Origin of the sequence: Agrobacterium sp. Ap1 (assembly GCF_017313375.1) — a bacterium.
Taxonomy (GTDB): domain Bacteria; phylum Pseudomonadota; class Alphaproteobacteria; order Rhizobiales; family Rhizobiaceae; genus Neorhizobium; species Neorhizobium cellulosilyticum.
Window position 1 is genome coordinate 1 of sequence record NZ_JAFLMY010000011.1, and the last position, 56,161, is coordinate 56,161.

Consider the following 56,161-nt stretch of genomic DNA (forward strand, 5'->3'; position numbering starts at 1 on the left):
GATGCCCTCATGCGCATCTGAGACGGCGAGCTTGACGCCACGCAGACCCCGCCTGGTCAGCTTTCGAAGAAACTCGGTCCAGATCGCCTCGGCCTCGGACGTGCCGATCTCCATGCCGAGCACTTCGCGTCGGCCGTCGGTGTTGACGCCGACGGCAATGATGACTGCAACAGAGACGATGCGCCCGCCACGCCGGACCTTCAAATACGTCGCGTCAATCCAGAGGTAGGGCCATTCGCCTTCGATGGGCCGGTCGAGAAAGGCCTTCACCTTCTCGTCGATCTCCTCGCACAGCCGGGAGACCTGGCTCTTGGAAATGCCCGACATGCCCATGGCCTTAACGAGGTCGTCAACCGAGCGGGTCGAAACACCCTGGATGTAAGCCTCCTGAATGACAGCCGTCAGAGCCTTCTCCGCCATCCGGCGCGGCTCCAGGAAGCTCGGGAAATAGCTGCCAGTACGAAGCTTGGGAATACGCAGCTCGACGGTGCCCGCCCGTGTCTCCCAATCCCGGTCGCGATAGCCGTTACGCTGGGCCAGTCGGAAGCCATTCTTCTCGCCATAGCCCGCACCGGTCTTCGTGCCGACCTCCAGCGCCATCAGCTTCTCGGCAGCAAAGCCGATCATCTCGCGCAGCAAATCGGCGTCGGCGCTCTTCTCAACGAGTGAGCGCAGGTTCATCATGTCGTCGGTCATCGGTGGTGTCCCTCAGGTTGGCTCTAAGCAACCCGACCCTACCGGAAATCACCGATGGCTATGAAATCCAGCTACACCACTCCATGGGACACGATCAATTAATGGACATGGTGCACACGTCAATCGATGGAATTCTGGACATCCGGTTACGTAGTCAGTTCCAAGTGTCGATAAACATCGCAATTACTCTGCAAATAGTCCTGCTGGGGTTGTTTTGTTCCCCCCGCGCTCCGATGAGATTTACCATATCCCGAAACGCCTTTATCCCCGCAAGTGCGAAGTGTTGAACTATTCTAAATTGGAATTACATTGAAATTCGAAAGTGCTAATTAATCCGCCATCTCCTCTTGGTCCGGATAACAAGCATCACGTTAAAGTGTCAGGAGTTAGTGGTGTTTATAGCCGATACGAACTCTCCCGAATCTCTCTCAATCATTCGTGGTGACACTGGACGTCGAACAATGGTTCTCGTTGCAGAACAAGGATTGTTGATGGAATGTCTTGCAGAGACACTACGCCGCCGATTTCCAGAAATGCAGGTGGCGACGTATGCAAATCTGGCTTATTTCCCGGTCGACGTTGGTACAGATACGCGCCTCATTCTCTTTCACTATCAGGACAAGGCCCAACTGGGCGAGTTAATTCGTCACCTCAAGCAAATCGACCACAGTCTATCCATCGGTATCGTCATAAACGATCACGAAGAAAGCGATCGCAATCTGCAGAAACTGGCAGCCGCCCAGCAGATTGACGGTGTTCTTCCACTGAATTTGCGCCTGGACGTTTTTCTTGCGGCCATCGATTTGCTGATAAAAGGCGGGGAACATTTTCCTTCCGCTTTGCTGCAGCACCTGAGTGTTAACGGGGCGGGTTATGGAAGCCCCTCAAAATTTCGCGTCGAACCACCCCATCATCCGGGCCACGCCAATTGCGAGCCGTTTATGCTGACCACACGTGAAGTGGAAATTCTCGACCTAGTGTGCAAGGGAACCCAGAACAAGATAATCGCCGGCCTGCTGAAACTGTCGGAAAACACGGTCAAGGTGCATATCCGAAACATCTACAAGAAGATGCATGTACGTAACCGTACCGAAGCCGCTTCACGATATTTCGATTACGAGGGACGAACCGGATTCGAGCCATCGCTACGCTGATCCGCGCGATGCGTTACCGCAGGAAGCAGTGCGCTTTGCGTCCAAAGCCGCTCGGCGTGCAGATATAGGGCGCGCTCCCGAGATAGGACGATGATCCCTGCGGATCTGCGTCTTCACCCGTATCATCCCTCATGGCAATGGCAACAGGCTTTGCGGAAGAGAAGGCGTAGCTATTCGCCTTGAACGAGCCTGCCGCGACCGCACTGACAGCCGGCACTTTCTTGGCGCCCGCTTTGTTGTCTGCCACGTCGCCATCCACGACCGAGCAGGATGAGAGGACCGCGCACAATCCGGCAAAAAACATTGGACGAATTGAATTGCTGTTCCTGCTCACGATGGGCTCCGGGGTGTTCAACTGTAATCGCCGCCTAGGCTAATCCGTTTACATTAGCAAATCATGCACGCATGGAACACCTGGCGGAAAGCCTAGCCCATACGGGTTAATCCGCCTCGGCAATTAACCTTAATCCCCTCCTAAATTCGTGTAATCATGGAGTTTTTTGTTTGACGAGATCAAAATTTAGGCAGCTAATTCGGTTAAGAGAGCGTTAAAGTTTTCCAGCGTTTTCTTCAAACGAACCACGCAGATAGCATCCAAGCGAACCCGCTTGCTCCTTTCAACTCTGGAAATATCGACCGGCAGGCCGCGTCTGCCGGAGGAGGTAGGTTTATGCGTAAAATCGGGATTACGGCTCCAGGTCTGGCGGATATTGCAACAAGGCCTCTGCCACGATACGTGCTCGTGACGGGCGGCGCGGGCTTTCTGGGATCGCACCTATGTGAAAGACTTCTTCAGGATGGCCATCGCGTCATCTGTTTCGACAATTTCTCGACCGGGCGCCGTAGTAACGTCAGCCACCTGATGTCCAACCCGGATTTCAGTGTCATCGAACAGGATGTCCGCGATGCCTATGATGCCGATGTCTCTCTGATCTTCAATTTCGCCTCCCCTGCCTCGCCACCGGACTATCAACGTGATCCTGTCGGCACGCTATTGACTGGCGTGCTCGGAGCACTTCATGGCCTCGAACTGGCCCGGCTGCACGGTGCAACCATCGTACAATCGTCCACATCCGAGGTTTATGGCGATCCGCTGCAGCACCCACAGCAGGAAGCTTATTGCGGCAACGTCAACCAGATCGGCCCGCGCGGCTGCTATGACGAAGGCAAACGCTGCGCCGAAACACTGCTTTTCGACTACCACCGCAAATACCGGACCGACGTCAAGGTTGGCCGAATATTCAACACCTATGGGCCGCGCATGCGCCTCGATGACGGCCGGGTCGTTTCGAACTTCATCGTCCAGGCCCTGACCAACCAAGATATCACGATCTATGGAGACGGCATGCAGACACGCTCGCTCTGCTATGTCGACGACCTGATCGAGGCCTTCATTCGTTTCTCCAATGCCGGCCCCGACGTCATCGGGCCGATCAATCTCGGCAATCCGGTCGAAATACCCGTCATTGAGCTCGCCGAACTCGTACTGGAACTAACGAATTCGCGCTCACGGATCATCCACATGCCCGCAGTGATCGATGACCCCAAACAACGCCGCCCGGATATTGGCCTTGCGCGCGAAAAGCTCGGCTGGGAACCTCGCGTGCCGCTTCGTGAGGGCCTTTCCCGCACGATCGGCTATTTTGACGGCGTCCTTCGCTCAGCGACACCAGCCCAGCCGGTGGAGGTCGCCTGACATGACCGATACCGTCGTCGTGACCGGAGGAGCAGGTTTCATCGGCAGCCATGTCTGCAAGGCGCTTGCGGAAGCTGGTTTCCAGGTAATTGCCCTCGACAATCTCTCCACCGGTCACGCCGACGCAGTTCGCTGGGGGCCGCTGATCCGGCTCGATATCGCAGATTTTGAAAGACTTCGGCAAAACCTTGAGCGTTCCCATGTGCGCTGTGTGATCCACTGTGCCGCCAATGCCTATGTCGGCGAATCCGTCAACGATCCGCGCAAATATTACAGCAACAACGTCATCGGCGGTCTTTCACTGCTGAATGCATGCCTGGCGGCCGGCGTAGGTCACATGGTCTTCTCCAGCAGTTGTGCGACTTATGGGGTGCCGCATCAGCTTCCGATCCGCGAAAACTGTGAGCAGAAGCCGATTAACCCCTATGGTCGTACCAAGCTCGTTTTCGAGCATGCGCTCGAGGATTACGGCAGCGCTTACGGACTTAGCTACGTGGCCCTGCGTTACTTCAATGCCGCCGGAGCAGATCCTGCAGGAGATCTTTCCGAACGGCACGAGCCCGAGACACATCTGATCCCCCGCGCGTTGCAGGCCGCCGCAGGGCGGCTGAACCTGCTCGAAGTATTCGGCACTGACTACGACACCCCCGACGGCACCTGTGTCAGGGATTATGTCCACGTGTCCGATCTCGCTGATGCCCATGTCGCCGCAGTACGTCATCTTCTCGCCGGAGGCGATACGCTTCGCGTCAATCTCGGCTCGGGGCGTGGGACGTCAATCCGGGAGATCCTGCAGTCCATATCCCACCTCACGGGGCTGCAGGTTCCGGTCGCCTTTCACCCAAGGCGTGCGGGGGATCCGCCGATCCTGTTTGCCGATACGGCCATGGCACATTCAACGCTGGGCTTTGTGCCCTGGCGCTCCGACCTTGCCACAATCATCCGCACGGCCGGCCCGACATTTGGTCTGGAGATTGTCCGATGATGAGAAAGATCAACATCCCGGCCCGGCATCAGAACGTCGTCGATCAGTCGATGCTTGAACCCATCTTCTGCGGGCGGCAAAAGCTTTTCTACGGTATTGGTGCGTTCATATGGCTTGCTGCGGTCATCCATTTCTGGCGCTGGTGGCTGCAGCCGGAACATGTCGGCAACTGGCCGCTGTTCATATCGATGAGCGTCATTCTCGCTTGGATCACACTCATCCCGTTCTATTTCATCGCAATCTTCTTCGGCGCACGACGCATGAAGGCCTCCGTCCCGCCCCCGAATGGACGGATTGCCATGGTGGTCACCAAGGCCCCGTCAGAACCCTTCAGCGTCGTGCGCCGAACCCTGCTTGCTATGCTTGACCAGGTCGAAATGGACTATGATGTCTGGCTGGCCGACGAGGACCCATCCGAAGAGACGCGAAAATTCTGCAATGAGCGCGGCGTGTTCATTTCCACGCGCAAGGGCGTGGAAGCATATCATAGGTCCGAATGGCCGCGCCGCACGCGCTGCAAGGAGGGCAATCTCGCCTATTTCTACGATCAGTACGGTTATGACCGATATGACTTCGTTGCACAGTTCGATGCGGATCACGTGCCGGAACTCACTTATCTCAGAGAGGTGATGAAGCCCTTTTCCGATCCGGCAGTCGGTTATGTCTCTGCGCCGAGCATATGTGATGCCAATGCGAAAGAAAGTTGGGCAGCGCGCGGCCGGCTTTACGTCGAAGCGAGCCTGCACGGCGCCTTGCAGGTCGGATACAATAATGGATGGGCGCCACTATGCATTGGCTCCCACTATGCCGTGCGTACGAAGGCGCTGAAACAGATCGGCGGACTGGGTCCGGAACTTGCCGAAGATCATTCCACCACTTTGATGATGAATGCCGGCGGATGGCGTGGTGTTCATGCCGTCGATGCGATCGCTCACGGCGACGGCCCTGCCACCTTCGCAGACCTTGCCGTCCAGGAATTTCAGTGGTCACGCAGCCTGACGAGCCTGCTGCTGCAATATTCGCCGCATCTGATCGGCAGGCTGCCTTCAAGGCTGAGGTTTCAGTTCGTCTTTTCGCAACTGTGGTATCCGCTGTTTTCCCTCTTTATGGCGGTCATGTTTGCCATGCCGCTCCTTTCGCTGGCGACCGGCCGTGCATTCGCGGAGGTAAGCTATGCGCAGTTTCTGCAGCATTTCATGCCCCTCTCGATCGTGCTCGTCGGGCTGGCATTCTTCTGGCGTTCAACGGGGCTTTATCGTCCATGCGGTGCCAAACTGTTCGGCTGGGAGGGCATGCTCTTCCTTTTGGTCCGCTGGCCATGGTCGCTGGCCGGTACCCTGATGGCGGTTCGTGACACCCTCGGCAGCCGCTTTGTCGACTTTCGCATTACGCCCAAGGGCCAGCAGTCGCGAATGCTACCGACAAGGATCATTCTTCCCTATCTCGCCCTGGCCGCCTGCAGCGCGGCGGCCATGGTCGGCGCACCGGAGGTGAACGAGACGCGTGGTTTCTATATCTTCGCAGCGATCAACACGCTTGCCTATGCGACAGTTGCGACATTGATCGCCTTCAGGCATGGCCGGGAAAACGGCATGCTCACAGTGGCGCGGGCCAAAGGCATCACGATGGCATCCCTTTGTGCTGTCGCTGCCGTTCTCGTCGGCGGCGGGCAACTGGGCCAACACGCCGTAGGCTCCGTCGAGGCACTTTCCTACGGCCAGAACATCGTCAGCTTCAGCGAAACACGCTTCACCGTGGCAGGCGCCGGTCATCGCAGCCGGACCAAGATCACGACGTTCCGTTTCCACTGGAACGGCTTTGGTGCGCAACAGGATATCTAGACCGGTTTCTCACCCGGATGTTTGCGTTGAGAACAAGGAGGAGACAATGAAACAGAAACATCTATGGCTGGCTGGCGTCTTCCTCGTCACCGTCCTGGGGCCTTTGCCTGCCCTGGCCGAGAAGACGTTTACACCGCCGGCGACCGCCCCCGTTCCGGCCTCGGAACTGAAGGCGATATACGGCGACAGGACTTGGCTTTGGAGCGCGGGCGGAGGACGGTTCGATACCGGTGACAATCGTTTCTCCGCCTATACACGTGAAGGCGGCAAGCCGTCGGTGGGCCAGGGACGCTGGGTCGTTGATGACAATGGAAAGCTCTGCATTCTGGCAAAATGGTATGCCAGCAACAGCAACGCGCGCGCTGCGACCTGTTTCGGCCATGTCAGGATCGGCGATACCATCTTCCAGCGGCGCCATCCCTTCGGTCACTGGTATGTGTTCCGCCATGCGCCGGAGCGTAAGGGCGATGAATCTGCCAAGATTGTCAGCGCCGACACGGTCGCATCGCATATTCGCAAGTGGCAGGCATCAACATCTGGAAATTGACGGAAGGAGGCCCGTTATGAAATCGATCGACAGACGACAATTCGTCGGAGCAGGCATAGCGACCATTGCAGTGGCTGGCGCCTGTCATTTTGCCCTCGCACAGGGGGAAAACCTGTTATCGGCGACCGCCGGTAGCCGTATCCGGGACAAACGTCCGACAGTGCATACGCCGGGACTGAGGTTCGGCGCCTATGATCCGCACGGAGATTTTGCCGAACAGGCGAATGTAACGACCGAGGCGTTGTTCATGCCCTGGGAGGATGTAGACCTATCGTCATTACCCGCAGCCGACGCTTATGCCCTGCAACGCAAGCGTAACCTGCTGATCACCGTGGAGCCGTGGTCATGGGACGAAAATTTCCGTCTCACTTCCGGCGAGCTCCAGACACGTATCCTCAATGGCACATACGATCGGAACATGCGCGAAATCGCACATCTGATCGGACAGCTGAAGAGCCCGGCCGTCGTTCGCTGGGCGCAGGAAATGGAAGATCGTGAAAGTCGCTTCTCCTGGGCAGGCTGGAGGCCTGACGCCTATATAACCGCCTACCGCAGAATGATGGATATCGTCAGAAAGGAAGCGCCGAAAGCGCAGTTGATGTGGTCGCCCAAGGGCGTTCCCGGCTTGCGGGACTATTATCCCGGCAGCAATTACGTCGATTATGTCGGCCTGTCGGTTTTCGGGCTCGAGGCATTCGACAGGATTGCCCACGGAAATCCGCGCAGCTTCAGCGACAGTCTTCTTCAGGGATACGGTCTTGTCGAAGAATTCTCCAAACCCGTCTGGGTGGCCGAACTGGGCTATGAAGGCGGCGACGGCTATCTGACTGCTTGGATGGGCGACGTCACACGAGATCGCGAAGAATTTCCGCTTCTTGAAGAGGTCGTCTATTTCAATGACCGCGAGGTTCATCCTTGGCCCTATAACCTAGGCAAACCGGATTGGAGGGTCGTACGAACCGGTAGCTTGGGGTAGCGGATAGACACTGCGATGAAAACCGATTGTGCGTTGGTGATCTGGGCATCTTCTCGGCTGAAATCCACTTTGCCGCCAGAAGTAGCTGCTAAAGCGGCACTGTCGAACCCTAAGGCGAATGGGTACATCTCAACGAGCCGTGAGCCGTGCAACAAGTAACTGGGAGATGGATGCCGATGGAGCATGCCAGGCATTCAATGCAATAGACGAGTTAGGCACAGGTTGCGGTTTGAAACAGTTCGGCTGCTTTAACCGACAATAATCGGCTATTGACTGTGCATCACTATTCGATGATCAGCATTTATCCCGCTCTGTTTTGTAATGAAGCAACAGGGCTTATTGTTCAATGGGTGGTCAACTTCCCGATTTCGGCTGAAAGCTGGTCTTGGGTGTACGGCTTTCCAAGGCGCGCAAAATCGAGCCCCACGCCCGGCGGCAACTCCGCATAGCCGGAAGCGATCAGGATTGGCAGGCTCGGCAGCACGGCTCTCGCCGCCATTGCAAGCTCACCGCCGTTCATTCCTGGCATAGAGAAATCGGTGATCATCAGGTCGAAGCCGTTGCCATCACCGAGACACTCGAGCGCCTCGCGGCCGGAATGCGCCTCGACGACATCATGTCCCAGATCGGTTAGCATGTCCGCCGAGCTCATGGCGATAAGCGCGTCATCATCGACAAGCAGGATCCGCAGGGGCCTTGCTGCGGCTGCGGCCTCCTCAACCGCCATCTTAACGACATCCGGCCGGATTTCGTCGTCATTCGACACGGGGATCCACAATTCGGCGGTGGTGCCTACACCCACTTTGCTGGTCAGCTTCAGATCGCCTTTGAGCTGCAGTGCCAGCCCATGGATCATCGAAAGGCCAAGACCTGTGCCCTTGCCAAGTTCCTTGGTCGAAAAGAACGGTTCGACGGATTTTTTCAAAGTTGCTGCGTCCATGCCCACCCCCTGGTCGGTGACGGATACAACGACATAGCGGCCAGCCGAGAGTGTCCCTTGGGGAGTGACCTGTTCCGCTTGCCTGAGCTCGATCCGAAGGGAGCCGCCTCCCGGCATGGCGTCTCGGGCATTGACGGCAAGATTGAGCAGGGCGAGTTCGACCTGGTTCGAATCCGCGGATACCGATGGCAGATGGTCCGGAACGATAATTTGGATTAGAATGGTGGTGCCGACCGAGCGCTTCAGCAAATCCTCCAGGCCAAACACAAGTCCACGCAGATCTACCGGACCGATCTGGAGATCTTGCCGGCGGGCAAAGGCCAGCAGTCTCTGGGTAAGCGATGCGCCGCGCCTAGCGCCCTGCATGGCTCCGTCGATCAGCCGTTCTGCCTTGGCATCTCCGGCATCATGCTTTCGCAAGAGCTCGAGATTACCAAGCACCGCCATCAGCAGATTGTTGAAATCGTGCGCAACACCGCCGGTCAGCTGGCCAATCGCCTCCATCTTCTGGGCCTGGCGCAATTGCTCCTCTGCGTGCTGGCGCTGCGAGATCTCTGCCATGACGATGGCGTGGGCGTCTTCGAGCTCCTTCGTTCGTTCAAGAACCCTTTCCTCCAGCACTTCGTTCAGACGACGCTGCTGCTCCTCTTGGCGAATGCGGTCTGTAATGTCTGCCGATACGCCGACCAGTTTGATGGCTTGGCCGGCACGGTCCCGATAGAGCTGCGCACGAATCTCTGCCCAGTGTTGTGAGCCATCCGGCCAGATCGTGCGGTAATCGATCGAATAGTCTCGGCCTGTTGTGATCGTCAGATCAACCGACGCTCTCATTCGCTCGATGTCGTGGGGATGGATACTGGCAATCAGGTCCTCGTAAGTGAAATGCTCCTCTGAGCCACGACCAAAAACGCTCCGACATGTCGGCGACGTCGTCAGTACCATTGTGGCGAGGTCAAGCTCCCAGGCACCAAGGTGGCCAGCTTCCAGTGCAGTCTGCAGGCGCCGTTCACCTTCGTCGAGCGCCTCGATCCTGAGGCGCGCCTCGAATTGGCGACGTCGTCCCCGCAATGCTGAACGGGCGACACTGACGAATGTTGTGGCGTGAAACGGCCGCTCGATGAAGCTGACATTGCCGAGCACTTCCGACAGGCGAGATGCAGCCGGATTGCGCTCCGGCCCTCCGCCGCGATTTGTCAGGATAATGAAAGGAAGATCGGACCAGCTTGGCTGCCTCTTGATCCAAGCCGAAAGCCCGCGCAAGTCGCTTGATCGCACCGCCTCTTCCGTGACGACGGCAAAAGACACGTCGTCACCAAGCGCCTCGACAAACCCGACAAGGTCTGGGATGACGCGACTTTCGATGCCTGCCGCTGCAAGGAGGGAGGCAGCGATCTGAGCATCGCGGCCGCGCGGGGCATGAATCAGGCCAATGGCGTTGCGATTAGGAATTGTTGCGGTCCTCGTCAGAAAGCGCCATCAGGGGGCCGCGTTCACCGACAAAGGTCGGCACGCCGCGTAGCACGCCCTGAAAGCCGGAAAGCGCCTCGCCGACAGTAAGGCCAGCATTGCTGATCTTGAATTCGCGTATCGTGTCCTCATGTCTGCCAGTACGTTTCTTGATCACCGAAATAGCACGCCTGACCTTACCCATGGCTTCGAAATAGCGGAGCAAGATGACCGTGTCGGCAAGGTAGGTCACATCAACCGGCGACTTCATGTCCCCGACAAGACCATGCTGTGCCACGGTCAGGAATGTGTTGGCGCCCTGTCGATTAAGATACTGCAACAGCTCGTGCATGTGCAGGATCAGAGCATTTTCGCCGGGCATGGATGCCTGATATCCGTTGATACTGTCGATGACGACGGTCTTGGCATCGAAACCCGCGACCCGATCACGGACGCGCTGTGCGAATTCACCGGGCGAAAGCTCTGCGGCATCGAGCTGTTCGATGTGGAGGAGACCTTCGTCTCGCATCTGTTCAAGATCGAGGCCCATGGCCTTGGTCCGCGCGAACAGCAGGCCAAGCTCCTCGTCGAAGAGAAACACCCCCGCTTTTTCTCCGCGCTTGACCGCGGCCTCGACAAACTGCATAGAAAAGAAGCTCTTGCCCGTGCCGGCCGGGCCTATCAGCAGCGTGCTGGAACCTCGCTCGATGCCACCGCCAAGCAGGTCGTCAAATTCGGCAATACCACTCTTCAATGTTGTGCGCTCGAAGTTGACCCTGTGCTCGACTGCCCTCAAGCGAGGGAAGACGGCTACGCCGCCTGTCCTGATAATAAAGTCATGATAGCCACCGCGAAAGGCTTGGCCACGATATTTGATGACCCTCAGCCGCCGGCGTTCCGCCCCATAGTCCGGAGCAAGCTGCTCCAGATGAACAACACCATGAACGACGCTGTGGACCGTCTTGTCGAACTGATCGGATGTCATATCGTCGAGCAACAGAACCGTTGCTTCTGAGCGCGAGAAGTAATGCTTGAGCGCCAAAATCTGTCGGCGATAGCGAAGCGAGCTTTGTGCAAGGAGGCGGATTTCGGACAGGCTGTCGATAACGACACGATGCGGCTTCACCCGCTCAAATGCCTCGAAAATCAGCTTAGTTGTTTCACCAAGCTCCAGATCAGACGAATAGAGCAAGCTCTGCTGCTGATCCTCGTCGAGGAGGCTTTCGGGTGGAACCAGCTCAAAAATTTCGATCGTGTCGCCAAAGTCGATGCCATGTGAGAGTGCACTATCCCTAAGCTCGTCTTCCGTCTCGGACAGACTGATATAAAGACACCGCTCCTTGAGTGAGGCGCCCTCAAGGAGAAACTGCAACGCAATAGTCGTCTTTCCGGCACCAGGAGATCCTTCAAGCAGGAATACATGACGACGGGTCAGGCCTCCGGCAAGAATATCATCCAGACCTTCAACGCCTGTCCGTGCTTTTTCCGTCTTAAGGTCTGTCATGTGCTCTCCTTGAGACCATGTGAATTAGTGTGCTACTCCAACCAAACAAGGCAGTGCCCCATAAACCTTTACCTGTCGGGGCGCTCGAATTTACGTGCGCTCGCGACACATAAACGAGCGATAATCCGTGTTTGTTTCATTGGCTGGCCAACTGTGACGTTGCGCTCAAGTAAGGGGATCTGCAGATCAAGCCGATGAGCATTCGCTATCAACAACCCGCTGTCTCATATCGACGGTGGACGCAGCGACGCGATCAAGCCCGCCAGCTCTTGCAATGTATAGCGCTTGGTCGGCGGACTGTGAAAAGGGCCGACTGAGAAAGTTCACCTCACACTGTTGTCACTCCGATGATGATGGTGACATGCCCCTTTGGCTCGCCAAGCCGATGGCACTGGGAAGGTGCGGGCGTGACAAAGCGTAAACTCAAACCTTCAAGGCATCGACAATCACCTTGAATGCCGGCGAGTTCTGCCGGCGGCTCGGATAATAGAGATAGTAGCCCGGAAACATCGGGGACCAATCATCCAAGATTTGGACAAGCCGCCCGGAAGCGATCTCGTCCACGACGAGGCTTTCCGGCACGTAAGCGATGCCATAGCCGCTGACCGCGGCGTCTATCATCGCATAGGACGTGTTGAAAATCAGCTGCCCGTCGACTCGAACACGGACTTCCCGGCCATCCTTTCCGAACTCCCAGGCATAGAGCCCACCAGCGCTCGCTTGCCGGTGGTTGATACAGTCGTGGCCAACCAGATCCTGGGGTGTCCTGGGAGTAGCATGCGCCGCCAGATATTCTGGAGAGGCGACTGCGACCAGGCTCCAGTCGGGACCAATTCGGACGGCGATCATGTCCTTGTCGACGCTCTCGCCAAGACGAACACCTGCGTCGAACTTCTCTTCGACAATGTTTCGAAACCCGTTGTCCATATTGAGCTCAACCCTGACGTCGGGATAATGGCGCAGAACGGACCGAAGTTTCGGCCATACCACGCTTTCCTGCGCATAGTCCGACAGGGTGATCCGAACGGTCCCGGACGGCTTGTCCCGGATCTCCATCAGTTCGTCGATCTCGGTTTCGAGCTCCTCGATCCTCGGTGCCAGCGAACGTATCAACCTTTCGCCGGCTTCTGTCGGGGAAACGTTACGTGTCGTGCGGGTTAAAAGTCGCAACCCCATGCGAGCCTCAAGCCGCTTGATCGTGTGGCTGATCGTCGATTGAGACGTTCCGAGCTTGGCCGCGGCTTTCGTGAAGCTGCGCTCCTCGGCAACCGCCAGAAACCAAAGCATGTCATTCAGGTCTTCGCGCTTCATCAGCAGCCCTCAAGCTTAGTCATTCATGTCATGAATCGATAAGTCCAAGAGGATTGCAATGGCTAATCATGACAGTCGCGTCAGACTATATTTTGGCCATGACCTATCAAGCTCAGCAAAGAACAGACGACATCGGCCCATTCGGGCCAGACGCGATACTCAAAAATGCGCCAGACACCAAAGTAACGGTTGCTGCCTGGGGCGCTGTCTTCTCGCTGGCGCTTTGCGTCGCCGTCCTGATCGCATCGGAATTCATGCCTGTCGCCCTTCTGTCGCCGATCGCCACAGATCTCGATGTGACCGAAGGACATGCGGGCCAGGCGATCTCGATTTCCGGCGTCTTCGCGGTGGTGACAAGTCTCTTCGTTGCAGGGCTGACGCAGCGGATCGACCGGCGTGTGGTGGTGACGTCGTTTTCGCTGTTCCTGATCGTCTCCGGAACTATCGTAACCTTCGCCCCGAACTATCTGGTGCTGATGATAGGCCGCGCTCTGCTCGGCGTGGCGATCGGCGGCTTCTGGTCGATGTCGGCGGCGGTCGTCATGCGGCTGGTACCCGAACAATCTGTTCCCAAGGGGCTGGCGATGCTCAATGCAGGCAATGCCATTGCGGCGACGATATCTGCGCCGCTCGGCAGTTTTCTCGGGAACTATGTCGGTTGGCGTGGAGCATTCTTCGCGGTCGTGCCGCTGGCGCTGTTGTCTCTCGTCTGGCAGTGGGTCAGCCTTCCCTCGTTACCGCCGAAACGCAGCGAAGGCCCGAGCAACGTCTTCAGGCTGCTCACCCATTCTCAGGTCGCTATTGGCATGGCGTCCATCATGCTGCTCTTCATGGGCCAGTTCGCACTGTTCACCTACCTGCGCCCCTTTTTGGAAACCGTGACGAACGTGACCATCTCCACACTCTCGCTTTTGCTCCTGTTGATGGGGCTCGCGGGTGTCGCTGGGACATATGGGGTGAGCCACCTTCTCCAGAAGCGGCTGTTCAGTATCCTCGGTGCGATCCCTCTCATCATGGCCGTGATTGCACTCGGATTGATCGCTTTCGGCTCATCGGTCACGGCCACAGCTCTCCTGCTGTTAGCTTGGGGATTGTTCGCCACAGCCGCGCCTGTCGGCTGGGGCACCTGGCTGACCCGGACGATGCCCGACGATGCTGAGGCGGGCGGCGGCCTGCAGGTCGCGACAATCCAGTTGGCCATTACACTGGGCGCTTCATTCGGAGGGATACTGTTCGACAGCGCCGGCTGGGGGACGACATTTCTGCTCGCCGCTTTGCTCCTTGCCGCTTCATCGACCCTCGCATTCGCAGCCGGGCCGATGGCACGAAGGGTCTGGCCATGATCGACCGCCGTTCCGCGATCGTAGCGATGGTCGCCATGGCTTCAGCTCCGGCGTGGTCACACGCACAGTCGAATAAAATGGGACGCGCCATGAAGTTCAAGATGACATTCAGCGATCACCAGATGGCAGCAACCCTCGACGAAAGCCCGGCGTCGCTGGAGCTTTTCGGATTGCTGCCACTCGATCTCAAGATCGAGGACTACTCGACCAACGAAAAGATCGCCTATCTGCCGCGCAAGCTGACCAAACATCAGGATGTCCCTTTTGGCGACGGGCGTCCAGGCGACATCGCCTATTTCGCGCCTTGGGGCAATCTCGTCTTCTACCACGCCGACTACCGGCATTCGAGAGGGCTGATCCGTCTCGGCCGCTTCGATCTCGGTTTCGAGCCGCTTCTTACCCGAGGGGAGTTTCCACTTCGGATCATTCCGATCTGAACGCTCCCGCCGATGCCACCGTGGCCCAGTTTCAAACTCAACAAATGAAGGAGACAGCAAATGACTAACAAGCAAGCACTCAATGACGCGCAGCCCCTGAACTCCAGTATCGACAGACGCAATCTCCTGAAGATGTCGAGCGCCGCCGCGGCCGCTCTCGGCATGATGTCCATTTTCAACACCAGTTTTGCAGAGGCACAAGACATGTCCAACGGCGCCGCCAATTTCTACACCAGCGACAGGGTGACCCTTCAGAAGGTCACCTTCAAAACCCAGTACCAGACGCATGTCGCGGGCAACCTCTATCTCCCCAAGGATCTCAACCAGGCGGCAAAGAACCCGGCCATCATCGTCGGCCACCCCATGGGTGCTGTCAAAGAGCAGAGCGCCAACCTCTATGCGACCAAGATGGCCGAGCAGGGTTTTGTCGCCATGTCGATCGATCTGCCTTTCTGGGGCGAGAGCGAAGGACAATCTCGCAATCTTGTGTCCCCTGAAGTCTATGCTGAGGCATTCAGTGCCGGCATAGATTTCCTCGGTTCGCATGTCTTCGTGGATCGCCAAAGGATCGGCGCGATCGGGGTATGCGGCAGTGGTAGCTTTGTCATCAGCGCCGCCAAGATCGATCCGCGCATCAAGGCAATTGCCACCGTCAGCATGTACGATATGGGAGCTGCCTTCCGTGACGCCCTGAACAAGTCGCAGACGGTCGAGCAGCGCAAGCAGTTCATCGCAGCAGCGGCCGAGCAGCGCTGGGCTGAAGCCGACGGTGGAGCAATCGAGTATGTCGGCGGAACGACGCTCGCCCTTACGGCAGACACAGATCCGGTGCAGCGCGAATTCTACGATTTCTATCGCACGCCGCGGGGCGAGTTTACCCCCACCGGCGCCACGCCCCAGACGACAACGAAGCCGACGATGAGCAGTATCGTCAAATTCGCGAACTTCTATCCGTTCAACGACATCGAGACGATCTCCCCTCGCCCGATGCTGTTCATCTCCGGCGACCAGGCCCATTCGAAGGAATTTAGCGAAGACGCTTACAAGCGCGCGTCCGAGCCGAAGGAACTGGTATGGGTCAAGGGAGCGGGCCATGTCGATCTCTACGACCGCGTCGATCTGATCCCGTTCGACAAGCTCAACAGCTTCTTCGACCAGCACCTCACCGCCTGACGTCATCTCATAATGCGCCGGCCGGCCATTCCCGTAGCCCAGGACGGGATCGGCCGGCGCATGCGGCTGCATCAATCGTCTGTAGGCGCCCCTCTTGCCGGTTGCAATGCCAGCCTTTCTCGTTCTCAGCCTTGCCGATTGGTAGCTCGACAATTTCGCCCACGAACTATTTGGGACGGTAATCTGGTGATAAACAGGGTCTGGTTCGGACACCTGTTCCGAGGCCGGCACGACCTGAAGTGCACCATCATTGTAACGCTCCAGACACCGGCGACGACTAGAAAAAAAGCCTCGTGGGCCGGAAGCCTTTTATTTCGCTTGACTGTCGTCGGCTTGCTCAAGAGTGCCCGGCGAACTTTTTTCGGCAACAATCCCGCCTGGCATTGCCAAAGTAGCATCGTGATAAGGAAATCACATTACAAGCCGCGCCCTTCCGAAGTGAAGCCGCCGAAAAGGCGCGTGGTTATCCAATAACCGGCACCACTCGCAATTGCAGACAGGAACGTACCCCAGCAAAGATCAGCGAGCGTCAATGCTGTCGACCAGCGTATCAATGTTGCCTGATTGGTCAGGTCATAGGTTGCATAGGCAGTAAAGCCCAGGACGGCACCAGAGAGGACCGCGTTAGAAAGCGCTCCTTGCCTGAATGCGGGCCGAACTGCCAGAAACACCAGTCCAGCCGGATAGATCAGATAAAACACTATCGCCGGGATAAGCCGGAATTCCGGCGCCAGCATGTCGCCCATCACAGGGCGGTAGAGGCGGTCCGCCATGATGCTCAACCACACGGCATCAATCAAAACCATCGCGATCAACGTTACCAGGTAGGCGACAAGATACCTTTTCATAGGCATTTCCTCTTGAGGTGCACTCAATCGATCCGGGTCCAGTTAATGCCTTTGCACAACAGGCCGGCAACGATACAGCCTTTCGTCGTCATCCTGTCTCCCTTGACCGTCACGGTGAGCCGGTAGGTCAGGTCCCGCTGCGGATCGAAAGCGCTGCCGGAATAGATGCCGTCACCATCAGGCTTGATGCTCATGACCAGCTTGTCGCCTTCCTTCTCTTTCGGCGTGCCCGGCTTTATCCAGGTATTGACCGCGCAGATGTCGGATCCGCATGGCGCGATCGTCACCTTTGCGTTTCCATCGCCACGGGCCCATTGGCCGTCTATATCGGCGGCATGGGCGGCCGCTCCCCATGTGAGGCAAGCACCAATCATCACTATGCTCATCTTTTTCACGACAGACCTCCTTCTCCCGGCATCGATGCATGCTCGATCGTGTAGAGACCGACATTGATCGTCCCTTCCTCGAACCCTGCCTCGCAGTAACAAAGGTAGTAGAGCCACAGACGCCGAAATCGCTCGTCGAAACCCTGTGCGGCGATCTGTGGCCAGTGCTCCTCGAAACGAATTCGCCATTCCGCCAGCGTCCGGGCATAGGAAGCCCCGAAATGCTCGATCTCGCAGACAGCCAGACCCGATCGAGCGACAGACGCCGACAAGGCACTGTCCGATGGCAGGAAACCGCCGGGGAAAACGTATTGCTGGATAAAATCGGTGCTTCCCCGATATGTCCTGAACCGCTCTTCTTCTATCGAGATTATCTGCAGAACGGCACGACCGCCGGGCTTCAGGCAACGTTTCAAACTATCGAAATAGCTCGGCCAATAGGCCTCGCCAACGGCCTCGAACATTTCGATGGAAACGATACGGTCAAACTGCCCGTCGGTGTCGCGATAATCCTTGAGAAGGAGCGTGACGTCGCTTGATAAGCCGGATTGTCTGACAACACCGTTCGCCCATGAAAGCTGAGAGGGCGACAAGGTGATCCCGGTTACCTTAGAGCGGTTCACCTTTGCCAGATGAGTGGCAAGTGCGCCCCAGCCGCAGCCGATCTCGAGAACGCTCTCTCCGCCCGCAAGCGTGAGTTTCTCGACGATACGGTCCAGTTTTCTGCTCTGCGCCTCCTCCAGAGTTCGCGTCGTCTCTTCGAAGATCGCTGAAGAATAGAGCATGGAGGGATCAAGCCACAGCGCATAGAAGTCATTGCCGAGGTCATAATGCGCTTCGATATTCTTGCGACTGCCACGCTTCGTGTTGGCGCGAAACAGATGCTTCATGCGGTTGACGGCACGCATCAGCAAGCCGCCTTCGATGGCCGGCGTCAGTGCCTTTCCATTCCTGGCCGCAAAACGGATGACCGCTGTCAGATCGGGCGTTGTCCAGTCACCTTCGATGAAGCCTTCCGCAAATCCGATATCGCCTGCCGCAATCACCCGACGCAACATCCGCCAATTTCGGATCAGTATGATCGCCTCGGGACCGGGCTGAACACCTTGCTTGTTGATGACCTGACCGGATGGAAGCACGATCTTGATATGGCCGTAGCTCACACCCGCCAAGAACCTCTCAAGCATGGTGCCCGCCCAGCCGAATTCTGCGGGCGCCTGCGAAAGATCAAGTTGCGTCCCGGTGACCTCGTCTGACCAACTCATGCAGTTCTCCCTCCATCAGTTGCGAGGATTGCTTCGATGCATCTGCAAGAGGTTACGAGCGCTTCCGGCTTTTAGTTTCCCGGAGGAGAAGAATTTTTCGATTTTTTCTGATTGTCATGAAACTGGATGGGCTTTTTCTCCGTAGATCTCAGTGAAGGCAATGAGACCTTGCCTTGGGAGGAGCCCATGGACATGCTTCTGCTGATCGTCATCGCATTCTGGCTGTCATTGGCCATGGCTGGCGCATGGGCTATCCAGCGCGCGACCGGCTTGAGTGGATGGATCGATACGATTTGGTCATTTGCTGTCGGTGTCGGTGGGATCCTCTCGGCGCTCTTCGCCGATGGAGATTCCGAGCGGCGCGTTGCAATTCTGGTGATGGTAGCGGCCTGGGCACTGAGGTTGGGTAGCCATATCGGGTCCCGAACCAGGGGAGCAGGCGAGGATCCCCGTTATGCAAAATTCATCGAAGAATGGGGCGAAAACGCCTCTTGGCGGCTCTTCGTCTTTCTGCAAATCCAGGCTCTCGCCGCCTTCATTCTTGTTCTGGCGGTCTACATGGCAGCCACGAACGAAGCGCCCTTCCCTCGCATCCTCGACCTTGTCGGCATCGTCATCGCCGTCTTGGCGCTCGCAGGCGAAGCAATCTCGGATCTGCAACTAAGCCGCTTTCGAAAGACGCCGCAGGCAAAGACCGAGATCTGCGAGACGGGCCTCTGGAGGTATTCGCGCCACCCGAACTACTTCTTCGAGTGGATGTTCTGGTGTTGCTGGTTTCTGTTTGCCGCCTCTCCATCCATTGCGAGCTGGCTGTCCTTGTTGGCGCCGCTCCTCATGTACTGGCTGCTCGTGCATGTCTCAGGCATCCCACCGCTCGAAGACCATATGCTGCGCTCGCGCGGCCAGAAATTTCGCGCCCTGCAGCGGCGTGTGAATGCTTTTTTCCCCGGCCCCAGAAGGCAGGATATCCACCCAGAAGGAGAGTTGAAATGAACATGCTGGCCTTCGCTATCAACACCGCCGAACGCGCGCCTCTGACCGATGGCATGACGCTCGCGGGTATCGACTTCCTTTGTGGTCGTACCAAGCGTCGTCTCGCCGCCACGGCGGCCAGCCAGGAAACTCTGTTTGTCGATGCCATGAACCAATACCCGGTGGCGATCCATGCGGACGAGGCCAATCGCCAGCATTATGAAGTGCCCGCGGCTTTCTTTTCGCGGGTTCTCGGCCCGAGCCGAAAATACTCCTGCTGCCTTTATCCGACCGAATATACGACACTGAAGGAAGCGGAGGTTCATGCCCTCGCCGAAACGGTGAGGCATGTCGCGATCGAGGATGGCATGACGATCCTGGAACTCGGCTGCGGCTGGGGCTCGCTTTCGCTTTATCTGGCGGCGCAGTTTCCGAACTCGCGTATCGTCTCCGTTTCCAACTCCTCCTCGCAACGCGCCTTCATCCTGGCGACGGCCACTCAGCGCGGACTTTCCAACCTGTCGGTGATAACCGCCGATATGAACGAATTTTCGATCGAACAGCGTTTTGATCGGGTCGTCTCGATCGAAATGTTCGAACACATGTCCAACTGGCGGAAGCTCTTTGAGCGTGCCCGCGACTGGGTGAAGCCGGAAGGTCGGCTTTTCCTGCATGTCTTCACTCACAAGGACCGCTCCTACCGCTTCGACCACGACGATCCGGCAGACTGGATCGCCCATCATTTCTTTACCGGCGGTATCATGCCGGCACATGACCTGCCTCATCGTTTCGAGGATCTGTTCGCGGTCGAGGAGGAATGGCGGTGGTCCGGAACTCATTATCGTCGTACGGCGCTCGACTGGCTCGCCAATTTCGACCGGGAGTCCGATCAGATCGAACCTATTTTCGCAGAGGTTTACGGCAAGGACGCACCCCTCTGGCTACGCCGCTGGCGGCTGTTCTTCCTCGCGACCGCCGGCCTGTTCGGTCACGATGACGGCGATATCTGGGGTGTAGGCCATTATCTGCTGAAACCGGCAAGGCTATGAGCGCGCAACGAGTTCCTCTCGATCCTCTTACCCAGGCGACGGTTACGATCGCTTGGGTCATATGTCTCAACAAGCCATTTTATCCGGTCTATGTCTGGTATCTCGTCGGCGATGGCTTCGTTGCGTCACTTGGTTCGCTGCTCGCGGCTCCGGTCTTTTTGGCAATTCCGTTCATCGCCCGTCGTTGGCCCATCATTGCGCGGATTTCGCTTCCCATCGTGGGGGCATTCGACACCTTGTTCGAGACAAAGTTATTTGGCGAAAGCTCCGGGACGGAATTGTTCTTCGGGGCCTGTATCATGCTCGCGGCAGTCTCTTTCCGAACGAAAGAAAAATGGATTCAACGCAGTGTGACAGCTGTCATTTTCGCCATCTTCCTTTTGTCGCGCTATATCGGTGGACCGCCATTCCACGGCTGGAGTGATACTGATCTTGCCGTGCTTCTCGATCTCAACATTTTCGCGGCCGCATGCCTGATGACGCTCATCGCTATACGATACGCAGGTTTGTCCACGGTTGCGGAACCCGCGAACCGGGAGAAATGCTAGGTAAATATACTGGAGGATGACATGCAGGACTTTTGGAAATGCCTCGTCGGCGTCTTCTGGCTCGCCGGAACACTCGCGCCGCACACCGCTACGGCAGCCGAGCCTGAAGTGGTCAAGGTTGGTGCTGACCATTATCGCGGGACATGGCTTGAGATCGGTCGCCGGCCGATGTGGCTGACCGATGGTTGCGTCGCCGGCTATTCCTCATATCACCGCGGCAAATCACCAGATCAGGTAATTGTCGAAGACGGATGTCGCGTCGGTAATCCGCAGGGTCGATTGAAGACTGTCCGTGGAACAGGGCGCATACTCGATTTTGACAGCGACAAGGCCAAGATGCGCGTCCGCTATCCATTGCTGATCACCTTCAACTATTGGGTCCTCTATAAATCACCGGACAAGAACTGGTTTATCAGCGCTGATCCCGACATGACCAATCTATGGATTTATGCGCGCACAGTTCCATCAAAGGCCAAACTCAAGACAATGGTCCGTAAAGCAAGTCAGCTTGGTTATGATGTTCGCAGGCTGGAGTTTCCCGAGCAATAGCGGATACTCCATTATGCACCTGCTGGAACTGGCGTAAGCCAGTTCTCAGTCTCATGTCCTGCCAATCGAGCCGCGCACTTAGGTCTTGATGGGATATGAACCGCCGGTCCGCGCTGGCGCAGGTCGATTAGTTTGCCTGCAGATCCATCAATAACCGCCGGTCAGGAAAACGGCCTCGCCAGTCATGAAACTGCAGGCCTGCGATGAAAGGAAGATTGCCGCGCCGACCATTTCTTCAGACCGACCAGCCCGTCCCATCCAGTTCAGCGTGCGGGCATATTCAGCCCATCCTTCCGGATCATCGTCGCGTCGATGGGCATTTCTGTCGGTATCGATCAGGCCGGGAGCAAGCGTGTTGAGCAAAACATTGTCCATCGCATAGTCCCGCGCCTGGCTCTGGATGAGGTTGTGTTGCGCAGCTTTCGTTGCCGCATACGCGGTTACGACACCTTTTGGACGAAGCTGGTTAATCGAACCGATGGAGACCACCCTTCCCCATTTGCGGGCAGCCATGAGTGGCAGTGCCGTCTGCAACATGTCCACGGTCGAACCGAAGTTCACCGCCACTTGAAAAGCAAAATCCTCCGGCTTCAGATCCGGCAAAGTTGCGTTGATCTGAGCACTGGCGTTGATGACCAGGATATCGACGGGAGCGATGTCTTCGGCCTGCTCGATCAGATCGCGGCCGGCACCAGGTGCCGACAGGTCGCTCACCAGTTCGTGTGCCGTTCCACCGTTTTCGACAATGCGTTGGTGCACGAGAGCCGCTCCGCCGGCTTTGGTGCCATGCAGAATGACATGTGCTCCTGCAGCCGACAGTCCTTCCGCGATGGCCGCGCCAATGCCGCGGCTGGAACCGGTGACGAGTGCCGTGCGCCCCTTCAAACCAAAGAGGGTTTCAAGATTCATTATTTCCCCCAAACAATGAAATGTCCGCACCGGCAACACCGGGACGGCAGGAAAACAAGCCGCCGGATAGTGGCGCATCGGCCAGTGTCGACGCAGGCAGGCGTGTGCGTGCGCTGGTGATGAACAGCGTGGAAAGGTCCGGTCCGCCAAATGCGATGCTCGACGGCCGCGGCACGGGCATGTCGATTACCTGATCCAGCTTGCCATTGGGCAGGTAACGTCGCACACACCATCCATCCCAGATTGCGCACCAGACGCCGCCTTCCGCATCAACGGCAAGACCATCGGGCCGACCATCGGCGACCGGAATGCGGGCAAATTCCCGACGCGCCGAGAGCGTGCCGGTCGCGGGATTGAAATCGTAGGCGTGGATCAGACCTGGCACCGTATCGACGAAATAGAAAGTTCGGCCATCCGGGCTCCAGCCAAGGCCATTGGAAACGATGATGCCACCTTCCTTGCGTTCAAACGCACCAGTTTCATCGATGCGATAGAGCGCACCGGTCTGCTTGGAGGCATCGATACGCATCGAACCAACCCAGATCGCTCCATCCGGCCCACATTTTGCGTCGTTCAGCCGGTTGCCGGCAAGGTCGGCCTCCGTATTGACAAAAGGCGCAAGGCGGCCGGAGGCAAAATCAAGCCATTCCAGTCCGTCCTGAGATGCAACCAACAGGCGTCCCTTGGAGACCGGAATGACAGCGCTGACAAGCTTGCCCGTTTCACAGGTGTCGTTGCGACCCGTTGCAGGATCAAAACGGTGAACGGCGGGGTGAAGGATATCAACCCAGTAGAGCGCATTCTCGGCCTCATGCCAGACCGGACTTTCGCCCAGCTGAGCTCCCCAAGGCAGAATGCAGCTCAGCTCGGCCGTAGGCTTCCCGGTCGTGGAGCGTGGCCGGGGCCGCGAGCTGATGGCAACGGCGCCTGCAGCACCGGTTATGCGACGGGCGGCCGCGATCAGTTCGCGCCCCACCGGGTGAATATTGGATGCCTCAAGACGCGATGAAGGGCCGAGCGCCACCAGCACACCGATCGGCGTGTTGTCGCGTCCCATCACGGGGGCAGCGACTGAATTCACACTCAGCAGATGCTCCTCATAGGAAATCGAATAACCGCGTGCCCTCGTCAGGGTCAGATCAGCTTGCAAACTTTCAAGAGTAGTGATCGTCTGCGGCGTCTGGCGGTCCAGCGTCAGGCGTTCCGTAAGTGACCGTCCCACCGCGGGGTCCTGGAATGCGAGAAGGGCCTTGCCGGGAGCGGTACAATGCAGCGGCACGCGGCGGCCAACTTCAACACGCACTGACAGTCCATTGGGCGAGCGTTCGGCCAGATATTGCGCCATAACGCCATCCAGCCGGCACAATGCGACTGTCTCGCCGAGTTCGACCGCCAGCCGTTCGAGCTCCGGTGTAGCAGCGGAGACCAGATCAAAACTCTCCCAGACCTTGTGGGACATTTCGAGAAACCGCTGGCCAAGGACATAGGTGCCGCGGGCTTCGTCCTGGCGCACCAGCCCATAGGCGATCAAAGTGCGCAGGATACGGGCAAATGTGGGTTTTGGCAGGCCGGACGCGCGCAGGAGTTCAGCAAAACGCAAAGGCTCGGGCGCATCGGCAACCATGTCCAGAAGGGTCAGGCCTTTCGCCAGTGCTGCTGTGCCACCCGGTGTCTCAGGTTTCATTGCCTCTTCTCCCCGGCGAGGCGTCGCTGCCTTGCTGCGGCGGCCTCTTCCAGCATCCGGTCGATCGTCCATTCCGCCTCAAACCCCAACGTGTTTCTGATACGCTTGTTCGAGGTGTGGTAATAAACGCCCTCACCGGGAAAATCGACTGGCACGATGGGCAGACCGGTCAACGTCGCGATACGCGGCAGAAGTTCGGCGAAATCCGCCGGTTCATTTCCACCCAGGTTGAATGTGCCGCCGGCCGCATTGGGATGATCAAGCGCAAGAAGAATGCCGGTCACCATGTCACGGGTGTCGGTTAGGTGCATTCGAAACGGCCGGCCATTTTCGTTGCGCGCCAACACATGGGCCGGCACTCCGATATCCTTCGCCTTCAGAAGATCGGCGACAGCCGTGTTCCCGAAACTCTCTTGCTGGCGGATGCGTGGGCGCAGGAAGAAGCGTGGACCGGAGAAAAAACTGTCTTCATCCAGCAATTCGGAAGCGTCCTGCGTATGCGAAAAACGCAGGATCACCGTTTCCATCGAGCCGGCCCGCTGGTGAAAGCGCACCAGTTCTTCGCCGAGCAGCTTGCTCAGTCCATAGGGTGAATTCGGCTTGAGCGGATGGTCTTCGGTTACCGGCAAGAATTCCGGGCGGTTTTCAGGATATACCTCACCGGAAGAGGCAAACACGAAACAACGTACGCCAGTAGCCGAGGCGGCATCCAGCAGGCGGCGCGTACCTTCGACATTCACAGCAAACATGAGATCACGGTCCGTCGGAGCCCAGGACATGAAGGCGCCGAGATGCAGGATATCGGTGATGCCGTGAGTAGCCTCCGCCAGTCTGTCTGCATCCTCAAGCGAGCCAATAATTTCGTCTCCACCTGTTCCCGATGGACGCAAATCAAACCCCCGCACCATCCGGCCCTTGTCGCGCAAGGCTGCAACTACGGCGCGGCCGACACGCCCGGACGATCCGGTAACAAGGATCATAGCCGTTCACCCGTCTTTTGATCAAAAAGGTAGAGTTGAGCAGGATCAAAGCCAAGCCTGATCTCCTCGTCCCGCGGCAGGCTGCCCGTATGCGATACGCGAGCAATCAGCCCCTTGGATTTGCCCTCTTCACCATCAGCGATCCGGGCGCCCTCGGCGTCGAAATAGACGTACTTTTCGGATCCCAAGCTTTCGACGAGTGTTGGCCTTACACCAAGGGTGACGGGGGCATCGCCCAGAACGAGATGTTCCGGTCTAAGGCCCACCACCACCGGCCCCTGACCGCTGGTGGCTCGCGGAAGTGAAATCTGCTGGCCAAAAGCGGTAAGCTTGCCGTCGCGCAGTTCCGCATTCAGGAAGTTCATGCCCGGCGAGCCTATGAAGCCGGCAACAAACAGATTGGCAGGATTATTGAACAACTCGTCAGGTGCGGCAATCTGCTGGATTATCCCTCCCTGCATGATGACAACGCGATCAGCCATTGTCATCGCTTCGACCTGATCATGGGTCACGTAGACGGTGGTGACGCCGATACGCTTATGCAGAGCGCCGATTTCAGCGCGCATATGGACACGCAGTTTGGCGTCGAGATTAGACAGCGGCTCATCCATCAAAAATGCCTGCGGTTGGCGTACGATGGCACGCCCCAGTGCCACACGCTGGCGTTGACCACCCGACAAGTCCTTGGGTTTACGGTCGAGATAGGGAGTTACTTCCAGGATACGCGCCGCATCATCGACACGCCGGTCTATCTCGGTTTTGTCGGTGCCCCGCATTTTAAGGCCAAAGCCAATATTCTGGCGCACCGTCAGATGGGGATAAAGCGCGTAGTTCTGAAACACCATGGCGATATCGCGATCGCCGGGCGCCAGATCGGTCACTTCGCGGTCGCCGATGAAGATCTGACCTTCGGTGGCAGGCTCCAGACCTGCCAGGATCTTCAACATGGTAGACTTGCCGCAGCCGGAGGGGCCGACCAGTACAACAAACTCTCCATTTTCGATTTCCAGCGAAAAGGGTCTGAGCACGTTCAGCGCGCCATAAGACTTGCTGACATTGCGAATTGAAATATTGGCCATGCTTATTTCTCCGCGCCAGCGGTAAGACCGCCGACCAAATAACGTTCAAGGAACAGGTAGATTGCGATGATCGGCAGAGCGATGAACACCGATGCGGCGGCGATGTCGTTCCAGTAGGTGACATATTCGCCCTGCATCGTGGTGATGCCGAGATTGGCCGTCCAGTTGTCGGGCGAATTGACCAGGAATGTCCGCGCATAGGCGTAATCGGCCCAGCTGAGCACGAAGGCATAAAGTGCTGTGGCAGCCAGACCCGGGGTTGCGATCGGCAGGACGACACGCACCATGGCACCGATCGGCGAGCATCCATCAACCATGGCCGCCTGTTCAAGCTCTTTCGGGATCGTGTCGAAATACCCTTTCAGCATCCATGTCGCGAAGGGAATGATCATGGTTGAATGTGCGAGCACCAGCGTCCAGAGGCTTCCGATCAGGCCGAAACTTGAAAAGATCGAGAACAGGGGGATGACCAGCAGCGTGGCGGGCAGCATCTTTGCGGTGAGGACGAAAAGCCCCATCGTTGCACCACCGCGCATCGAATAACGCGACAACGCATAACCGGCACTGACCGAAACCAGCATGGAAAGCGCCACGGAACCCACCGCCGCCAGCATCGAATTCCACAGCCAGAGCAGGATCGGCTTTGCCGCCCAGACGCGGGCGAATACATCCCATTGCGGATTATCCGGCCAGAAAGTCGGTGGAAGACGGTAAAGTTCGTCGGTGGTGGACAGCGCCGTGACCAGCAGCCAGTAGACCGGGAAGAGGATCATCACCAGCGTGAAGATCACGGTTGCATAAAGTGCGAGGCTTTGTGCCAGTGTGCGTCTCATCAAGGCCTCCTCAATAGATAGATTTCGAACGTCGACCGAGCATCAGCACGCTGACGATGATGCAGATGACCAGCGTCAGCACACCGACAGCGGCGGCACGGCCAAAATTGTGATACTGGAAGGCCTGATCGTAGGTCATGATCGACAGTGTCTGCGTTGAACGCAGAGGGCCGCCGCCGGTCAGGACCTTGATGATGGAAAAGTCCCGGAACACCCAGAGCAGCGTGAGCACCAGCGTGACGCCCAGAACTGGCATCAGAAGCGGCATGGTGATCCAGCGGAACCGCTGAAAGGTATTTGCACCATCCACCTTGGCGGCGGCGTAATAATCGGACGGGATCGACTGCAGGCCCGCAAGGCACATGATCGAGACGAAGGGAAAACCCTTCCATACCATGGTGATCGCAACAGCCCAGAAAGCCGCTGTCGAACTACTGACCCAAGGGATCATCTGGTCGGTGGAGCCAAGCTTTATCGCCAGCCAGCCGAACAGACCGAACGAGGTGTCGAACATCCAGGCAAAAATGACGACCGCGATGATTTCCGGCACAGCCCAGGGCAGCGCAATGCCGAGCCGGGCAACCGTGCGGCCCTCGAAACGGTTGTTGACGAGAAGCGCCGTGCTCAAGCCAACCGCAACGCTACCGGCGGTCACGACGACCACAAGCTTGACCGTCACCCAGCAGGCCAGCCAGAATTCCTGCGACGAAAACAGCCACACATAGTTGCTCACTGAGAACGGCCGGCTGGCGCCGCCGAGCCTCGGGATTTTGACCTGTTGAAAGGACAGGTCGATCGCCAGGATCAGCGGCCAGACGATGATGGCAGCGACCATCAGCACCGCCGGGGCGATCAGGATATAGCCGAGAAGATGCTGCCGGCTGGGACGCGCAAGGTCGAAGAACTTGCGCCGCCCCGCCTGAACGGTATCGATCATGATGGTCTCCTACGAATGCTTTGAGTTGCCCATGGCCCGCTGGGCGAACCATGCCCTGATAGCGGGTCAGCCCTTGATGCTTTCGGCCTTTGCCTGCATGGTCTTGGCTACTGCCGCCGGATCGAGATCCTGGATAATCATCCGCTGGCTCTCCTCCATGATCATCTTGCTGAACTCGTTGTAATAGAGCTCAAGGCCGATCGGCACGCGGTCTATCCCCTTCTCGGATGCCGCCTTCATTGTCGCGAGCAGCACCGGGAAATGCGGAATGGTCTTCTCCACGCCGGAGACATCGGCCTTCGGGCTTGGCGGCGTGTTTCCGCCCATCGTCGCATAGCTGCGCTGGAATTCCGGCGTCATCGTCAGCTTGATGAAATCCCAGACAAGCTGCTTCTGGTCGTCGGGGATATCGGACGGCATGGCCAGCACATTCGACGATCCACCAAGAGGCGGCGTCAGCGGCGGCGCGACGTAGACTATATCGCTCTTGGCCGAACCCTTTTCAGTTGTGCCGTAAAGCCATGGTCCGTCCAGGCGCATGGCCATCTTGCCATCGGCAAACAGCTTGCGCACATCACTGGCGCTCATGTCGACCGGACTGATGCCACTCTTCATCACGGTCTTCCAGCGCGTCAGCCCCTCGACCATTTCAGGCGTATCGATTGTGATATTGCCTTCCTTGTCGGTCCAATAGGCGCCCGCGTCGATGATGTAGTTCAGCATCTCGGTCAGATACTGGCCCGGACCACCTTTCGTCTCATGTCCCGTGCCGAACTGGTCGATGATACCGTCGCCGTTAAGATCCTTGGTCGTCGCCTTTGCCGCGGCCAGGAATTCGTCATAGGTCTTCGGCACGGCAATGCCGGCTTCATCGAGGATCTTCTTGTTATAGGCCATGACGAAACCGAAATAGTTCGTCATGATGCAGACGGTTTCGCCGTTCCATTCGCACGTCTTCTGGCCGGCCCAGCCGGTCATGTCGATACCGTCCTTCTTCAGCCAGGGATCGAGCGGTTCCAGCCAGCCGCTGTCCGCGAACATCTGGAATTCGAAGGATGCGAGATGCACGATTTGCGGAGGCTGGTTGGCGGCAAACAGCGTGGTCATCGTATCTGCATAGGAACTTCGCTCAGCCTTGGTGAACTCTATCTTCACGCCCGGATGCTGCTTCTCGAACTCGGCGATGGCCGAATGCCACCAATCACCGGTTCCGGCGTCGTCGGTCTGCCAGGAAATGAATTTCAATACCGTATCGGCCATGGCCGGTGCAAAGCCGCCCATCGTCATCAAAGCTGCAGTCGCGGCGCCGAGCGCCAGTCTTTTCACTCTCTTGTTCATGGCTTCCTCCTCCAAAGAACCAATTCAGATACGTTCAAGCAGACCGAGCGCCACCTCCGATGGCTTCACCCCAAGTCCAGGCCCGGATGGCAGATGATAGAGACCTTCGCGGCTATCCATGTCACCGGAAAGAAGACGACGGTTTGGCTCGAAGATCGAATGCTGGAATTCGTGCCCCTTGAGCGTCGGCAGTGTCGATGACGCCTGCAGGCTCGCGGCCAGAAATATACCGGCGCCGACCGTGGCATGCGGGATTACGTCGATACCGTGATCAGTGGCAAGTTCACCAATGCGGATGAAATTGGTAATGCCCTTGTGGCCCATCTCTGGCTGCACGATAGCGATGCGGCAACGCTCGATACGGGCGCGCATATCCCAATGGGTACGCCATTCCTCGCCGACCGCGATCGGAATATCCGTACCCCTCGAGACTTTTTCCAGGCCGGCAATATCCTCGGTCCAGACCGGTGCTTCGGCAAACCACGGATCGAACGGCGCCATCTCGGCAATCAGTTCAAGCGCCCGTTCCGGCGTCTGGTTCCAATGCATATCCGCAGCAATCTTCGCCGCGGGTCCGAGAACCTTGCGCAGGTTCTCCATTTCCGCAGCCGGGCCGTCATCCGCCACAGGCGTTGCGAATTTGAAGGCATCGAACCCCCGATCCTGCCAGTATCTTGCCAGCTCGCCGCGGGCCTGGAGCGTCTTCTCCGGCAGACCGGAGACATAGGCAGGAAAGCTTTCGACGCCCCCGCCGAGCAGATCACGAACCGATTTTCCCGCTTCCTGACCCGCAATGTCCCACAGCGCGATATCGAGGGCTGCCAGTGCATCAACGTAGAAGCCACCGGTATAACCGCGTACCCGCATCATGTCGTAGAGATCGTCGTAGATCGCGGACGGGTCCGACGCGTCACGACCGATAACGAAGCCGGCAAGAAGATCGTTGATCAGAGCGGCAACGGCACCGGGCGCGACGATACCGTAGGTTTCACCCCATCCAACCGTACCGGCCCGCGTCGTCATGCGGACGAGAACGCTGCGGTCGAAGGTGGGATAGACCGTGCGGTTACCCTTGCGGACGATATAACCGTTCGGGTTAACTACCTCACCTTCCCGCAATGCGCCGAGATAGGGCACCTTGCGCGGCTGGGTGAGAGTAAAAACCTCAATGGTTTCGACGGGGCTGTTCATGCAGCCTCCGGAGCCAGAAGGCCGAGTTCAACCAGGTTTGCATCAATGTCCGCAATGGCCGCGGCGTCGAGTTCCGGTGTAGGAGCGCGCACACCGACGCCCTCGATCACGGCTCGACGCGCCAATACATACTTGGTCAACCGCATGCGATAAACCGCCTGCAGGACGAGAAGCGGCAGAGTGCGAACATAGATTTGGCGGGCCTCATCGCGCCTGCCGGCGGCAAGCGCCCGGTCAATCGCCACATGTTCGCCGGCAATCTCCAAGGCCGGCATGGCCGCAGTCGCGCCGCGCGCATATTCGTCGAGAATATAACGCGCGCCACCGCCACCGATGACGCCTTTCAGGCTTTCCGGCGCATGGGCGATGATGTGGCTGATCGCCGGCCCTGCCGGCAGCGTCTCTTCTTTCACATAGGAAACATGTGGCAAGGCACGGATGATCTCGACGATCGCCTGCGGCGACAGATCTGAACCGCGAGGGGCCGGCGCATTCTGGAGGATGATCTCCACGTCCGGCAGCGCCTCGACCACCTTGCCAAGAAATTCGATAAGGGCCGCTGCATCGGTGCCTACCGACTTCGGTGGCTGTACCATCAGATGGCGAATACCGAGGCCTGCCGCGATCCGGCCATGCTCCACCACGTCGCGCCAATCAGCGGCGCTTGCGCCGGCAACCACGGGTACCCGGCCCGCCACGCTGGCAACGACGATCTTCAAAAGTCCCGCACGTTCTTCTGTGGTGAGATTTTCCACCTCGCTGGCGAAACCAGGAAATACGACACCATCCACACCCTGATCGAGGGCGAACTGCACCAGCCGCGACATCCCCGCCTCATCAACATCGCCATTCGCCAAAAAGGGCGTTGGCAGGACAGGCAAGATGCCCTTCAGACCAGTTGCCATTTCTTCACCTCCCAATGAAGTATCATAATGTGATACCATGAATTCACTAATTGACACTACATATGCTTGCGCCCTATGACAAGCCCCCAGATGAAATGAGCGGAGGAGGCTCACGACATGGCAACAGAAACAGCGACAATCGTCGTCGACTGGGGAACCACTTCCTTTCGAGCAACGCTGATCGATGACGACGGCAACGAAATGGAGAACATCGAGACGCCCCAAGGTATCTCGAAGCTCAACAAGGGCGACCATGAAGCGGTCCTGATGACGGCGCTTGCTCCATGGCTGTCCACTCACGGAGCCTTGCCCATTGCCGCACTCGGGATGATCACCAGCCGCAACGGCTGGATCGAAGTTCCCTACGTGCCCTGCCCTGCAGGTCCGGCTGAGCTTGCTGCAGGCAGCTTGCGGAAATCCTTGCCGAACGGATCTGATCTGGTGTTTCTGCCGGGCCTGACGGATCCCTCACGCAGGCCCTTCCCCGACGTCATGCGCGGTGAGGAAATTCAGGTTGCCGGACACGGGCTGGCTGACGACGCAACAATCATCATCCCCGGGACCCACAGCAAGTGGACCAAGGTAAAAGCCGGCCGTATAGACAGCTTTCAAACCTTTGTGACCGGCGAAATCTTTGCGCTACTCTTGAACAATTCCTTCATCGTCCGCGGTGCAACGCAGCCACCGGTGGATGATCCGGAAGCCTATCTCCGGGGGCTTGAAGAGGCGAAGAGCTCCTCGGCGATGCTCTCCCTGCTGTTTTCGGCGCGGACCGGCGGACTGGTGGGAAGGCTTACCGCGGATCAATTGCGGTCCTATGTCCACGGCATGGTAATTGGCCAAGAGTTCCGGCAGGCGCGCGAGGCTGGCTGGTATTCGGAAGGTGACGAGGCCACCATTGTCGGGAATGACGGTCTCAACGACCTTTATGTGATTGCCGCGACTGTATTCGACCTCAAGATCACCTTGGGTGCCGACGACGTCCTGATCCGTGGCGCGCTCGATGTAATGCGTCGCTCGCTTTCATAGACGCGATGCAGCAAGGCGGGAGCTCGCCGGAGAAACACTTCCAAACACATGTCCGAGGGTAAATATGTACGATTTTCCAGTCAGTATCGGCACAGGTCGACACGAAAACGATATCATCACGGTGCTGACGCGACTTGAGCGCGTCGGCCTTCCTGCCAATCCGATCGCCTTTTATGGCTCGTCTTCCTTCCGTATCTGGAGTTCCATCACAGAAGATCTAGGCTCGCTGGACGTCGTTAACCTGGGTTTCGGAGGAGGTACATTTCTTTCAGGCATCCACTACATGGATCAGCTTTTGACGCCGCTGAGACCAAGCAGGATAGCGCTCTATTTTGGTGAAAACGATATCGCCAGTGATGGCCTTACCGCCCATACGACGCTTGGCCATCTGAAGGATCTGAGAGAGCGGATTTCGCGCGTCATTCCGCAGTCGGAGGTTTTTGTTTTATCGATCAAGCACAGCCCGGCACGCTGGATTTACCGGCACGAGTTCGATCTGTTCAACCGGCTGGCAAGCGACTGGTGCGGCGGCCGGGATGACACCTCGTGGATCGAGGTCGGTACCGGCCTGATCGGCGAGAACGGGTTGCCCATGTTCCGGTACTATCTGCCCGATCTGGTCCACATGAATGCGGCGGGTTATGCGGTTTGGTCAGCATCGCTTAAGAAAGTCTTGCGGCTCTTAAGCCCGTCCATGCCCGCTGAGACCACGCTCTGACCCAACAAGATTGGCGTTCACCAGTTTCAAGTCGACATGCGCCGCAAAATCGGTGGTCGTGTCCGCAGCCACTGCCGGTTTCATACGCACCATCCTTCATACGATGAGATCCGGACATACCTCGGCGCTATGTGGCAAAAGCGAAAGACCGACATCATAACCGCGATATCATCCACGAGGCACAGCGTTCCCTCGTTGACTATCTTTCGTAACTATCGTTGCCTCCTTTCACGAGACGGTTATCGGCTACTTCGATCTTCGAAAACCGGCGTGGCGGCGATCAGCGCCCGTGTGTACGCATCCTGCGGATCGGTAAACAGTCGCTGCGGAACGTCGATTTCAACGATCCTGCCACCTTTCATCACTGCGACCCTGTCGCTGATATGGCGCACGACGCTGAGGTCATGGGCGATGAACAGGTATGTCAGGCAACGCTTTTCCTGCAGATCGACAAGCAGATTGATGATCTGCGCCTGCACGGAAACGTCCAGCGCCGAGATCGCCTCGTCGCAGACAATGAATTCCGGTTCGCAGGCAATCGCCCGGCCGATTGCCACCCGCTGGGCCTGGCCGCCCGACAGCTCGTGCGGAAAACGGTTTTCAAACATAGGACCAAGGCCCACGTCCGACAGGATGGCATGCACGCGGTCGCGCACCGTCAACCGTGTTGCGAGGCCATGATGCAGCAGCGGCAGCGCGATGGCGGACCCGACCGTGGCGCGCGGGTTGAGTGTCGAGAACGGATCCTGGAAAACGATCTGCAAATGGCGGCGCATGGCGCGGTTCTGAGCTGCAGTATTTTTGACGATATCCTTGCTGCGATACCAGACGGAGCCGGAGGTCGGGCGGGTCAATTGCAGCAGGCTCATGCCGAGCGTCGATTTTCCCGAACCGGATTCGCCGACGATCGATAGCGTCTCGCCGCGAAAGACATCGAAACTGACGTCCTGCAGCGCATGCACCTGTGACCGCGACTGCCCGAACTGCCCTCCCCTTATGTCGAAGGCGCGGGTCAGATTGCGTACCGAAACCAGCGCTTCGGCCGATCCCTGTGTGTCTGTCATCGGGCAAGCTCCCTTGCTTCGTCATGCGCCACGAAGCAGGCCGCCCGGCGTTCTCCGTCCATCGGCAGGAGAGCCGGCGGTTCGACCTGACATCGCTGTTCGCGCCGTTCGCAGCGCGGTGCAAACGCGCAGCCGGCCGGGCGACGCGCCGGATCCGGCGGCAGGCCGTCGATCGTCTTCAGCCGACGAGCCGCGCCGCGATTTGCCACCGGCATCGATGATATCAATGCCTGCGTATAGGGGTGAACCGGCGCAAAACAGATCTGCTCCGCAGTGCCTTCCTCGACGATACGCCCGGAATAGAAGACCGCGATCCGGTCGGCGATCTGCGACAGCAGCGCGAGGTCGTGCGATACCCAGATAACGGAAAGGCCAAACTGGCGGCGGATGTCGAAGATCAGATCGACGATCTGCGCCTGCGTGGTGACGTCCAGCGCGGTGGTCGGTTCATCGGCAATCAGCAGGCTTGGCCGACAGGCGATGCTCATGGCGATCATCACCCGCTGGCGCATGCCGCCGGACAGTTGATGCGGATAATTCGACAGGCGGCTTTCGCCACCCGGAATGCCGACCAGCGTCAGAAGTCGACCAGCCTCCGCCCACGCCTCTTTGCGGCCGAGACCGACGTGGTAACGCAAAGGTTCGCTGAGCTGCGCGCCGATGGTCATGACCGGGTTGAGCGATGTCATCGGGTCCTGGAAAACGAAACCAATGCGGCTTCCCCGCAACTTCGCCAATCTCGTTTCCTTCTGGGCAAAAAGATCCTCGCCCTCGAAGACGGCGCTGCCGGAGCTGACCCGCAACGCCGGCGGCAAGATACCGAGCAGGCTGAGCATGGACACGCTCTTGCCGCAGCCGGACTCTCCGACGATGCCGAGAACCTCGCCCTCGTTCAGCGTCAGGTTGACGCCGGTGACGATTTCCGCCTCGCCGGTTCCGGTCTGTCGCGCCACGCGCAGATCGCGAACCGCGAGGAGCGGGGTTTTGCTTATGGCGTCAGTCATTTTTTGCCCTTGGGATTGAGCGCATCGTTGAGACCATCCCCGACAAAGGCAAAGGCCATGGTGATGATGGCGAGCGCCAGTGCCGGTACGATGAGAAGATGCGGATAGGCGCCCCAGACGCGCATGCCGTCGGCGATCATCCGGCCCCAGCTGGGCGTCGGCGGCTGGACGCCGATGCCGAGGAAACTGAACGAGCTTTCCAGCACCATGGCGGTGCCGAGACCGAAACTGACAGCGACGATGACGGGACCAAGCGCGTTGGGTACGACGAAAGAGCGAATGATCGTCGTGGGCGGAAGCCCAAGCGCGATGGCCGCGGTGACATAGTTGGCATTGCGGATGGACAGAACCTGCGCCCGCATCAGTCGCGCATATTGCGGCCATTTGATCAGCGCGATCGTGCCGAATACCAGTGACACGTCGAGGAATGTGGTGTCGCGAAACATCGGGTTGCCGGTTTTGAGGAAAAGGTCTTCCATCCAGCCGCTGAGAAGCGGCGTCAGCGAGGTATTGATGACCACCACCAGTAGTAGACTGGGAACCGCCATGGTGACGTCAGTCAGCCACATGATCGTGCGGTCGGTCACGCCGCCGACAAAGCCAGAGACCGCACCGGCAATCGCACCGATGGAAAACGACAGCACGGTCACGAAGAAGGCAACAATCAGCGCCGTGCGCGCACCACCGACGATGCGGGCAAACAGGTCTCGCCCGAGATTGTCGGTGCCAAGCCAGTGGGTGAGGCTGGGACCCGAATTGACACGGGCGAGATCCTGCTGGGCAAAATCATAGGGTATCAGCCACGGCCCGAAGATGGCGGAAAGGACGTAAAATGCTATGATGACGAGGCCGAGCATGGCCAGCCGGTTGCGACGAAGCCGCAGCCAGGCGTCGCGACCGAGACCAGCGGGTGCCTGTTCGGCGGTATCGGGCTGGGGCTGCTGCGATGTCATAGAGGATTGTCCGGTCATGGCTGTCCTCACCTTGCCTGCACGCGCGGGTCGAGAAGCGTATAAAGCACTTCGACAAGAAGATTGGCCGACAGCACCGCCACCGTGCCGATCAGCACCAATGCCATGATCACCGGATAATCCGAATCCGTCATGGCGCTGATCGTTAGGCGTCCGAGCCCCGGCAGGCCGAACACCACTTCCACAAAAATGGCACCGTTGATGAAGGTGATGAGGATGATGCCGAGTTGGGTGACGATCGGTGTCAGCACCGGCCGCATGACGTGATCCACCGCGATGCGAAAACGCGGCACGCCCTTGGCAACAGCCGTGCGAATGAAGTTTTCGGACAGGATGTCGATCACGGCGGCGCGCGTCTGGCGCTGGATCAAGGCGATCGGCTGCAGGGCCAGAACCAGAACCGGCAGGATGACGCGCGGATCGGTGAGGCCGCCCCATCCGATCGGCAATGTTTCGCCCGGTCGCAGGATGATCAGCGACACGAGCATCAGCGGGCCGATGACATAGGCGGGGACCGCCCATAACAACAGCGCCACGGACGTCACCACATTGTCGAGTGCCCGCCCCTGATGGAAGGCGCAGGCCATACCAAGCGGCACGCCGACAAGCGCCGTGACCACGATGGTGACCAGCCCGAGCTGTAGCGACACAGGTGCTGCGACCGTGATGATGGAGCTGACTGGGCGGCCCGAAACAAGCGAATTGCCGAGATCGCCATGCAGCAGGTTCCACAGATAGGAACCGAACTGTTCGAGGAACGGCCGGTTGAGCCCGGCGGCCTCGCGAATGGCGTCGATGCGAGCCGGATCATAAGCGACGTCACCAGGCGCGCTGAGGAACATCAGCTTGATCGGGTCGCCTGCGCCATAAAAGGCCAGTGCGTAGATGCCGAACATGACGACGAGGATCGACGGTATCCATGTCAGCACACGCTTGAGAATGAAGAAGGCCATTCAATTCCTCTGAAAACCGGAGCGTGGCTGCGGACCTTGGAGGGCGCGCAGCCATGCATTAGGCTTAGCTGCGGCTTACGGTGACGTTCCAGGGCTCGCTGACCTGCCAGTCCATGTTCTTCTCGATGCCCTTCACCCACGGCATCGCCATCTGCGGCATGTTGCGATAGGCCCACGGAATGTAAATGGCATCGTCGGCGGCCAGCTGCTGCGCCTGTCGGGCAAGCGCCAGCCGTTCTTCCGAACCTGCGGCAAGGATGGATGCCTTGTCCAGCAATGCGTCCACCTGTTCGTTCTTGTAGCCGCCGAGCTTGTTCTTGGCATTCGATGACGAGGAATGCACGATGCCGCGCAGATAGGTTGTGCTGTCGGAAACGCGCGTGCCGACATTGTCACGGAAGATCTGGACGCGGTTCTGGTCCGGGCCTTCGAACTTGTCGATCTGCGGCTTCATGGAAACGGACTCAACGCCAAGCACCGTGCGCCACTGCTCGGCGATATACTGGGCCGCCGCTTCTGCGACCTGGCGGGAAATGCCGACAAAATTGATGCGCGGGAATGCCGCCGCACTGCCATAACTCGATTGCGCCAGAAAACGGCGCGCCGCATCCGGATCGAATGGCAGTTCGCGGAAATTCGGATCGATGCCGGGCACGGCCGTCAGGATCTGCGTTGCGCGCACTTCCGGACCCTGCGGGAAGGTGAGCTTCCAAAGCTGTTCGCGATCCACCGCAGAGATAAGCGCCTTGCGCACGTTGATATCGTCGGTCGGCTTGCGGCTGATGTTCAGCCAGAAATGATCGCCTTCTGGCGCCAGTGGGCCGGAGAGGAAATTCGCGCCGAGATCGTCGATCAACGTCGTCGTCTGGATCAGGGTGTGGACGTCGAACTGACCCGACTTGAGAGCGGCCGTTGCCGTCGAGGCATCCTCGATGACCTGAACCTCAATGCGGCGCAGCGACGGCGCAGGGCCCAAAAAATTGGCGTTGCGTTCGAACACGAAGGTTCCGGCATCCAGATCCATCTTGACCGGCACGAAAGGACCGCTGACGATAACGGCGTGATCGCTTGGGTTCCACCAGCCGGGCACTTCATTGCCGTCGGCGCCACGCGCCAGCGACACCTTGACGATCGGTGCCAGATGATTGGCAAGTTTTGCCGCAAACATCGGGTCCTGCGCGCTCAACCGCACCTCGACCGTGCGGTCGTTGAGGGCAACGACGCCCTCGAGCACGGTCGCCTTGCCGCCGGTGATCGCACCATAACCCTGAACCGTGGACAGCACCTGATCGATGCGCTGGTTCTTGGTGGCCGGCATCGCTGCCAGTTCCCACGAACCCTTGACGTCGGCCGCCGTGATCGGGCTGCCATCGGAGAAGCGTGCCTTTTCGGCAATCTCGAACTGCCAGACCGTGTTGTCGGCGTTGGCGCTCCATTTTGCAAAGATGTACGGCTTCAGCTCGCCCTTGCCGGTATAATAGAGCGGCGAAGCCACCCAGAAGGAATTCAGGCGATAGCTCTGACCACCACCACGCAGCGGCGACCAATCTGAGGAGAAGGCGGGGTGGATGATGCGCAGTACGTCATTCTCCGCCGCAAAAGCCTGGCGCGCTAAAAGACCGCCGGCCAGAGGCGCCAGACTGCCGATACCCAGAAGCTTCAGTGACTGCCGGCGGTTCATCGCCAGCACACCGTTGCTGCCGCGATTTCGAATATCATGTTCCATGTTTACGTCTCCTGATCAGGTTGAGATCGCGGCATTTCGCCAGCGGCCGTCAAATGCGATGAAAGGCAATGTCAGTGATCGACGACGGAGCCGTCGAAATGGGCACGCATCTTGATGTTCTGGATCGGCCGTTCACGACGCGGGAATTTTTCCTCGAAACCCGGCCGCAGCTCGACGCCAAGACCCGGACCATCCGGGATGGCAAGAAAGCCACCTTCGGCCTTGGGGAAATCAACGAGCATGTCCTCGCCGGCGAGACCAGTGCGCTGGTCGATATGCGGCGTGCCGAGCGGATATTCCTGGATGGCGAAATTGGGGATCACCGCATCGATCTGCAGGCAGGCTGCAAGTCCGATCGGGCCGACCGGATTGTGCGGAACGATCTGTGCATCGCTGGCTTCAGCCATCGCTGCGATTTTCTTGGCCGCGGTGATGCCGCCGCAAACGCCAACGGAGACGCGCAGATATTCGGCCGCACGAGTATCGAGCAATTCCTGGAACTGCTGGATGTTGATGAAACGCTCGCCGGTGGCGATCGGGATGGCGATCTTTTCGGCAACCCGTGCCATGGCCGGGATCGATGCCGGTTTGACCGGATCTTCGTAAAACAGCGGCAGCGACGGCTCGACCAGACGGGCAAGCGTGATCGCCTCCGGCACCGACAGGCGGCGATGCAGCTCGAGGCAGATATCGACCTCAAGTCCGACGGCCTTGCGGACCCGCTCGACGAGCTCGGCGCCCGCCTGCATCTGCGAAGCATGAGAGCGGTAATGGACGCTGTCGGCATCATCCATCAGCGGATTGAGATGGCCGATCGCGGTAAATCCCTGCTCCTTGCGCATCTGTGCCTGCTCGACGAATTCGTCGGCGCTACGACCCTTGACCCAGGCATAAAGGCGGACGCGATCACGCATTCGGCCTCCGAGCAGCTCGTGGACGGGCACACCCAGTGCCTTGCCCTTGATATCCCAGAGCGCCATGTCGATGGCGGATACCGCGCCGTTGATCGCCGCACCCGTATAGTGGTTGGCGCGCAACATCACATTCCAGTGCCGCTCGATCGTCGTCGGGTCCTGCCCTTCCAGAAACCGTCCGAAGCGCTGGATGGCGGCGGCGGCGGCATCATAATGCCCCCAGGTGCCGCACTCGCCGTAGCCGACAATGCCCTTGTCAGTGGTGATGCGCACGAACAGGAAAATGTCCGCGTATATTGGCTCGACCGATGTGATTTTCATGTGTCTTTGATCGCCTCGATATTGTCCATCAATTCGCTAGAGAACGGATTTCCAATCTTTTGCGGGAGACCGGAAGGTTTTTGCTCAAGCAAATAAAACGGTAGCAAACGGTTTCATTCAATGATATGTATTTCATTTAATAAAACGCATGGAGCGTGCTTGTCAAGATTTGCGTGATGACTAGGATGTCCGGATGACACTCGATTCAGCCGAAAACCACGAAAATGCACCGCCTGCAGGCGTCCTTGATCGGGGACTTCTGATCCTCAGCCTGTTCACCATGGAGCGCAGCCAGATGCATTTGCGCGAGATCTCGGAGATCTCGGGCCTGGACAAGGCAACGACACTCAGGGCACTGAAATCGCTATCGAATTGGGGATTTCTGGAGCGGCATGCGGATGGCAGCTATTCACCGGGGCCGATGAACATGCGGCTCGCGGCGATCTTCAAGGCGACGTCCAATCTGGTCAACCGGATCGCAGAGCCGCTCAACCGGATTAGCGATCAGGTTAATCAGGTAACCGCCTTCTACATCCGGACGGAAAGCAATCGGCTCTGTCTTGTTCGCAGCCGGATGAATCGTAACCACAGCTACTTCGTGGATGTCGGCGCGTCGGTCTCGCTTTCGCATGGCGGGTCGGCTGCACGCGTGCTTCTCGCCTATTCCGAGCCGGACAACCAACTCTATCGGACGGTCAGGGAAGACGGTTTTGCCATCTCGCGCGGTGAAAGGTTGAGGCATTATGCCTCGATCTCAATTCCACTATTCGAGGCGGACGGGATATTTCTTGGTGCCGTAACTATAAATGCCCTCAGCGTCGATGTGACGGACGAGGACTTCAAGAGATTTGCGGATATCGCTCGCACAGAAGTTCAGCGATCAGGCTTTGTGATCCGGCTGAAATAGCGGGTGGGTATGCCCCTCTATGAACACATCGCCTGGCATGCGGAAGGCGCTAAATTCGAGCGGGATTTCGGAGCGGCGGACTGACCTAAAGGTTGCTCACGTCAACCAACCCACGAGGCAGGCGATTCATGCATTCGGCTCCTGAATCAGTTACAAGAAACTGATCTTCGATCATCAAGGCCCCCAGTCCTTGGCCATAGAATGGCGCTTCCAATGCCACGACCATGTTCGGCTCGATGATCTCCATATTGCCGGCGGAAAAGAACGGCCATTCCTCGATGCCGACACTTCCCCCAACCGCGTGTCCAAAATGGCCCCGGTAATATTCTGCAAAACCGTCCTTGCGCATCGATTGAAGCATCGCCGCATGAACCGAGCTGAAGGGGTTGCCGGGCCGGATCTGCTCAAGCCCGGCATGGAACGCCGTTTCGAGCGCCTTGAAGACATCGATCGCAAGCCCGGAAGGTCGACCAAATGTGTAGGTTCTCGCTCCGTCTGAAGAATAACCGTCGACGAGCGTCCCAACGTCAGCCTTGATGAGGTCGCCCGGCGCCACCACAGCGGTCATGTTGGCAAGATCCGCGCCGACAGAAATGTAATCCCAATGTCCGCTGAGCGAGAACCCACCTTTGGAAGCGGCAATCTGCACACCGGCCTTCCAGGCGGTGGAAAGTTCCGGCAGGGATACGCCGGGCCTGATTGCCTGCACCATTGCCGTCAAACCGGCTTCGGCGGCTTCAGAGGCTCGCCGCAGGCGCTCTATCTCGTCAGCAGTCTTCACCGCCCGCAACCGTCGCAGCACAGTCGAGCCGTCCAGCCATGTAACCTGCGGCAAGCTCGCCTTGAGAGCTTTAAAATCGGCAGCCGGCATGAATTCGAGATCGGCAGCCAGACGCGCGTTCGTCAGGCCACGTTCTCGCAAGAGATCGCCGAGAAGAGCGAAGACCACGGATCGATCGAACGTCTCGGGACGAGGCCCGCCTGTACTGGCCCGTCGATAGGCTTCATTGATCTCCTGCACCGTCTCCGCACCGGTCACATCGAGCATGTCGATCCAGATGCGATGGGTTCGGATATCGACTTCGGGTGCCTTGGCGCGCAGCGCTGCTGCGGCGTGGTCGCTGACAATCGCCGCAAGGGTTGCGTCTGGCTGCGCCGGCACGAGCGCCACCGCGGCCCCTGCCCGCCCCCACATGGTCGCTACGCCTGCCGGTGCGCCGACAGCATAACGAAAAGCTTCCGGCTGGAAGAGGACAAGCGCATCGATTCCGGCTTCATTCATCAGTTTTGCTGCACGGTTTCGGTCGATATCGCTCATGTCCTGATCCAATCCCTGATGTATGTGAAGGACTTAATGGGACTGAGCCAAAAATTCCAGAACCGAAACAAATTTCTCATACCCCTCTGCTGCAAGAGCAGCGCATTCCCTTCAAGACCGCTTTTTTACCCTCGTCGCTCTTCCGGTGGATGGCGACTAAGCTATGCTGCGCGACGTGAATGATGGCCCGATCGGCCAGTGAATGGGAGTTTTAAGATGAGCGGTTTGACGACCCTTATGGGCTCAACCCTGAAAAACAGACAGGCAAGCGCACGCACCGCGATTGCAGCGATCCTTTTTTCCGCTTTGACGGCAGGATATGCGCAAGCCGCCGATTTCGATGCGGATGCCACGATCAATATCGGTTCGCTTTACGAGCCGCAGAACCTGGACAACACGGCCGGCGCCGGCCAGGGTATCAACGAAGCCTTCAACAACAATGTCTATGAAGGACTTTTTCGGCTTGCTGACACAGGCGATGTGGAGCCGGTTCTGGCCAAGGAATTCAAGGTCAGCGATGATGGCCTTACCTACACGTTCACCCTGCAGCCGAATGTGAAATTCCATTCCGGCGATCCGCTCACCTCCAAGGATGTGAAGTTCTCGATCGAGCGTGTTACCTCGGCGGAATCAAAGAGCTCACGCAAAAACAGCCTGAAGCCGATCGCCGGAATCGAGACGCCTGACGATGCGACCGTCGTCATCAAACTCTCGTCCCGCTCCATCTCCCTGCCCTACAATCTCAGCTATGTCTGGATCGTCAACGATACGGCAACCAACCTGACCGCCACCGAAGACGGCACCGGGCCTTATGAGCTTGCGGACTGGCGCCGCGGTTCCTCGCTGGCTCTGACCCGCTTCGATGATTACTGGGGCCAGAAGCCGGATAATGGCGATGTCGTATTCCAGTATTTCACCGAGGCGACAGCGCTCAACAACGCGCTTCTGACCGGCTCGGTCGATATCATTACCTCAGTCCAGAGCCCGGATTCGCTTGCCCAGTTCAAGGACAATGCCGATTTTACCGTCGCTGAGGGCCAGTCTACCACCAAGCTACTGCTGGCCTATAATGACCGCGTTGCTCCATTCGATAACGTCAAGGTTCGCAAGGCGCTGGCGCGTGCCGTGGACGATGCCAAGCTGCTGAAGGCCGTTTGGGGCGATTACGGCACGCTGATCGGCTCCATGGTGCCGCCGACCGATCCGTGGTTCGTCGACCTCACCAAGACCGACGCCTATGACGTCGAAGGTGCCAAGGCGCTTTTGAAGGAGGCCGGTTATCCGGATGGCTTCTCCTTCACCATCGATACGCCGAACTACGATCCGCATCCGATCGCCGCGCAGTTCCTGCAGAGCGAACTCGCAAAGATCGGCGTCAAGGTGAACATCAACGTCATCACCGCCAACGAATGGTATTCGAAGATCTACAAGGCGCATGATTTCCAGGCGACGCTGCAGGAGCATGTGAACCACCGCGACATCGTGTTCTACGGCAATCCCGATTTCTACTGGGGTTACAACAACCCGAAGGTTGTCGATCTGATCAAGCAGGCAGAAGCCAGCACCACGACAGACGAGCAGACGGCAAGGCTGAAGGAAGCCAACACGATCATTGCCGAGGATGCTGCCAGCAACTGGCTCTATCTCTATCCGCAGATCGTCGTGGCTGCCAAATCGGTCTCCGGCTATCCGCTCAATGGGCTGAACGCACAGTTTTTCGCGGGTAACATCAAGAAAGCCGATTGATTATCATCCTGCTCTCGGCAAATCGATAATCTGCGTTATAAGGCTGGCCGCCCGGTTCCTCCGGGCGGCTTTCCCATGAAAGGTGCCGACCATTCTTTCCTATCTGTTTCGTCGTCTGGTCATTCTTCTCATATCCATCCTCATCGCGGCTGCGGTGCTGTTCCTGCTTCTGAGGCTGTTGCCGGGTGATCCCGCCAATGCGCTGGTCTCGGTCGGCGCCGACCCCGAGCAGATCGAGGCGGCGCGCCGCCAGGTGGGCTCTGACCTGCCGCTCTCTGAACAATTCTTCCGCTTCGTCTCCAGCCTGGCTCGCTTCGATCTCGGCACATCCTTCATCAGCCATGCGCCTGTCCTGCCGGAGATCGGCAAGCGGCTGGCGATAACCGTGCCGTTGACCCTCATGGCGTTTCTGCTGGCGCTTGCGATCGCGCTGCCGCTCGGGATCATTGCCGCGGTCAAATCGAACCGCTGGTACGGTTTTCTGATATCGGTCGTCTCCCAGCTCGGAATCGCTGTTCCTGTCTTCTGGATCGGCATCCTTCTGGTAACCGTCTTTGCGGTCAATCTCAGGCTTTTTCCTTCCGGCGGCTTTCCTCCACGCGGCTGGCAGCGGCCGGAAGCGGCATTTGATGCGCTCGTTCTCCCGGTCATCACCATTGCGATCGTCATGTCGGCGTCACTGATCCGCTACGTGCGCTCCGCGACCCAGGATGTGCTCGGCAGCGATTATCTGCGGACCGCGCGTGCACTTGGCGCAACCTTTACCGAGGCGTTGATCCGCCACGGTATCCGTAACGCATCCGTGCCGGTCATTTCGGTCCTCGGCATCGAGCTTGCTTCAACCCTACTTGGTGCCGTTGTCGTCGAACGCGTCTTTTCGCTGCCAGGTCTCGGCTCCATGCTGCTGCTCGGCATAGAGCAGCGAGACTATCCCAACGTGCAGGGCGTGCTGTTCGTTTCTACCCTTCTGGTTCTGCTCGTAGGCTTTCTCGCCGATCTGGCACAGCGGCTGATCGATCCACGCTTGAGAGACCGCAGCGGTGGGGCAGCACGATGAGCAACACCACGACCATGACAAGCTCGGAACAGGGACGGAAGCGACGCTCCTGGACAATTACGATCGGCGCCCTGATTGTCGGCCTGCATCTTGCTATCGGCCTCATGACACTGATCTGGACGCCTTACGACCCAGCCGCGATGTCGGGTGGGCGTCTGGAGGCCGTTTCGTTCCAGCATCTGGCCGGCACTGACAGACTTGGCCGCGATCTCTTTTCGCTGATCATGATCGGCTCGCGTATCTCGCTGACCGTCGGCACCGGAGCGATCATCATCGGCGGGTTGATCGGCATAACGATCGGACTTCTGGCAGCCTTCGCATCGAAGACCCTGGATGACGTTCTGGCCGCCGGCCTCGATATCCTGATCGCCTTTCCAACACTGCTGCTTGCCATGCTGATCGTTGCATCGAGCGATGGCGCAAGCCTATGGACCGCGATCATCGCGATCGGCATCGCCAATTCCGCCATTGTCGCGCGGCTCACACGCATCCTAACCAAGCGCGTCCTGTCCATGGATTATATCACCGCCTCACGGATATCCGGCACGTCTTGGATGGGCGTCGTGTGGATCCATGTCCTGCCGAACATATGGCCGACATTGCTCGTCAATCTGGCGCTGCAATTCGGCCTCGCCGTCATTGCCGAGGCCTCGCTCTCCTATCTCGGCCTTGGCGCTCCGGCCCCGAATGCATCATGGGGGAGGCTGCTGCAGGAAGCACAGGCGACCGTATACACGGCCCCTATCGGCGCGATTGCGCCGGGTCTTGCGATTGTTTCAATGGTAATCGGCATCAACCTTCTCGCCGATGGCCTGCGCGATCTCGCCGACCCTACCCGCAGGAGCCGCCGATGACCCCATTGCTCAAGATCGATGGCCTTGCAATCCAGACTGGCGGAAAATCGCTGGTCGCAGATGTCTCGCTTTCAATCGATGGCGGAGAACGCGTCGGCCTTATCGGTGAATCCGGCTCCGGCAAGTCACTGACTGCACTCGCCGCAATCGGTTTGCTACCCTATGCATTGAAGGCGTCCGGTTCGGTCATGCTCGACGGTCGCCAGGTGATCGGCGCACGTGACCGTGATCTCGTGCCACTACGGGGAACGGCCGTGGCCGTCGTGTTTCAGGAACCGCTGACCGCGCTCGACCCATTGGTAAAGATCGGCCGGCAGGTCGGCGAGGCGGTCAAACGACGCGCCAGGCGTGACGGAGCCGCGACGGACAAGGCGAGCATCGCGAAAAAGGTGGTGGCGCTGCTCGATCAGGTAGCGCTGCCGGAGCCTCATCGCATCGTCGACGCCTGGCCGCACGAGATTTCCGGCGGACAGCGTCAGCGGGCAGCAATCGCCATGGCGCTTGCGTGCAAACCCAAGCTGCTGATTGCCGACGAGCCGACAACGGCGCTGGATGTGACCACACAGGCCGAAATCCTCGCGCTCATGGCTCGTCTCGTAAAGGAACGGGATATGGCATTGCTTTTCATCAGCCACGACCTTCCGGTCGTCGCCGGCGCTGTGGACCGCGTGGTGGTCATGCAGCACGGCCGTATCGTCGAGACCGGCGCGGTCTCGGATGTATTCGGGCGACCGGGCCATCCCTATACACAAAGCCTTGTCGCGGCAGCGCGTGCATTCGACAACGCTCTGGAGATCGCCCGATGAGCCTCATCGACGTACGTGATGTATCCTTTTCTTACACGCGGCAGCGCAAGACGCTCCATGACGTGAACCTTACCCTGCAGAAAGGCCGCAATCTCGGCATCGTCGGCGAGTCCGGTTCGGGCAAGACGACACTGCTGCGCCTTCTGCTCGGTCTCAATCAGCCCACGACCGGCGAGATTCGCTTCGAGGGGCGTCGGCTTGACCTCGGGAACCGCGGATTCATGCGTCGCTTCCGTAGCGGGGTGCAGGCAGTCTTCCAGGATCCCTATTCCTCACTCGATCCACGCCAACGGGTTTTCGACATCATTGCCGAACCTCTCCGCTCGCTGAGCATCGAAGGCGACCGGAAGACTGCCGTCCTGCAGGCTCTAACGGCAGTCGGACTGACCGCCGATGCCGCCGAGCGTTATCCGCATGAATTTTCGGGCGGCCAGCGGCAGCGCATCGCCATTGCCCGTGCCATCGTTTCCCGACCCGATGTGATCCTTGCAGACGAGGTGGTCAGTGCGCTGGACCTTTCCACGCGCATTCGTATCGTCGAGCTTTTGCAGGAACTGTCGCGGACGACGACCTTCGTGCTCGTGTCACACGATCTCAGCCTCGTATCATCGCTTTGCGAGGACGTGATTATTCTGGAGCAAGGCCGGATCGTCGAGAGCGGGAAAACGCGCACCATCCTGGCAAATCCCAGCCATGATTATACGCGCGCCCTGCTGGCCAGCATTCCGCGCATACCGAATTGATCCCAAGCGTGCCGTCTCCCGATCCACTGGACGAGGCTGCAAGGCAACTCAGTGATTTTTGACTGATCCCGGCAGCTCGGATCGCTGTTCCGCCAGCAGCCTTTTGCGGACGAGCACGCTCATCACCCGCGCTGCAGTCGAAAACTCCATTTCGTCCAGAGGCCCCTCACCTTCCCATGGCTTCGAAAGCCTGTCGACGACGCCCCCGGCAATGCTGGCCGGCACGATATCCGAGCACCCTCTAAGAGCCTCGAATACTTCCGATATTCGCACAGCCTGTTGACCGAAAGCAACCTCCGGCTCCGGGACATAAGCGTCCCAATCTTCAAACTCGTGAAGGGCATCGCGAAAGAGATATTGCAGGGTGATTGGTGCGTGTCCGTCCTGTAGCCTAGGCAAAGTCGACGTCATACGTGTTCTCCCTTTTCGATGATCCGCAAAGATTACCGAGCCATATTCACAAGACGACACTCGTGAACGGCAACGCAATCGAACCGCTTCCGGTTCAGTAGGGCAGATGAATTCCCCAATAGAAGCTTTCGGGATGCCGCTCTTCCTGCGACGGCTTCTCGTCATCAGCCGGATTGAGATCGATACGGGCTTGCCGCTCGGAGCGTACCGCCAGGTCCTGTGAAAGCCGAGGACGCGCCGAAAACGCAAAGAGGTCAAACCCAAATAAAGGAAGGCTGCTCGCAATCATGAAACACCTCCGTATCCGGTTCATCACAATACCGGATGCTCGGCCAGAACGTTGCTGCGGTCAACATTGTCTACAGAATTAGTACACTATTCTGCGGCCCATTTCTGGAGCTCTATTGCACGAATGCTTTGCGGTCATAGTTTTTTATTTTTCGCAAGTGGGAAGGATCGATCCCGCCTTCGTCGCCCATTCGATGTCATCCGTCGAATGTGAGATCCAGAGCAGTTGCTATATCTGTAATGAGATCGTCGGTTTCCTCGAGCCCGACCGACAGGCGCAGATGACCGTACTTTCGAAACTCATCCGGCCAACGCTCGGAACCGCCTCTTGCCGTTGCGCCAACATGTACGATCAGGCTCTCATCGTGCCCCAGTGAGACGGCTGAAGTAATCACTTTCAGGTTCGAAACAAAGCGATTTTGTATCGCAGGATCACCTTCGAGAGCAAACGCGATCACACCCCCAAATCCCCTTGCGCCGAACTGACGTGTGGCAATTTCATGCTGCGGATGGCTCTGCAATGACGGGTGGTGGACATAGGCGATGCGGGGATCGGACGAGAGATGGTGTGCGACGAACTCTGCGGACCGGCAATGTTGTTCCAACCGTAAAGGAAGGGTTACGGAGCCACGCATGATCAGCCAGGCGTTGAACGGCGCGATGCTTCCGCCGACATCGACAAGTGCGTCGCCCTTTATCCGTTGGACAAGGTCCTTCCTGCCTATGACGGCCCCACCCATGGCATCACCGTGGCCATTGATGTATTTCGTCAGGGAGTGAATGACGAGATCGGCCCCGCTTGCCAAGGGTCGAAACAGAGGCGGCGGCGTAAAGGTCGAGTCGACGCTCAGAAGCACGCCCGCCTGCCTTGCAACAGAGGACAAGGCCGCGATGTCGGAGACTTTTGTCGTCGGATTTGCGATTGTCTCTGTATGTATCAATTTCGTGTTCGGGCGGATCGCCGCCTTGACCACCTCGATATCGCTCGTATCGACGAATGTCGCTTCGATCTGGTAACGCTCAGGAAGCAGTTCCACAAAAAGACGCCACACGGCCTCATAGGTCACGTCACTGACGACGACATGATCTCCGGTTCTCAGCAGCGTGAAGAACACGGCGTGAAGGGCAGCGACACCGGTGGCGAACACGGCAGCATCCTCGCCCTGCTCCATGGCCGCGAGCTTCTGCTGGAGCCTGATCTGGTTGTGACCGGAGTTTCTGGTGTAAAGCGCGATGCTGGTGTCGGACCAATCGACGTCGGAAGAATCGGTCGGCAAATGATAGGAGTTTGCCATAACAATTGGCGTCCGGATTGCGCCGGAGGCCGTATCGACTTCATTGCCACCATGTACCGCCAGCGTTTCGAAGGAAAGAGTGTTTGGGTCTTGTTTGTCCGGTCTTGCAGTCATTTCACCAACTCTAAAATCTGAGGTGCCGCCCGGCAGAGACCGCGCCTCGTCAAATATCTCTTGCCATCCATTATCCGCCTTCATCACCACCTGGATGGCGATCGGGCGTCGCATGTCGGATGTTGTTTGAAGGTATCGCGGAACGATCAGAGCCGACCTTTCCAGGGCACCAGCAGAACCTCAAGCAAACGAACCGCCAGACCGAATACGAACGCACATGCAGCGATAATCAGAATACCGACAAACACGACATCCGTTGCGAGGAAATGTGACGCAGACATGATTACGTAACCAATGCCTTGATTGGAAGCGATCAGTTCCGCGGCCACCAGCGTGCTCCAGCCGACACCAAGTGCGATACGGATGCCGGTCAGGATTTCCGGCAATGCGGTCGGAAAAACGATGTCGCGAAAAAGCTGCAGGCGACTTGCGCCCAGAGATCGCGCGGCATTGACCCGCTCGATGGGCAAGGATCTGACACCGGCCTGTGCTGAAAGGCAGATGGGTGCGAACATGGCAAGAACGAGCAACGTCACCTTCGAAGTCTCACCGATGCCGAGCCATATGATCATCAACGGCAGGTAGGCGAGCGGCGGGAGAGGCCAGTAAAATTCGATAGGCACATCCAGGATGCCTTTTGCCCACCTGTTGAGACCCATCAGAAGACCGATCGGTATGGCCGTGGTTATCGCGATCGCCGCCGCAGTCAGAATGCGGAACAGGCTTGCGGTAATATGCTCACCAAGCGAGGCGCCTGCATAACCATCGTGTAAAACAATGTTGAATTGGGTCAGCACGTCCTGAGGTGTCGGCAGGAAAAGACGAGGCACGACTGCAAGCTTTGCGGCACCCCACCATGCGAAAATGATCAGAAGCGCAGTCAGAACGCTGATTGCAAATGTCCTGCTGCCGCTCGTACCGAATCGGGTCATCTCGACAATGCGCGGCTTTTCCGCTTCCGGAAGGGCGATGCCCGGTACGGTTTCAATGATATCCGTCATTCCGCCGCGCTCCTTGCATCCTGTCCGCCATGTAAGAGCGCCCGGATGTCTTCTCTCAGGTTGTTGAAGTCTGACGATGTCTTGATCGCTCGCGCATCTCCCGTGTCGGCAAACTGCCGGACGAAGTCGAGATTGAAGCGCGCGACGATGCGGCCAGGCCTCGGTGACATGACGATCACCTGGGTACCGAGGAAGAGCGCTTCCTCGACCGAATGTGTGATGAAGAAAATGCGTTTTCCGGTCTGTTTCCAGACATTGACCAGAAGCTCCTGCATCTGCTCGCGCGTCATGCTGTCGAGCGCACCGAAAGGCTCGTCCATCAAAAGCGTATCGGGATCGGCCGCAAGCGCCCGCGCGATACCGACCCGCTGGCGCATGCCGCCGGAAAGCTCGTAAGGAAAGGCTTTGGCGAAATCGCTCAGCCCGACCAGATCGAGCAGTGCTGCGGAGCGACGTGTTCGCTCAGTCTTCGAGACACCCGCAAATTTCAGCCCGAGCGCGACATTGTCGATAACATTCTTCCAGGGGAGCAACGTATCCTTCTGGAAAACCACGCCTCGATCCGAGCCCGGTGCAGATACCGATCTTCCATTGAGTGTGATTGACCCGTCGGACAATGGCAGGAAGCCCGCAATGGCATTAAGGAGTGTCGATTTCCCGCAGCCCGAGGCACCAAGAGCAACGACAAATCCCTTGTCCGGAATATCGAGTGAGACCTGGTCCAGCGCATGAACGACACGGCCCTTGTCGGTTTTGAAATAGACGCTCGCGCGTTCGATCTTGAGCATGGGATGTCTCTCTCAAGTCGGGACGCCAGGTTTTTCACCCGGTGTCCCGTTTCATCAGTTGCTGGCGCCGACCAGTGCATCGGCCGTGACGAATTCGGCATAGCTCGGCAGCACTTCGGTCACCTTGCCCTGATCTTTCAGAAACTGCGCAGTGTCCTTGAGGATCTTGGCGGCACCTGATTTTTCTCCGCCACCCAGCCATTCGGCAGATGCCTGCACCTGCGGCGTCAGCAGGTTGAGGTTGTTGAGTGCCGAAGCCTGCTGCTCGGCCGTACCGCCAAGAAGCTTGGCAAGTTGCTTGGCGTTGGCGCTGTCAGCATTCCAGGCTGCCTTGTCCTTTGCAAACGAAGCGTAATACCTGTTGATGACACCGGCGAATTTCTTCAGAAACTCTGGATTGTCGTTGCTGAATTTGCTCGCCGCGACCCAGGCGGAGAAGGTCGGCGCGCCCTTTTCGGCGACTTCCTTCGACGTGACGAGAACCTTGCCGCCCTTCTTGAGTTCGCTCAGAGCCGGATCCCAGACGAAGCCGCCATCGAGATCGCCACGATTGAACGCTGCAACGATCTCGGGCTGCGAGATTGCAAAGACCTGGACATCCCGTTCGGTAAGGCCAAGAGACTTGATCAATGCGAGAAGCTGATAGTGGTCGGTCGAAACTGGAGCTGCCGCAAGCTTCTTGCCCTTGAGGTCCGACAGACTGTCGATGCCTGAGCCATTGCGGACAACCAGCGCTTCGTCGATGCCGGAGATGGAGGAAAGGTAAAATGCCTTTACCGCCAACCCGCGTGACGTAGCCGCAGCAAACGGACTCGAACCGACATAGCCGACCTGAACATCGCCGGAAGCGATCGCCGCAAAAATTTCGGCCCCGGAGTTGAACTTTCGAAAGTCAATCTCGTAGCCGGTTTCCTTCGAGAACTCGCCATTGGCAATGGCAACGGATGAGGGAAGCGCGTCGGTCTGATAGGCGACGACGACCTTCTTGTCAGCGGCTTGAGCGCTGACGGCCGCAACGACGCTGCCGATACCAAAAACCGCGGCCGTAAGAATGGTTTTGATGTTCATTTTGCCCTCTGCCCGGAAATATCCGGTCCCCTGTTGTTTCCACGGCTAAAGAATAGGAGGGCATGAGGCCGGCAAGACAGCAAAAAACTGCTATTTTTATAGAATAAATGGATAAGGAAAATTCCCAATCGATCGACGAGCCCCTTTTTTGTCTTGCTTGCGGTCGTTATCCCGATCAGCACGTCGGCCTTTTACTACCCGACAAGGGGGCATCGGAAAGACCGCAAGCAAGGCAAAAAAGAAGGGCGACCGATATACGGCGCCCTTGATAGTTGTGAGGCTTCAGCCTCCAGAGGGAACAGCCCATCAGCAAATCGCATAAGGATAGCAGGCGACGGGTCGAGGGAAGGCTAAGCGGAACTGCGCGTTGGATGAAGGAATGACTTTGCTGTTTTCGCCGGCATAGGGGAATTCATTGACGTTCAAACGATTGATTTTAGTCACGCACCGAATGTCACCTCGGAATGTTTTTCACCTCAATCCCAGGTGAGGTGCGTGATGTTGGAATTCAGCAACCTCGGCGCCGAACACAACCTCGGGGAGCATTTATCTATCATAATCCGGAATGGATTCATAATCTTCTCGCAAAAGTCGATAAAGCTGCATTGTTTATTTTCTACTTAATTAATGGATTTTTGTTCCTTATCAGCGTCTGCCCGTTCGGCCATCTTGCTCATCGTTTACTGAAAGGGGTGAGGTTATGTCCGCAATCAAGACTGCAATTTCCACTGCGCTGATCGCATTTATGGCATCAACGGCAGCTTATGCCTCGGATGCCTTGGTCGATGCCGAATGGGTTCAAAAGAACCTCGACAATCCGAAGGTACGGATCTTCGAAGTCAGCGTCGACACGGGAGCCTATGAGCGGGGCCATATTCCCGGCGCAGCCAATCTCAACTGGCATACGGATCTTGTCGATCGCGAACGACGCGATATTGCCAGCCGCGAAGCCTTCGAGAAGCATCTGCAGGCTGCCGGCGTCGGTGAGGACACGACAATCGTTCTTTATGGAGACAACAATAACTGGTTTGCCGCCTGGGGGGCCTGGGTCTTTGAAACCTACGGTCTGGGAGATCGCGTCAAGCTGCTGGATGGCGGTCGCAAGCTTTGGGAGGCGAAAGGTCTTCCACTCGACAGCAAGGCCACGGAGCGTGTCGCAACCAACCTCAAGATCAAGGACCGGGATCCGTCCGTGCGCGCCCGGTTCACCGATGTGGTCGCGGTCGCGGAAGGCAAACACGATATCAAGCTGATCGACATCCGTTCTGCCGATGAATATTCCGGCAAGATTTTCGCGCCGGAAGGCGTGAAGGAGCTGTCGGTTCGGGCCGGTCACATCCCCGGTGCCGTCAATGTTCCCTGGGGCTCCATCGTCAATGCCGACGGGACATTCAAGACGGCAGACGAAATCAAGTCTCTCTACGCAGCGAAAGGCGTGGACGGTTCAAAGCCGATCATCACCTATTGCCGCATTGGCGAACGCTCCAGCCACACATGGTTCGCGCTGAAGAAAATCCTCGGCTACGACGTTCGCAATTATGATGGCTCCTGGACCGAATATGGAAATGCGGTCGGAGTACCGGTCAGCAATCCTTCCGGAACGATCTGGACCGGCAAATAATCCCGCCACTGCATCCAATTGGTCCTGCCGGACAACTCTCGTGAGAGCTGTCCGGCAGAAGTACGGTTCAACAGGCTTTGAAGCATGACTTTTCGAATGGCCATCGTGCCGGCTGCAATCATCCTCGCAGGCCTTCTCACGGCGAGTTACATCCTGGCCGTCGATGCAGAAGGCCGGGCTCTTGCATTCTCACTGCTGGCAGGATCCGCCTTCGGCATCGTCCTGCAACGCGGCCGCTTCTGCTTCCTGTGCAATTTTCGCGACCTGTTCGAAAGACGCAGCAGCAATGGTGCGATTGCCATACTCGTGGCACTCGGTGCCGGCGCCGTGCTCTATCAGATCATCATCACGGCATGGATGCCGCTACCGCTCGCAGGCCGCCTTCCCCCTGGCGCGCATATCGGTCCTGCAGGCTACATACTGGCGCTCGCAGCTTTCGTCTTCGGCTTAGGGATGGCCTTATCAGGATCTTGTCTCTCCGCCCATTTCTATCGCCTCGGAGAGGGCGCTTTCGGCTCGCTCGCTGCGATCGGCGGCGCTGCCATAGGCTTCCTTCTCGGCTTCCTGACATGGCCCCGGCTATATACTTTCACGGTCTTCGACGATCCTCCGGTTTGGCTGCCACACCATCTCGGTTATGCGGGTTCGCTGATTGCAACGCTTGTGGCTCTGCTGCTCTTGACGGTGGCGGCACTGAAGATAGCTCCCATGACGTCCAACACCCCAGCCGAGGATCAGGGGCGACTGTCACCGCTGAAGAGGGTATGGACTGCACGGTGGTCTCCTGTCGCAACAGGGATATTTGTCGCAGCGATCAGCGCGTTTACCTATTTTCGTGTCGCACCGCTCGGCGTGACCGCGGAGCTCGGAAGTATCGTCCGGACTGCGGCAATACGCCTTTCCGTTTTGCCAGAAGGCTTGCCCGGGCTCGACACGCTCCGTGGCTGCATCAGCGCCGTCAAGCAAGGCATTCTGTCGCCCAATGGAGTTTTCGTTGGAGGGCTTGTGCTTGCCAGTTTCTCCTGTGCCTTGATCGCCGATCAGTTCAAGCCTTCTTGGCCGGACTTTCGTGGGCTCATCACCCGCCTGCTTGGCGGTATCATGATGGGCTGGGCAAGCATGATTGCACTCGGCTGCACCGTTGGCGTTTTGCTGTCGGGCATTCACGCAGGCGCCCTTTCCGGCTGGATTTTTCTGGTTTTCTGCACCGTCGGGGCGTGGTTCGGGCTGGCCGTGCGGAAAGCATTTGCCGATCGGCAAGCTTCCCGTTAGTCGCGCCAACAAGCGTTCACCTGTTGCACGATATCAGTCATCAGTCCCCCAAAATCACCATGACATAACGGAGTTAAGTCATGAATTCCCGCAGACGATAGATGACCGGCGGTTCCACGGATACTTCAGTCAGGAGCTTCTTGTCGGAGAAAAACTCCGACACAGGGATCTGGCACGGATTAAGACCTCCCAACGCCAGAACAGTATCGGCATTTCGCTCGACGAAATCCATATCGTGGCAGATCATGATGATCGACTTGCCCGCCGCCCGCTCTGCGCCAAGAACATCCTCCAGTCGTTCGGTCCACACCCGATCAAGCCCTCTTTGAGCTTCGTCGAGCAGCAAGACGGGGGGCGCCATTGCGAGTACGGATGCTATCGCCAGAAACCGTCTTTCGGCAGCCGAAAGATCAAGGGGATGCTGCGCGCTCTGGTCCAGCAGGGATGTTCGGTTCAGAGCGTCGGTCGCTCGCTCCAATATCTTCTCCGTCGACAATCCGAGCTGTTGCAGCCCGAAAGCCACCTCGTCTTCGACGCGTGCTGCAAACAATTGCTGCTCCGGAGACTGGAACACTGTCCCCATGTAAGCCGCGATCTCGAATATCTTTTTGCCAGACGTCGATATCCCGTCAACCAGAACATCGCCGCTC

The 56,161-nt window shown here is 58.1% G+C and carries 54 protein-coding genes and 1 pseudogene (1 of these 55 cut by a window edge); 24 read left to right on the forward strand and 31 right to left on the reverse strand.

The features are described 5' to 3' along the window. The coding region (locus tag JZX87_RS19950; protein WP_206827517.1) for an IS256 family transposase at positions 1–696 on the reverse strand (696 nt) is incomplete at its 3' end. Positions 697–1,433: 737 nt separating this feature from the next. Between JZX87_RS19950 and JZX87_RS32035 the strand changes: the two are divergent. Together JZX87_RS32035 and JZX87_RS32040 are read left to right on the forward strand one after the other, a co-directional pair. After that, a pseudogene (locus JZX87_RS32035) lies at positions 1,434–1,551 on the forward strand (DNA-binding response regulator); the annotation flags it as partial. Between the two features lie 86 nt (positions 1,552–1,637). Next, positions 1,638–1,850: a response regulator transcription factor gene (locus tag JZX87_RS32040; protein WP_394353699.1), complete on the forward strand. Its 213-nt coding sequence runs from the start codon at positions 1,638–1,640 to the stop codon at positions 1,848–1,850. 13 nt (positions 1,851–1,863) lie between these two features. Here the strand turns inward: JZX87_RS32040 and JZX87_RS19960 are convergent, their stop codons facing one another. Then, a complete protein-coding gene (locus JZX87_RS19960; protein ID WP_183829940.1) occupies positions 1,864–2,097 on the reverse strand; it encodes a hypothetical protein in 234 nt (77 codons plus the stop codon). A gap of 423 nt (positions 2,098–2,520) precedes the next feature. Here JZX87_RS19960 and JZX87_RS19965 point away from each other — a divergent pair, with 423 nt between their 5' ends. From JZX87_RS19965 to JZX87_RS19985, 5 genes are read left to right on the forward strand one after another with little or no spacing between them, the layout of a single operon-like run. Beyond that, a complete protein-coding gene (locus JZX87_RS19965) occupies positions 2,521–3,546 on the forward strand; it encodes a UDP-glucuronic acid decarboxylase family protein (RefSeq protein ID WP_206827519.1) in 1,026 nt (341 codons plus the stop codon). A 1-nt stretch (position 3,547) separates the two neighbouring features. Continuing rightward, complete coding sequence (gene galE, locus JZX87_RS19970) at positions 3,548–4,531, forward strand: UDP-glucose 4-epimerase GalE (RefSeq protein ID WP_183829946.1); 984 nt, start codon at positions 3,548–3,550, stop codon at positions 4,529–4,531. Beyond that, positions 4,528–6,372, forward strand: a complete 1,845-nt coding sequence (locus tag JZX87_RS19975) for a glycosyltransferase (protein ID WP_206827520.1) — start codon at positions 4,528–4,530, stop codon at positions 6,370–6,372. Before galE ends, JZX87_RS19975 begins: the two co-directional genes overlap by 4 nt. A 46-nt stretch (positions 6,373–6,418) precedes the next feature. Beyond that, a complete protein-coding gene (locus tag JZX87_RS19980; RefSeq protein WP_206827521.1) occupies positions 6,419–6,919 on the forward strand; it encodes a DUF995 domain-containing protein in 501 nt (166 codons plus the stop codon). Positions 6,920–6,935: 16 nt separating this feature from the next. After that, positions 6,936–7,895 (forward strand): glycoside hydrolase family 26 protein, encoded by a 960-nt coding sequence (locus tag JZX87_RS19985; protein WP_286194961.1) that lies wholly within the window; start codon positions 6,936–6,938, stop codon positions 7,893–7,895. Positions 7,896–8,238: 343 nt separating this feature from the next. On the opposite strand, the gene JZX87_RS19990 is transcribed toward JZX87_RS19985, so the two are convergent. From JZX87_RS19990 to JZX87_RS20000, 3 genes are all read right to left on the reverse strand, one after another. Beyond that, entirely contained in the window at positions 8,239–10,302 is a 2,064-nt protein-coding gene (locus JZX87_RS19990; protein ID WP_286194971.1) for an ATP-binding protein, read from the reverse strand. Next, positions 10,277–11,785, reverse strand: a complete 1,509-nt coding sequence (locus tag JZX87_RS19995) for an ATPase domain-containing protein (protein WP_206827523.1) — start codon at positions 11,783–11,785, stop codon at positions 10,277–10,279. Before JZX87_RS19995 ends, JZX87_RS19990 begins: the two co-directional genes overlap by 26 nt. A 423-nt stretch (positions 11,786–12,208) precedes the next feature. Continuing rightward, the gene (locus JZX87_RS20000) at positions 12,209–13,096 is read right to left on the reverse strand and encodes a LysR family transcriptional regulator (RefSeq protein ID WP_206827525.1); all 888 of its coding nucleotides are present in this window, start codon (positions 13,094–13,096) and stop codon (positions 12,209–12,211) included. A 68-nt stretch (positions 13,097–13,164) separates the two neighbouring features. On the opposite strand from JZX87_RS20000, the gene JZX87_RS20005 reads away from it, so the two are divergent. The 3 genes from JZX87_RS20005 to JZX87_RS20015 are packed head-to-tail and all read left to right on the forward strand — an operon-like array spanning position 13,165 to position 16,049. Continuing rightward, on the forward strand, positions 13,165–14,439 hold the full coding sequence (locus JZX87_RS20005; RefSeq protein ID WP_286194962.1) for an MFS transporter: 1,275 nt from the start codon (positions 13,165–13,167) through the stop codon (positions 14,437–14,439). Then, positions 14,436–14,876: a cyclophilin-like fold protein gene (locus JZX87_RS20010; RefSeq protein ID WP_286194963.1), complete on the forward strand. Its 441-nt coding sequence runs from the start codon at positions 14,436–14,438 to the stop codon at positions 14,874–14,876. Before JZX87_RS20005 ends, JZX87_RS20010 begins: the two co-directional genes overlap by 4 nt. Positions 14,877–14,936: 60 nt before the next feature. Beyond that, positions 14,937–16,049, forward strand: a complete 1,113-nt coding sequence (locus tag JZX87_RS20015; protein ID WP_206827526.1) for an alpha/beta hydrolase — start codon at positions 14,937–14,939, stop codon at positions 16,047–16,049. A gap of 416 nt (positions 16,050–16,465) precedes the next feature. On the opposite strand, the gene JZX87_RS20020 is transcribed toward JZX87_RS20015, so the two are convergent. From JZX87_RS20020 to JZX87_RS20030, 3 genes are read right to left on the reverse strand one after another with little or no spacing between them, the layout of a single operon-like run. Further along, positions 16,466–16,897, reverse strand: a complete 432-nt coding sequence (locus tag JZX87_RS20020; RefSeq protein WP_206827527.1) for a DUF2177 family protein — start codon at positions 16,895–16,897, stop codon at positions 16,466–16,468. Positions 16,898–16,920: 23 nt separating this feature from the next. Then, positions 16,921–17,283: a DUF2147 domain-containing protein gene (locus JZX87_RS20025; protein ID WP_206827715.1), complete on the reverse strand. Its 363-nt coding sequence runs from the start codon at positions 17,281–17,283 to the stop codon at positions 16,921–16,923. A 5-nt stretch (positions 17,284–17,288) separates the two neighbouring features. Then, positions 17,289–18,548 carry a class I SAM-dependent methyltransferase gene (locus tag JZX87_RS20030; protein ID WP_206827528.1) on the reverse strand — a complete coding sequence of 420 codons (1,260 nt, stop codon included), beginning with the start codon at positions 18,546–18,548 and terminating at the stop codon, positions 17,289–17,291. A gap of 192 nt (positions 18,549–18,740) precedes the next feature. Here JZX87_RS20030 and JZX87_RS20035 point away from each other — a divergent pair, with 192 nt between their 5' ends. The 4 genes from JZX87_RS20035 to JZX87_RS20050 are packed head-to-tail and all read left to right on the forward strand — an operon-like array spanning position 18,741 to position 21,666. Beyond that, positions 18,741–19,541: a DUF1295 domain-containing protein gene (locus JZX87_RS20035; RefSeq protein WP_206827716.1), complete on the forward strand. Its 801-nt coding sequence runs from the start codon at positions 18,741–18,743 to the stop codon at positions 19,539–19,541. Next, positions 19,538–20,569: an SAM-dependent methyltransferase gene (locus tag JZX87_RS20040; RefSeq protein WP_206827529.1), complete on the forward strand. Its 1,032-nt coding sequence runs from the start codon at positions 19,538–19,540 to the stop codon at positions 20,567–20,569. Before JZX87_RS20035 ends, JZX87_RS20040 begins: the two co-directional genes overlap by 4 nt. Further along, a complete protein-coding gene (locus tag JZX87_RS20045) occupies positions 20,566–21,117 on the forward strand; it encodes a hypothetical protein (protein ID WP_206827530.1) in 552 nt (183 codons plus the stop codon). Before JZX87_RS20040 ends, JZX87_RS20045 begins: the two co-directional genes overlap by 4 nt. A gap of 21 nt (positions 21,118–21,138) precedes the next feature. Next, positions 21,139–21,666, forward strand: a complete 528-nt coding sequence (locus JZX87_RS20050; RefSeq protein ID WP_206827531.1) for a lipocalin family protein — start codon at positions 21,139–21,141, stop codon at positions 21,664–21,666. Positions 21,667–21,813: 147 nt separating this feature from the next. On the opposite strand, the gene JZX87_RS20055 is transcribed toward JZX87_RS20050, so the two are convergent. The 9 genes from JZX87_RS20055 to JZX87_RS20095 all read right to left on the reverse strand — a co-directional run bounded on the left by JZX87_RS20055 (position 21,814) and on the right by JZX87_RS20095 (position 31,522). Further along, a complete protein-coding gene (locus JZX87_RS20055; protein ID WP_206827532.1) occupies positions 21,814–22,575 on the reverse strand; it encodes an SDR family NAD(P)-dependent oxidoreductase in 762 nt (253 codons plus the stop codon). Continuing rightward, the gene (locus JZX87_RS20060; RefSeq protein WP_206827534.1) at positions 22,565–24,259 is read right to left on the reverse strand and encodes an SMP-30/gluconolactonase/LRE family protein; all 1,695 of its coding nucleotides are present in this window, start codon (positions 24,257–24,259) and stop codon (positions 22,565–22,567) included. Before JZX87_RS20060 ends, JZX87_RS20055 begins: the two co-directional genes overlap by 11 nt. Further along, positions 24,256–25,239, reverse strand: a complete 984-nt coding sequence (locus JZX87_RS20065; RefSeq protein ID WP_206827536.1) for an NAD-dependent epimerase/dehydratase family protein — start codon at positions 25,237–25,239, stop codon at positions 24,256–24,258. Before JZX87_RS20065 ends, JZX87_RS20060 begins: the two co-directional genes overlap by 4 nt. Then, entirely contained in the window at positions 25,236–26,318 is a 1,083-nt protein-coding gene (locus JZX87_RS20070) for an ABC transporter ATP-binding protein (protein WP_206827537.1), read from the reverse strand. The genes JZX87_RS20065 and JZX87_RS20070 overlap by 4 nt, the downstream gene beginning before the upstream one ends. A gap of 2 nt (positions 26,319–26,320) precedes the next feature. Then, positions 26,321–27,151: a carbohydrate ABC transporter permease gene (locus JZX87_RS20075; RefSeq protein ID WP_148144203.1), complete on the reverse strand. Its 831-nt coding sequence runs from the start codon at positions 27,149–27,151 to the stop codon at positions 26,321–26,323. 10 nt (positions 27,152–27,161) lie between these two features. Further along, positions 27,162–28,088: a carbohydrate ABC transporter permease gene (locus tag JZX87_RS20080; RefSeq protein WP_206827538.1), complete on the reverse strand. Its 927-nt coding sequence runs from the start codon at positions 28,086–28,088 to the stop codon at positions 27,162–27,164. Positions 28,089–28,154: 66 nt separating this feature from the next. Beyond that, positions 28,155–29,426 carry an ABC transporter substrate-binding protein gene (locus tag JZX87_RS20085; protein ID WP_206827539.1) on the reverse strand — a complete coding sequence of 424 codons (1,272 nt, stop codon included), beginning with the start codon at positions 29,424–29,426 and terminating at the stop codon, positions 28,155–28,157. A 24-nt stretch (positions 29,427–29,450) separates the two neighbouring features. Continuing rightward, positions 29,451–30,617, reverse strand: a complete 1,167-nt coding sequence (locus JZX87_RS20090) for a mandelate racemase/muconate lactonizing enzyme family protein (protein ID WP_206827540.1) — start codon at positions 30,615–30,617, stop codon at positions 29,451–29,453. Further along, a complete protein-coding gene (locus JZX87_RS20095; RefSeq protein ID WP_206827541.1) occupies positions 30,614–31,522 on the reverse strand; it encodes a dihydrodipicolinate synthase family protein in 909 nt (302 codons plus the stop codon). Before JZX87_RS20095 ends, JZX87_RS20090 begins: the two co-directional genes overlap by 4 nt. Positions 31,523–31,639: 117 nt before the next feature. On the opposite strand from JZX87_RS20095, the gene JZX87_RS20100 reads away from it, so the two are divergent. Both JZX87_RS20100 and JZX87_RS20105 read left to right on the forward strand, forming a co-directional pair. Then, positions 31,640–32,551 carry a 2-dehydro-3-deoxygalactonokinase gene (locus tag JZX87_RS20100; protein WP_206827542.1) on the forward strand — a complete coding sequence of 304 codons (912 nt, stop codon included), beginning with the start codon at positions 31,640–31,642 and terminating at the stop codon, positions 32,549–32,551. A gap of 64 nt (positions 32,552–32,615) precedes the next feature. Then, on the forward strand, positions 32,616–33,269 hold the full coding sequence (locus JZX87_RS20105) for a GDSL-type esterase/lipase family protein (protein WP_206827544.1): 654 nt from the start codon (positions 32,616–32,618) through the stop codon (positions 33,267–33,269). Positions 33,270–33,508: 239 nt separating this feature from the next. On the opposite strand, the gene JZX87_RS20110 is transcribed toward JZX87_RS20105, so the two are convergent. The 6 genes from JZX87_RS20110 to dgoD all read right to left on the reverse strand — a co-directional run bounded on the left by JZX87_RS20110 (position 33,509) and on the right by dgoD (position 40,222). Further along, positions 33,509–34,333, reverse strand: coding sequence for an ATP-binding cassette domain-containing protein (locus JZX87_RS20110; protein WP_206827545.1), 825 nt, complete (start codon positions 34,331–34,333; stop codon positions 33,509–33,511). Then, entirely contained in the window at positions 34,330–35,337 is a 1,008-nt protein-coding gene (locus JZX87_RS20115) for an ABC transporter ATP-binding protein (protein WP_206827546.1), read from the reverse strand. Before JZX87_RS20115 ends, JZX87_RS20110 begins: the two co-directional genes overlap by 4 nt. Continuing rightward, positions 35,334–36,290, reverse strand: a complete 957-nt coding sequence (locus JZX87_RS20120) for an ABC transporter permease (protein ID WP_206827547.1) — start codon at positions 36,288–36,290, stop codon at positions 35,334–35,336. The genes JZX87_RS20115 and JZX87_RS20120 overlap by 4 nt, the downstream gene beginning before the upstream one ends. A gap of 26 nt (positions 36,291–36,316) precedes the next feature. Beyond that, on the reverse strand, positions 36,317–37,261 hold the full coding sequence (locus JZX87_RS20125; RefSeq protein ID WP_206827548.1) for an ABC transporter permease: 945 nt from the start codon (positions 37,259–37,261) through the stop codon (positions 36,317–36,319). A gap of 64 nt (positions 37,262–37,325) precedes the next feature. After that, a complete protein-coding gene (locus tag JZX87_RS20130; protein WP_206827549.1) occupies positions 37,326–38,987 on the reverse strand; it encodes an ABC transporter substrate-binding protein in 1,662 nt (553 codons plus the stop codon). A gap of 71 nt (positions 38,988–39,058) precedes the next feature. After that, a complete protein-coding gene (dgoD, locus tag JZX87_RS20135) occupies positions 39,059–40,222 on the reverse strand; it encodes a galactonate dehydratase (RefSeq protein WP_206827550.1) in 1,164 nt (387 codons plus the stop codon). A gap of 193 nt (positions 40,223–40,415) precedes the next feature. On the opposite strand from dgoD, the gene JZX87_RS20140 reads away from it, so the two are divergent. Further along, positions 40,416–41,129 carry an IclR family transcriptional regulator gene (locus JZX87_RS20140; RefSeq protein WP_183827608.1) on the forward strand — a complete coding sequence of 238 codons (714 nt, stop codon included), beginning with the start codon at positions 40,416–40,418 and terminating at the stop codon, positions 41,127–41,129. Positions 41,130–41,214: 85 nt separating this feature from the next. On the opposite strand, the gene JZX87_RS20145 is transcribed toward JZX87_RS20140, so the two are convergent. After that, positions 41,215–42,447, reverse strand: coding sequence for a M24 family metallopeptidase (locus tag JZX87_RS20145; RefSeq protein WP_206827552.1), 1,233 nt, complete (start codon positions 42,445–42,447; stop codon positions 41,215–41,217). A gap of 216 nt (positions 42,448–42,663) precedes the next feature. Here JZX87_RS20145 and JZX87_RS20150 point away from each other — a divergent pair, with 216 nt between their 5' ends. From JZX87_RS20150 to JZX87_RS20170, 5 genes are all read left to right on the forward strand, one after another. Further along, positions 42,664–44,193, forward strand: coding sequence for an ABC transporter substrate-binding protein (locus JZX87_RS20150; RefSeq protein WP_286194964.1), 1,530 nt, complete (start codon positions 42,664–42,666; stop codon positions 44,191–44,193). 82 nt (positions 44,194–44,275) lie between these two features. Further along, complete coding sequence (locus tag JZX87_RS20155; protein ID WP_353654224.1) at positions 44,276–45,250, forward strand: ABC transporter permease; 975 nt, start codon at positions 44,276–44,278, stop codon at positions 45,248–45,250. Positions 45,251–45,264: 14 nt separating this feature from the next. Continuing rightward, positions 45,265–46,104 carry an ABC transporter permease gene (locus tag JZX87_RS20160; protein ID WP_502711328.1) on the forward strand — a complete coding sequence of 280 codons (840 nt, stop codon included), beginning with the start codon at positions 45,265–45,267 and terminating at the stop codon, positions 46,102–46,104. Beyond that, positions 46,101–46,910 carry an ATP-binding cassette domain-containing protein gene (locus JZX87_RS20165; RefSeq protein ID WP_206827554.1) on the forward strand — a complete coding sequence of 270 codons (810 nt, stop codon included), beginning with the start codon at positions 46,101–46,103 and terminating at the stop codon, positions 46,908–46,910. The genes JZX87_RS20160 and JZX87_RS20165 overlap by 4 nt, the downstream gene beginning before the upstream one ends. After that, positions 46,907–47,653, forward strand: coding sequence for an ABC transporter ATP-binding protein (locus JZX87_RS20170; RefSeq protein ID WP_206827555.1), 747 nt, complete (start codon positions 46,907–46,909; stop codon positions 47,651–47,653). Before JZX87_RS20165 ends, JZX87_RS20170 begins: the two co-directional genes overlap by 4 nt. A gap of 48 nt (positions 47,654–47,701) precedes the next feature. On the opposite strand, the gene JZX87_RS20175 is transcribed toward JZX87_RS20170, so the two are convergent. The 6 genes from JZX87_RS20175 to tauA all read right to left on the reverse strand — a co-directional run bounded on the left by JZX87_RS20175 (position 47,702) and on the right by tauA (position 52,618). Beyond that, on the reverse strand, positions 47,702–48,064 hold the full coding sequence (locus tag JZX87_RS20175) for a BRA0787 family protein (RefSeq protein WP_183686617.1): 363 nt from the start codon (positions 48,062–48,064) through the stop codon (positions 47,702–47,704). A gap of 94 nt (positions 48,065–48,158) precedes the next feature. Then, on the reverse strand, positions 48,159–48,353 hold the full coding sequence (locus JZX87_RS20180; protein ID WP_206827556.1) for a hypothetical protein: 195 nt from the start codon (positions 48,351–48,353) through the stop codon (positions 48,159–48,161). A 196-nt stretch (positions 48,354–48,549) separates the two neighbouring features. Further along, entirely contained in the window at positions 48,550–49,761 is a 1,212-nt protein-coding gene (locus tag JZX87_RS20185) for a trans-sulfuration enzyme family protein (protein WP_206827557.1), read from the reverse strand. A 146-nt stretch (positions 49,762–49,907) separates the two neighbouring features. Further along, a complete protein-coding gene (locus JZX87_RS20190; RefSeq protein WP_206827558.1) occupies positions 49,908–50,762 on the reverse strand; it encodes an ABC transporter permease subunit in 855 nt (284 codons plus the stop codon). Next, complete coding sequence (locus JZX87_RS20195; RefSeq protein ID WP_206827560.1) at positions 50,759–51,550, reverse strand: taurine ABC transporter ATP-binding protein; 792 nt, start codon at positions 51,548–51,550, stop codon at positions 50,759–50,761. The genes JZX87_RS20190 and JZX87_RS20195 overlap by 4 nt, the downstream gene beginning before the upstream one ends. A gap of 54 nt (positions 51,551–51,604) precedes the next feature. Next, on the reverse strand, positions 51,605–52,618 hold the full coding sequence (gene tauA, locus JZX87_RS20200; RefSeq protein ID WP_206827562.1) for a taurine ABC transporter substrate-binding protein: 1,014 nt from the start codon (positions 52,616–52,618) through the stop codon (positions 51,605–51,607). A gap of 700 nt (positions 52,619–53,318) precedes the next feature. Between tauA and JZX87_RS20205 the strand changes: the two genes are divergently transcribed. Together JZX87_RS20205 and JZX87_RS20210 are read left to right on the forward strand one after the other, a co-directional pair. Next, the gene (locus JZX87_RS20205) at positions 53,319–54,239 is read left to right on the forward strand and encodes a sulfurtransferase (protein ID WP_206827564.1); all 921 of its coding nucleotides are present in this window, start codon (positions 53,319–53,321) and stop codon (positions 54,237–54,239) included. Positions 54,240–54,323: 84 nt separating this feature from the next. Next, on the forward strand, positions 54,324–55,511 hold the full coding sequence (locus JZX87_RS20210; RefSeq protein ID WP_206827566.1) for a YeeE/YedE family protein: 1,188 nt from the start codon (positions 54,324–54,326) through the stop codon (positions 55,509–55,511). Positions 55,512–55,584: 73 nt separating this feature from the next. On the opposite strand, the gene JZX87_RS20215 is transcribed toward JZX87_RS20210, so the two are convergent. Next, on the reverse strand, positions 55,585–56,161 hold the 3' portion of the coding sequence (locus JZX87_RS20215) for an energy-coupling factor ABC transporter ATP-binding protein (protein WP_206827568.1). Its footprint extends 164 nt past the window's final position; only the last 577 of its 741 coding nucleotides appear in the window; its start codon lies beyond the right edge, outside the window — the gene reads right to left on this strand; it ends in the stop codon at positions 55,585–55,587.

Excerpts from the sequence above, each read along its gene's own strand:
- JZX87_RS32040 (WP_394353699.1), top strand. The coding sequence starts at position 1,638 with ATGCTGACCACACGTGAAGTGGAAATTCTCGACCTAGTGTGCAAGGGA.
- JZX87_RS19965 (WP_206827519.1), top strand. The coding sequence starts at position 2,521 with ATGCGTAAAATCGGGATTACGGCTCCAGGTCTGGCGGATATTGCAACA.
- galE (WP_183829946.1), top strand. The coding sequence starts at position 3,548 with ATGACCGATACCGTCGTCGTGACCGGAGGAGCAGGTTTCATCGGCAGC.
- JZX87_RS19975 (WP_206827520.1), top strand. The coding sequence starts at position 4,528 with ATGATGAGAAAGATCAACATCCCGGCCCGGCATCAGAACGTCGTCGAT.
- JZX87_RS19980 (WP_206827521.1), top strand. The coding sequence starts at position 6,419 with ATGAAACAGAAACATCTATGGCTGGCTGGCGTCTTCCTCGTCACCGTC.
- JZX87_RS19985 (WP_286194961.1), top strand. The coding sequence starts at position 6,936 with ATGAAATCGATCGACAGACGACAATTCGTCGGAGCAGGCATAGCGACC.
- JZX87_RS19995 (WP_206827523.1), bottom strand. The coding sequence starts at position 11,785 with ATGACAGACCTTAAGACGGAAAAAGCACGGACAGGCGTTGAAGGTCTG.
- JZX87_RS20000 (WP_206827525.1), bottom strand. The coding sequence starts at position 13,096 with ATGAAGCGCGAAGACCTGAATGACATGCTTTGGTTTCTGGCGGTTGCC.
- JZX87_RS20005 (WP_286194962.1), top strand. The coding sequence starts at position 13,165 with ATGACAGTCGCGTCAGACTATATTTTGGCCATGACCTATCAAGCTCAG.
- JZX87_RS20010 (WP_286194963.1), top strand. The coding sequence starts at position 14,436 with ATGATCGACCGCCGTTCCGCGATCGTAGCGATGGTCGCCATGGCTTCA.
- JZX87_RS20015 (WP_206827526.1), top strand. The coding sequence starts at position 14,937 with ATGACTAACAAGCAAGCACTCAATGACGCGCAGCCCCTGAACTCCAGT.
- JZX87_RS20020 (WP_206827527.1), bottom strand. The coding sequence starts at position 16,897 with ATGAAAAGGTATCTTGTCGCCTACCTGGTAACGTTGATCGCGATGGTT.
- JZX87_RS20025 (WP_206827715.1), bottom strand. The coding sequence starts at position 17,283 with ATGAGCATAGTGATGATTGGTGCTTGCCTCACATGGGGAGCGGCCGCC.
- JZX87_RS20030 (WP_206827528.1), bottom strand. The coding sequence starts at position 18,548 with ATGAGTTGGTCAGACGAGGTCACCGGGACGCAACTTGATCTTTCGCAG.
- JZX87_RS20035 (WP_206827716.1), top strand. The coding sequence starts at position 18,741 with ATGCTTCTGCTGATCGTCATCGCATTCTGGCTGTCATTGGCCATGGCT.
- JZX87_RS20040 (WP_206827529.1), top strand. The coding sequence starts at position 19,538 with ATGAACATGCTGGCCTTCGCTATCAACACCGCCGAACGCGCGCCTCTG.
- JZX87_RS20045 (WP_206827530.1), top strand. The coding sequence starts at position 20,566 with ATGAGCGCGCAACGAGTTCCTCTCGATCCTCTTACCCAGGCGACGGTT.
- JZX87_RS20050 (WP_206827531.1), top strand. The coding sequence starts at position 21,139 with ATGCAGGACTTTTGGAAATGCCTCGTCGGCGTCTTCTGGCTCGCCGGA.
- JZX87_RS20055 (WP_206827532.1), bottom strand. The coding sequence starts at position 22,575 with ATGAATCTTGAAACCCTCTTTGGTTTGAAGGGGCGCACGGCACTCGTC.
- JZX87_RS20060 (WP_206827534.1), bottom strand. The coding sequence starts at position 24,259 with ATGAAACCTGAGACACCGGGTGGCACAGCAGCACTGGCGAAAGGCCTG.
- JZX87_RS20065 (WP_206827536.1), bottom strand. The coding sequence starts at position 25,239 with ATGATCCTTGTTACCGGATCGTCCGGGCGTGTCGGCCGCGCCGTAGTT.
- JZX87_RS20070 (WP_206827537.1), bottom strand. The coding sequence starts at position 26,318 with ATGGCCAATATTTCAATTCGCAATGTCAGCAAGTCTTATGGCGCGCTG.
- JZX87_RS20075 (WP_148144203.1), bottom strand. The coding sequence starts at position 27,151 with ATGAGACGCACACTGGCACAAAGCCTCGCACTTTATGCAACCGTGATC.
- JZX87_RS20080 (WP_206827538.1), bottom strand. The coding sequence starts at position 28,088 with ATGATCGATACCGTTCAGGCGGGGCGGCGCAAGTTCTTCGACCTTGCG.
- JZX87_RS20085 (WP_206827539.1), bottom strand. The coding sequence starts at position 29,426 with ATGAACAAGAGAGTGAAAAGACTGGCGCTCGGCGCCGCGACTGCAGCT.
- JZX87_RS20090 (WP_206827540.1), bottom strand. The coding sequence starts at position 30,617 with ATGAACAGCCCCGTCGAAACCATTGAGGTTTTTACTCTCACCCAGCCG.
- JZX87_RS20095 (WP_206827541.1), bottom strand. The coding sequence starts at position 31,522 with ATGGCAACTGGTCTGAAGGGCATCTTGCCTGTCCTGCCAACGCCCTTT.
- JZX87_RS20100 (WP_206827542.1), top strand. The coding sequence starts at position 31,640 with ATGGCAACAGAAACAGCGACAATCGTCGTCGACTGGGGAACCACTTCC.
- JZX87_RS20105 (WP_206827544.1), top strand. The coding sequence starts at position 32,616 with ATGTACGATTTTCCAGTCAGTATCGGCACAGGTCGACACGAAAACGAT.
- JZX87_RS20110 (WP_206827545.1), bottom strand. The coding sequence starts at position 34,333 with ATGACAGACACACAGGGATCGGCCGAAGCGCTGGTTTCGGTACGCAAT.
- JZX87_RS20115 (WP_206827546.1), bottom strand. The coding sequence starts at position 35,337 with ATGACTGACGCCATAAGCAAAACCCCGCTCCTCGCGGTTCGCGATCTG.
- JZX87_RS20120 (WP_206827547.1), bottom strand. The coding sequence starts at position 36,290 with ATGACATCGCAGCAGCCCCAGCCCGATACCGCCGAACAGGCACCCGCT.
- JZX87_RS20125 (WP_206827548.1), bottom strand. The coding sequence starts at position 37,261 with ATGGCCTTCTTCATTCTCAAGCGTGTGCTGACATGGATACCGTCGATC.
- JZX87_RS20130 (WP_206827549.1), bottom strand. The coding sequence starts at position 38,987 with ATGGAACATGATATTCGAAATCGCGGCAGCAACGGTGTGCTGGCGATG.
- dgoD (WP_206827550.1), bottom strand. The coding sequence starts at position 40,222 with ATGAAAATCACATCGGTCGAGCCAATATACGCGGACATTTTCCTGTTC.
- JZX87_RS20140 (WP_183827608.1), top strand. The coding sequence starts at position 40,416 with ATGACACTCGATTCAGCCGAAAACCACGAAAATGCACCGCCTGCAGGC.
- JZX87_RS20145 (WP_206827552.1), bottom strand. The coding sequence starts at position 42,447 with ATGAGCGATATCGACCGAAACCGTGCAGCAAAACTGATGAATGAAGCC.
- JZX87_RS20150 (WP_286194964.1), top strand. The coding sequence starts at position 42,664 with ATGAGCGGTTTGACGACCCTTATGGGCTCAACCCTGAAAAACAGACAG.
- JZX87_RS20160 (WP_502711328.1), top strand. The coding sequence starts at position 45,265 with ATGACAAGCTCGGAACAGGGACGGAAGCGACGCTCCTGGACAATTACG.
- JZX87_RS20165 (WP_206827554.1), top strand. The coding sequence starts at position 46,101 with ATGACCCCATTGCTCAAGATCGATGGCCTTGCAATCCAGACTGGCGGA.
- JZX87_RS20170 (WP_206827555.1), top strand. The coding sequence starts at position 46,907 with ATGAGCCTCATCGACGTACGTGATGTATCCTTTTCTTACACGCGGCAG.
- JZX87_RS20175 (WP_183686617.1), bottom strand. The coding sequence starts at position 48,064 with ATGACGTCGACTTTGCCTAGGCTACAGGACGGACACGCACCAATCACC.
- JZX87_RS20180 (WP_206827556.1), bottom strand. The coding sequence starts at position 48,353 with ATGATTGCGAGCAGCCTTCCTTTATTTGGGTTTGACCTCTTTGCGTTT.
- JZX87_RS20185 (WP_206827557.1), bottom strand. The coding sequence starts at position 49,761 with ATGACTGCAAGACCGGACAAACAAGACCCAAACACTCTTTCCTTCGAA.
- JZX87_RS20190 (WP_206827558.1), bottom strand. The coding sequence starts at position 50,762 with ATGACGGATATCATTGAAACCGTACCGGGCATCGCCCTTCCGGAAGCG.
- JZX87_RS20195 (WP_206827560.1), bottom strand. The coding sequence starts at position 51,550 with ATGCTCAAGATCGAACGCGCGAGCGTCTATTTCAAAACCGACAAGGGC.
- tauA (WP_206827562.1), bottom strand. The coding sequence starts at position 52,618 with ATGAACATCAAAACCATTCTTACGGCCGCGGTTTTTGGTATCGGCAGC.
- JZX87_RS20205 (WP_206827564.1), top strand. The coding sequence starts at position 53,319 with ATGTCCGCAATCAAGACTGCAATTTCCACTGCGCTGATCGCATTTATG.
- JZX87_RS20210 (WP_206827566.1), top strand. The coding sequence starts at position 54,324 with ATGACTTTTCGAATGGCCATCGTGCCGGCTGCAATCATCCTCGCAGGC.